The sequence below is a fragment of the uncultured Bacteroides sp. genome, from assembly GCF_910585845.1.
In the GTDB taxonomy this organism is placed as follows: Bacteria; Bacteroidota; Bacteroidia; order Bacteroidales; family Bacteroidaceae; genus Bacteroides.
This window is the reverse complement of record NZ_CAJUHF010000019.1, coordinates 1-57,671: the sequence shown is the minus strand read 5'-3', so window position 1 is coordinate 57,671 and position 57,671 is coordinate 1. Positions and strand designations below refer to the sequence as shown.

The window sequence follows — 57,671 nt, the reverse complement described above, 5'->3', positions numbered from 1 at the left end:
ACAAAATAAAGACGCAAGATTCCTTTGGTTAAGATTTGCCTTAACCGCTTCATCTTGTAATGTTTTAACTATCCTCAAGTATTGAATATACTTGCAGTCACTTTTCAGATTGCATTTTGAGCAATTGAAACAATTAGACAAGTTGAAGAAGTTGCCCCAACGTTCAGATAAAAGACATTGTTTAACTGCCATAATAAACTCTTCCTCATAAACACATGATAATAAATCATCAACATTCTTATGTTCATTTGAAAGAGTCATATAATCACGGAAACACTGATAAAATCTTTTGAGATTAATATTTGTAGTTCGTTCCAATGCCTTATTTAGAGACCTTATAGCCAAATCTTCTTTTCCATTGCGATAATATAGAACACCACATAAGAAGTGATTATTGCCACTCATCCAGACATCTTTCGTATTTGCAAATTGCAACGCAATCTGATTGTCTGGATTTGAATAGAGTGAATCCAATAATGATATAATACTCTCTTTATCTGAATGTTCCAACGAGTGTGAGCAGATAAAGTTTTGTCGGTATTTATCATATGTATTTTGGTAATGATGTAATGAAATTACATTATGTAATTCACTCATACCTGGAACATATATTGAGTATGTTGGAAATCCTAAGAACGAATTATCTCTTATGTAAATATTATAGCCAAGATTCTTAATAAGACTTGTCATTAAAAACAAATCCGTTTTATCAGAATTTCCCCAACTTTCGTCAAATCCACAGAAGGAGTAGGAAGGTATTTTATAAAATAAGGATATTGGATAATGACCTGTTGATACAACAAATGTTTCATTGATTTCCTTTTCTTTAATTTTAATATCTGACAGTAATAGAGTCTGATAACTCAAGTCAAAATCTTTAAAGAGTATTGCAGTTCTGCCTTGGAACAATTCCGTCATACATCTTTCTAATGCCGTAATAGGCGAAGGATCAACACCTAAATGAAATTGATATTTTGTATTCTCCTTGTTTCTTATAGTCACGCCTATAGCTGGGATTCCAATACCACATGAACATTCCATAATGTCAATGGTATAACCTTCGGATTCCTCTAAAACTTTTATACGTTTCAATATTTCAGTACCTTCAAAGCAAGAATGTGGTATCTTGGGGAATGTAATATTCTCAAAATAGATTTTTCTAATTACAAAACGTTCCAATACCTCACTGATACCTTGTACCAATGCCTCTTCTGGCGTGTTTCCTGCACACATCCCACTTGTGCTGATAATATTGAATATTATATCAATCGGAAGATTTACAAGAGTCTTGTTAAATACATCATAGTAGGGAACGTAATAGTGTTTCTTATCCCTAGACAATCTATATAATTCTTCATTATCATATGATTGCACATAGTTATCTATTGCTTCTTTTAGGACTGTATTATCCTCTAAGCATACCTCATCATGCGCATATCTGAAAGGTAACACAACATTTTGTTGGGTTATTGAATTACAAAAATTGGGATATACATTTGCTTGCTCATTAACAAAGTACCTCGTACCAAAATCTATAAAATTAAACAAAGCTCCATTTTGAATACGTTCCATCAACTCTCCATGAGCACTTGCACGAGAATAACTTTCACTCATTCCTTTGCCATTGGTTCCAATATTCAAGGCTGAAATCCATTCGTTATTCATTATTAAGCGACAGGAATAGAATAGTGCATTACTATCTATAAATATTCGCTCAATTAAATCCAATTGCAGTTTATCCTTGATTATTGATTTTATCTTATGGATAGTTTGTTCTGGGGGACAACTTTTATATTCCTTCTTACGAATCATAAGCAAACGGTTTTAAATATATTCTTTATTCCAATAATACTATGATATATTTCTTTTTCACTTTTAATCTTTAACCAAGGGTACTTTCCGTAATCAGAAAACATTTCAGAAAACATTTGAGCTGCACATAATAGTGTCACTTTGTTAAAGACACACATATTTGAATCAAAACAACCCATATCACCTCTGTTTGAATAATTTACGCCATAACATGGCGAACACCAATTTATTATCGAACACCCTTCACACTTTGGAGAAACATTTAGATTACAGTTTTTTTTGAGGGTTGAAAAAATCTTTTCCATCTCAGATTCATCGTATCCTTTTTTTAGGTCAGTTATAAAAGTTTGACAAGGATATCTATTGCCATAAACATCAAATGCAATAGTATTGAATCCTGCACCACATGAATTGAAATGTTTACTTACATATTCTGGTGAGAATTTATGCAAAGGCAAATCCAATAGTTGTCCAGGTTTAACTTTTGGATGCTCAATATAGAATCGTGATAGTTTTTTGAGTTCTTCTACATAAATTGGTAAGTGAATATCCAAATCCCAATCTACCTCCCTCGCCAATGTCGGGTTAGGATAAAATCCTATATTATGAAGATAAACAAAGCTATTGAACATATCACCGATTGTATTGGGTGATACAGTCATCTTTATACCTTGATTTGGCCAATTATCACTAAAGAATTTTCTATCAATCTTGTCAAAGGAGTTTCCTCTATTTCTATCATGAATATCTTTGTTACCATCCAAACTCAGTATAGGAATAAATTCATTCTTGTGGTCTAATAACCATTCTTTTATCTCGTTTGAAAGAACAGTTCCATTGGTTGTTGTCGTAAATGTTATATTTAAGTCTGAGAATCTCAATTTAATCCATTCTACCAACGACTTAATTTTTTCAAAAGCTAAAAAAGGCTCTCCGCCATGAAAATTTATAACAAATCGTTTGAAACCTGTTGAATTATCCCTTATTTCATATTCAAGTTGCGTCATCAATCTGTCAAGATACATTGATGGGGCATTCTTATTTGTCTCATAGCAATACTTGCATTTCAGATTACAAGCATTAGTGGCCATAAGAATTATTTCCTTTGTATCATCGGCTGTAATATCTACATATTCCATCTTATAAAAGCTCTAAAATTATTCTTGATGATTGTATCATATGTTTCTTTTTTTTATCAGGAAAGTAATTTAACGCAACATAATCATTTTCTGATGTCAACATTCGCAAATAAAAGTAAGCGTTAGCCTTAAACAAAAGTTTCCTTATTTGACAGTTAATCAAAGCCATCTCTAAATTATCTTTTAGAGATGCATTAGATGCAGGACAGGCATTACAAATTCTATCGAAAGGGCAACCGATACAATCATCCAGAAGGAATCTTGCATTAGTTAGTGTCAAGTATTTTTGTGGAATTTTCCAGGTACCATTATTCTCAAACGGCGTGCATCTATGACAAGCATACTCTTTTCCATCAGCTGATATTGAAACTTCATAAAAGCACTCTGTCCCACATCTTTTTATGGATTTGTTAGTAGTCAACTGATATATCGGTAATGATAGTAGTGAAAATGGTTGTATATGAGGATTATCAAGATAATATTCAATCATTGAGAATAATTGGGTAGCCAATATATCAATAGATTGTTTACTCCATTGTTCTCCATCTGCGATAAATCCTTTTATTAGGAAATTGTGCTTATGCAGTTCTTTCAAGTTGCAGGACATATCCTGTATCGTATTTGAAGTAAATACAGAATTGATAATAGGTTTTCTCAAACTTTTAAAAAAGTCGATATCTATTAAGCGAAAAGAATTACATCTGTTTAAATTATGAGATTCTTCGACTCCATCTAAACTGAGAGTTATTTGGAGACAGTTTTCATTTTCTTTAATCCATCTTTGAATTTCTCCATGAACTAAAGTACCATTAGTTACAATAGTAAAAGACACTTCTTTTTGTGGATAACATTGTTTTACATATGATACAATCTCCTTGATTGTTTTAAATGCCACAAAAGGTTCGCCTCCCATAAAAGTAATGGAAGGTTTTGGAACCATAGATACATGAAGATATTTATCTATATATTCCTTTGCACACGCAATGGACATTGTATGAGAGAATTGTTTATTGCTTTGGCAATATGAGCAATTAAGATTGCATCTTTCCGTAACAACTAAACACAATTCCTCTGTTTTTTCATTTATCATAATTTAAATTTTAGCACTATAAAAAGCAAGAACGTGTTCCCTAAAGATACACGCCCTTACTTTTGAATAGAACGGTAAATCAATCACCACCAAATCCTGTAGTACATGAACCGCCTTTGCAAGACATGCAATCGTTCCAATTAGCTTCTGAACTTGCAACTTTAGCTTCCGCTGGCAAATTCGCCAATGCCAAATCCAATTTTTCTAATGATTCAGAAGAAAGATTGAACAAATTTTTAAGTTCCATAATTCTATTGGTTTTATGTTTTTGCCCTTTCTTAAAAGGCCTAAATTAAAGAGCATATAAACACTTAGACCCACTCACATTGTGTCAATCTCTTAATAAGAGACAAATCGCACGATGCAAAAATACACAAAATATCGCAATTAAAGGCTAATTTATCAAGAAAAAAGTCTCGCTCAAAAGAAAATAATATTGGATTGTTTAGCTAATACAAATTGAACTTATCATTATACTACTGAAATACAAGCAATGATACTTTAAGATTTGTCTCTTATTAAGAGTTAGAGCATTTCGCTAAACATCTTATAGCGAATTTAAAATCAAACTATTAGCCTTATCCACCACTGCTGTATCAAGCGAAGCCAAATAGATTTGTGTCGTTATTTCTGAATCGTGTCCCATTCCTTCACTGATTACCGATATTGGTACATTCTTATTTTTCGCCACGCTTGCCCAAGAGTGGCGCGCTGTGTACATCGTCAGAGGTAGTTGAATACCTACCATTTTGCCAATAGTTTTGAGTTTGCGATTGATACATCGCATTTTGATATTGTGTGCGTTCATCACCGTTCATCGGTCTAATAATTGGCAATAGGTAGCCTGATAACGGATTATCGTACTTATCCACAATCTCCTGCATACACTTCTCCCATTTGATGAATAATTGTTGCCCGGTTTTGCGTCTGCGGTATGATAATATGCCATTAGATAGGTCTTTCTTCTTCAAGTATGCCATATCAATAAATGACATACCACGAGTGTAGAACGAGAAGAGAAACATATCCTTTGCGAAGTCCAATGAGGGTTGCAATGATAGATCGAGATTCTTAATCTGCTTGATTGCCTTTAATGGGATTGCTCGTTTAATGGTCTTGTCAATACCTGTATAAACGTGTTTGAAAGGGTTTCGATTGGTGGTCAAATCCTTTTCAACTGCACGATTATAGACAGCTCGGAGTATTCGCATATAGAACGAGGTGCTGTTCTTTGTCAGTCCTTTGTTACGCAAATAAGCCTCATATATCATTATTAAGTCCGAGTCAATGTCTTCCAATAGTACATCCTTATACTCTCTAAACTGCATAAAACTTTTGAGCGTGCAACGATAGGTTTCCGATGTGCGTTGCTTGCCCATCTGTTGTAATTGAGCAATAACACTCTGCATAAAGTTGAACAGAGATTGTTCGTTGGCTTGCTTCTGGAATGTAGAAATAACATCATCGGCGGTGTATTTCACTCGCTTATTCTCTAATTGGTTGATGATGCATTGCAACCTTTTAATATCCCAATTTATACACTCTTCGATGGATCGAAGATAGTTTTGTCGGCTGTCATTGGTGGCGATTATTACATTGTTATCTTCATCCCATTCGTGCATAAAGAGTTGGTAATCCGTCTTTAACTGACGGATTACACGATTCTGAATGATTTGATAATAGATTGTTCCCTCCTTGTTCGCAGTTGTCGAGGGTCGAAACTTTACCTTGATACTTGCCATAGGCTCACGGTTTTGATTTTTTGTTTGGGTTATCCTTTGGCTCTTGCTTCTCCTTGATGGACTTGGCTTTGCTTTCCTGTTCCTTTGCCGCTTGCTCTTTTAGGCGTGCTTGCTCGGTGAGGGCTACTTGTTCGCGGACAGCCTCTTCATAGGTCTCCACATCTTCACGCATCTGCTCAATCTTTTGGTTATCTCGGTTGAGTTCAAATATGTTCTCCAATGTGGCTATCTGCTCAGCCGATGCTTCACCTTTCATCTTGATGTAGCGGTATTTGAGAGAATCATCCTCTTCATCCTTGTTCCGCTGCGACTCAAAGTAATATGCGGAAGCAAAGAATGCGATGATAATAGTATTGAGTGTAATCACAAACCAATCAAGTTTGGAATTGAAGTTTAAATTGAAGTTATAGTCATTCTCTCTATGGATAACTTTGGACTCCTCAATCATCGGTATAAGTGATGTCGTCAACTTTTTAAGGTTCTCTAACTCATTTTGTATGGCTACAAAATCGGGCTTATTCTTACCCGAAGCACCCTTTACATTATCATTGACAACACCGAGGTTTTCACTCAATGTCTTTGTAAGTTCCTGGATTTTACGTTCTGTATACTTACAGTTAGCAACTGTGGCATTCTCAACAAGAACCTTAATTTCTTGAACTAATGCAGTGTTGTCCACATTAGAAGCTGTGGAATTAACTTCACTCGGTTGAAACTTTTGCAATTCAATTACTGCGGTTTCTATTCTCTCCAAGCATCCGTAGATGCCTTCCATAAACGACTCATTGTCGTTGTGGTTAAAGTTTTTATTACTCATATCAATTTGTTTTAAGTGTGAAAAATTTGTTTGTTTAGAATCTTATTCCTCGATTCTTCTTTCGCTCCTTCTTCTTTTGTTTCTGCCAAGAAGGTACTTGCTCATCCTCTGGTGGAGCATCCGATGGAGTCAATAAGCCCAATCCATTGCTCTCAACAAGGCTATCGGTAACGCTGTAATTTGGCTCTGCTTCTTGCCTTATCGGTTGCTGTTTAGGCTCAATTTTGGATTGCGTTTTCGGCATATCCCAACTTAATTGCTTATCAAGTTTTGAATAGCTGAACTGTCTGCTTACATCGGAAGCCTTGAAAGTGTAATCGTCTTTGGTAAAACTCAAGCCCTCATTGATAGCTTTATTGTATGCACTACGGAACGTGCGAAAAAGTAGGCTGATTGTAGTTTCTCTATTACCTTTGGAGCGTAGCCACTTCTCATACTTGTTAAGCCAAGCAATATCTATTTCATTAAATGGAATATCCAATTTCCCATTAGTGAAAACTTTGAGTGAATTGAATGAGCCTTTATAGATAAGACGGTTTCCACATTTATCCTCCCGTGTGTATTGCTCTATAAGTTCCTTGTAGAACATACTGACTGTTTTTAGCTCAAACTTTGTATTCTCATTATTGAGTAAAGTGGTGGTAGTGTATTCTTTTTGTTCGCTGTTTAGTTCCAACATGCGTTGTTGTAGCTCCCTTTGTTTATCCAAGATAATCTTTTGGATATATTCTTTATTAGGGCAGTTAGGCTTAGGTTTGTTTCGTGTGAAGTCCCAATATTTAGGATTGATGGATATGCCTAAACTTTGGTATTTACGCTTTCCTCCTTTAGATACTTGGAGCATCAATGGATTTTCACCATTGGATAATGTCTTAGATTTGTAGCAAACTACTGAAACACAGGCATTCATAATGAATTTTCGGTTTACATCTTGGTTTACATGCACCCTCTGAAACCACCCGAAAATAGACTTTCCGTAACCTGCTAAAAGCAGAAAGCCTCGATAGCTAATCACTTAACTATCAAGGCTTTCTTTATGAGCGGCAAACGAGGCTCGAACTCGCGACCCTCAGCTTGGGAAGCTGATGCTCTACCAACTGAGCTATTGCCGCATTACTTTCTTTAGAAAAGCGATGCAAAGGTAAAAGAAGTTTTTTTATAATCAAAAATAAAAATGATATTTTGCAATCACAAAAATGATTTTTTCATAAATAGTCTGTTCCAATCGGTTCTCTTTACCCCATCACACATTCTCAAAAGAACATTTTTTTCTCTGCAAAGGTAGTGTATATCCTACAAAAGAGTTATCTTAGCTGCCAAAAAATAAGAACAGCCTATCATGATTATCGAAGAACTGAAAAAACTATATCGCACATATACCGGACACGAACCGGAAGTCGTAAACGAACTCCCTTCGTCCGGTTCCAACCGCCGCTACTTCCGACTGACAGGCACACCCACACTTATCGGCGTCAGCGGAACTTCTATCGAAGAGAACCAAACCTTCTTATATATGGCAGACCATTTCCGGAAGAAAGGATTACCCGTACCGGAAGTCGTGGCTAAAAGTGAAAACAATACCCTCTACTTACAAGAGGATTTGGGTGATATGCTCCTGTTTAATGCCATTGAGAAAGGCAGAAAGACAAACGTTTTCGATGAAGAGGAAAAACAACTCCTCCATAAAACCATGCGCTTGTTACCGACCATACAGTTTATCGGTGCCGACGGTATGGACTTTTCATATTGCTACCCACAATCAGAATTCAACAGCCGAAGCATCCTGTGGGACTTGAACTATTTCAAATATTGCTTTCTGAAAGCCACCGGAATAGAGTTTCAGGAAGACCGGCTGGAAGATGATTTTCAGAAAATGGCGAATGTACTATTGCGCAACAGCTCAGAAACCTTCATGTATCGCGACTTCCAAAGCCGCAACGTAATGATCAAGGATGGAAAACCGTGGCTCATAGACTTCCAAGGTGGAAGGAAAGGACCCATTTACTACGATGTAGCATCTTTCCTGTGGCAAGCCAAGGCCAACTATCCCGATAGCCTGCGTCAGGAACTTCTGAAGGAATATATTGAAGCGTTGCGCCAATACCAGTCTGTAGATGAAACATACTTCCATGCACAACTGCGTCACTTTGTCCTGTTCCGTACCATGCAAGTGCTGGGCGCGTACGGGTTCCGTGGTTATTTCGAGAAAAAGCCGCACTTCATTCAGAGTGTACCTTTTGCCATTGCAAACCTGCGTCAGTTATTGCAGGAGCCGTATCCCGAATATCCGTATCTCTGCCACGTACTGAAGGAACTTACCGAACTGAAACAATTTGCGGACAGTTCGCAGAAACCTCAGCTTGTTGTGAAGGTTACCAGCTTTTCCTACAAGAAAGGTATTCCCGAAGATTCCAGTGGAAACGGTGGTGGTTTCGTCTTCGATTGCCGCGCTGTACACAATCCCGGCAAATATGACCGTTACAAATCTCTCACCGGACTGGATGAACCTGTTATCCGCTTCCTCGAAGAAGATGGAGAGATAACCACTTTCCTCGAACATGTCTATGGCTTAGTAGATGCTTCAGTAAAACGATATATGGAGCGGGGATTCACCAATCTCTCCGTCTGTTTCGGATGCACGGGCGGTCAGCATCGTTCCGTTTATTCGGCACAACATCTGGCAGAACACCTGAACAAACAGTTCGGAGTACAGGTAAATCTTATCCATAGGGAACAGAATATAGAACAAATTTTTGAAGGAGCTACGAGTTGCAAGTGACAAGTTACGAAGTTGCAAGTGACAAGTGACGAAGTGACAAGTGACAAAGCTACAAGTGACAAGTTACAAATAACTTATAAACTGAAACCATTATGAAAGCAATGATCTTTGCCGCAGGGCTCGGCACCCGTCTTCGTCCGTTGACCGACAATATGCCTAAAGCCCTTGTTTCCGTTGCGAGTAAACCTATGTTGGAACGCGTTATTCTCCGGCTGAAAGATGCCGGATTCAATGACATCACCATAAACATCCACCACTTTGGCGGACAAATCATCGATTTCCTCCACGCTCATAACAATTTCGGCGTAGATATCCATATCAGCGACGAACGGGGTGAATTATTGGAGACAGGCGGTGGAATCAAAAAAGCCCGCCCCCTGCTGGAGGGCAATGAGCCTTTCCTGATACACAATTCCGACATCCTGACGGATATAGACCTTAATGCCTTCTACCGTCACCATATAGAGAGCAAGGCAGACGCCACCCTGCTTACCAATCGCCGGAAAACATCCCGTTACCTGCTGATGGATAAAGACAATCGTCTCTGTGGCTGGACCAATCTTTCCACCGGCGAAGTGCTTCCCAAGGAACTTGATTATCCCAGTGATCATTATCAATTGCAGGCTTTCGGTTGTGTCCATGTCCTTTCCCCCTCCATCTTCCAGTATATGGAGAACGAACGTTGGACCGGCAAATTCTCCATAATCCCGTTTTACGTGGATATCTGTTCGCAAGCGCATATACAGGGATATCCCATAGATAGTGAGAACTGGTTCGATGTGGGGAAACCGGAGACACTGGCTAAGGCAGAGGCTTATTATAAATTTGTTTACTGACAGCATATCAAAGATATGCGAGACTTGAAATACATTATAATACAGGTTTCATACTTATCAGTTTTCCTTGTCCGTCAAACAGATATTCGTAATTGAAAGAACCATAAATGCGATATTTCCAGCGGATACTTCCATTCAGATGGCGGCTGTCGTCCAAGACGGCCGCGTGATATTTATCCTTCAATTCGATGACAAACTCTTTCAGCTCCGGTGCTTGATGTCTATAGGCAACAACCACCGTCCGAACATCCGGATAACGCTTCCGCAAATCATCCAACTCCACACGAATGCCATTTATTCCCCCCTGCAACCAGAACAACAAACACACCGGTTGCCCTTTTCCTGCGATATCCGAAAAGAGTAAACTATCCTTTTCCATATAGTCCACCTGCCTGAAATCAATAAAATCATCTCCTGGCACCAAGCAGCGAGTATCATCGAGCATACGTTTCAATCCCATCAATACCGATGTACTGTCCCGCATTTGCGGATTGCTGTTCTGATATAGCTTTTCCAATTCATCCGGATATATTTCCGCCCAATGGTCAAATACCATCCATCCCATAGCATTACCCGCATTGTCAAACACGAACTGACGGGTTTCTTCACGCGGAAATGAATCTTCATACCAGAGTTTCCAAAGACGCACATTCAGAGAATGAGGGTTAGTACTTTTATCCGGCACAGGTTTTTCCGTTGGAGCTACGTCAGTAAGCGTCAGCACTCCCCTTTCGGGATAGAAGAAATTCCTGCCATGACGATGCTCCATACCATAGATATGCAAGGTATCTTCTTTCCCGGAGAAAGTGACCCGGCCGTTTCTGATGACAGCAGAAGCCAAGGGAGCTTTTCCATAGTCCTTGTCACTTGTCATGAGGTCAGCACCATAACGCCAAAGATGGACCGTGTCTCCTTCGTAAGCCTCCAACCCGATACAATTCACAGTAAAAGTATAATCTGGTTGGCAACTTGCCATCACTAAAAGCAAAGAAAAGAATATCCAAGAACTGATTTTCATGGGACACAAACAATTAAATAGACAATGAATACAAATAAACAACCTTTTTCGGAAAGATACAAGCCAAGAAGCCAATTATCGGGAAACTTATTATCTACTGCAGAAGAAAAAAACTCCTATATGTCCTTCATATATCAATATTTTTAATCGAAAGTGTTTCGATAGTGGATTAAGCCTCTTCCCCCTTCAGAATACCTTCTGAGAGGGGGGATAATGAGTCAGGGACTGAAATGGTTTCAGTCAGGGACTCAAACCCTTTCAGTCCCTGACTCAAAGGCATTCACTCAGTGAGTTAATTCGGAACACTCAAAAAAGTAAGTTTTTCTTTGCGCATTTGTAAAGAAATAAAACAGAGCATAATACTAATCAGTATGCAAGTCATGAGATCATATAGGCATCAAAACTATGGTTAAATGAGGTTAAATGAAAGGACTGCGGAAGAGTATTGTTTACAGATATACCTACCTTTATAGCATAACATCAAAAAACAATAGCATAACATCAAAAACAACTGACTATGAAACCAATGAAATCCGCGCTATGGATATGCCTATACTTATGCGCCACAACCCTTATGGGACAGACTAAAGTGAAAACAACTGCCGAGAAAGTTACATTATTCATCAACGGTGCCCAAGTGACACGTACCAAGCAAGTAGACATCCCTGCGGGAACTTCTACACTCATCTTCACCGGATTATCCCCCTATATGGATGCACAAAGTATACAGGTCAGTGCCAAGGGCAAACTCACCGTTACAGCCGTCAATCAGCAATACAACTATACGGACAGCGCCTCTGTCAGTCAGCAACAACAGAGCTTGCAAGAAGAACTGAAAAAGACAGAGAAACAGGAAAAACAGCAGAAAGCCGAACTCGGACTGATTAATGCCGAATATGACATGCTGAAAACAAACTGTTCGGTCAATAACAAGAATACAACTGCTTCCTTAGTTACCATCAAAGAGGTAAACCAATACTACTCCGCCCAACTGAAAGCCCTGAAATCGAAAGAACTCGCTATCAACGAGAAGATAGAAGAACTGGCTCGAAAACAAGAGCAGTTGAATGCGGAGATAGCCCAGTTAAGCGGAAAATCATTAACTCCCATGAATGAGATTGCAGTAAACATCAATGCGCCCGCTGCCTGCAAGGCCACATTCACACTGAGCTATTACGTAAAGAATGCCGGCTGGTTCCCCTCCTATGATGTCCGTTCAGGCAGCCTGTCCGAACCTATATCCATTGTTTACAAAGCAAATATCTTCCAGAACACCAAAGAAGATTGGAAAAATGTGGAACTCTCCCTCTCCTCTTCTAATCCTACAACCGGAAACATGGCTCCGAAGTTAGCCACCTATTGGCTGGACTATGGGCTTTCAGCTCCCCAGTACGAACTGAATCAGAATGGAAACTCCGTTTCAGGAACAGTGCTCGATAATAACCGGGAACCGATTATTGGAGCAAGTGTAACAATACCCGGTAGCACTGTAGGTACTGTCACCGACATAGACGGCAAGTATTCCATCACTATCCCTAACGGAAAGAACCGGCTCCGATTTGCCTTCATCGGTTTTCAAACTCAAACCAAAGATATACGTGGAAACATCATGAATGTCGTTCTTCAAGAAGACACACAGATGTTAGATGAAGTCGTAGTGGTAGGTTATGGCAAAGCATCGGCATCCTCACTCAAACCTTCCACCAAATCCATCAAAAAGGCGGCTGCCATAGAAGAAGAGGTCAGCATGGCACTCGATGTCGAACAGACCCAAGGGCAGATGGGATATGAGTTTGAAATCAAAGTCCCCTACACGATTCCTTCAGATAACAAACCGGTCGTTGCCGAAATCGGGCATTATCAAATTCCCGCCGCTTATACCTACCAAAGCACTCCGAAGATTGATAAGGATGCATTCCTCATGGCACAGGTCACCGACTGGGAGAAGCTGCACCTGCTCGAAGGCGAAGCCAATGTCTACTTTGAGAATACCTTCATCGGCAAGTCCATCATGAACGTCAGCCAGCAGAGCGATACCCTCTCCTTCTCTCTGGGACGCGACAAACGCATCATGGTACAGCGCACGAAAGAAAACGAATATACTTCCCGCAAGTTCATCGGTTCCAACCAGACACAATCCATCGCCTGGAAACTTTCCGTACGCAACACACGCCCCGAACCTGTGACACTCACCCTTTACGACCAACTACCCGTATCGCGTAACAGTAATATCACCGTGACGGCAGAAGAAATCAGCGGTGGCACTCTGGATGAAGCCAAAGGCATCATTACCTGGCAAATAAACCTGCAACCTGGCGAACAACGCGAATGGTCTCTGCGCTATAAGGTGAAATATCCTAAGGGACGGATTCTGACCATAGAATGATCCATTGCAGCCCTTTGTCTTTCGCAGAATCACCCCCTCCAAGAAAGACTGAATACTGGCAACAAGGTAATTTTAATACTATTTGGCATATCATGAGAGTTGCTTTCGTAAAAATGCTGTATCTTTGTCTTTCGTATAATACAAAAAAATAAGAGACATGAAAAAATTAGCAGTGTATATGCTTATGCTCGTAATGAGCATCGGATACGTTTCAGCACAAGGAAAGGCTGATATCAAGTTTGACAAAACCACTCACGATTTCGGGACGTTCTCTGAAAAAGATCCGGTTGTGAACTGTGTATTTACCTTCACTAACGTAGGCGATGCCCCATTGGTCATTCATCAGGCTGTGGCTTCCTGTGGATGTACAGTTCCCGAATATACTCAGGAGCCTGTGTTACCGGGAAAGACCGGCACCATCAAGATCACCTATAATGGTACCGGCAAGTATCCGGGGCATTTCAAGAAGTCCATCACTCTGCGTACGAATGCCAAAACAGAAATGATGCGGCTCTATGTAGAAGGAGAAATGACGGCGAAAGACGCAAAATAAGCATTTTTTCTATCATAAGAAGAAGGAGAATTTTTCAATTCTCCTTTTTTTTTGTTTTCTTTGGAAGTTTTTTCATCTGTAGGACTATAACTTTATAAAAAACAAATAAGAAAACATGAAACAAGAAGAAGAAAAAATGGCCGCTTTACCGGAAAACGCATTCCGTGAACTGAAACCGGGCGAAGTCTACAATCCTTTGATGAGCCCCGACAAGAAATATCCGGAAGTCAACTTATGGTCTGTCGCTTGGGGTATAGCTATGGCTATCCTCTTTTCGGCAGCAGCGGCATATCTGGGACTGAAAATAGGTCAGGTATTCGAAGCTGCCATACCTATCGCAATCATTGCAGTCGGAGTATCAAGTGCAGCCAAACGTAAAAATGCATTAGGCGAAAATGTCATCATCCAATCGATTGGAGCAAGTTCCGGCGTTATCGTGGCAGGTGCCATCTTCACCCTACCTGCACTATACATCCTGCAGGAAACCTATCCGGAGGAAATCACAGTCACTTTTACCCAAGTATTCATCAGTTCGCTCCTGGGAGGTATATTAGGTATACTCTTCCTCATCCCGTTCCGTAAATACTTTGTCAACGACATGCATGGCAAATACCCGTTCCCCGAAGCCACAGCCACCACACAGGTGCTTGTATCGGGAGAAAAAGGTGGAAACCAGGCAAAACCCTTGTTGATGGCAGGTATCATCGGAGGTCTGTACGATTTCATTGTCGCTACATTCGGCTGGTGGAACGAGAACTTCACTACACGCGTATGCGGTTTTGGAGAAATGCTGGCAGAAAAAGCCAAACTGGTGTTCAAGGTAAATACGGGTGCAGCTGTATTGGGTCTGGGTTACATCGTAGGATTAAAGTATGCTTCCATCATCTGCGCCGGTTCATTGGCTGTCTGGTGGATCATCATTCCGGGTATATCCATGATTTGGGGAGACAGTGTGCTGAACCAATGGAATCCGGAAATCGTATCTGCCGTCAACACAATGTCTCCTGAAGAGATCTTCAAGTATTATGCCAAGAGCATTGGTATCGGTGGTATCGCTATGGCAGGTATCCTCGGCATCATCAAGTCATGGGATATCATCAAAAGTGCCGTAGGATTGGCTGCCAAGGAGATGAAGGGCAAATCCGATGATAAAACCAGCATCAAACGTACACAACGCGATATATCCATGAAGATTATTGCTACGGGTTCTATCGTAACCTTGTTGTTGGTACTTCTGTTTTTCTACTTCGACGTCATGCAAGGCAACCTGTTGCATACGGTTGTAGCGATTCTTCTGGTGGCAGGCATCGCCTTCCTGTTCACGACAGTAGCTGCCAACGCCATCGCAATCGTAGGCACTAATCCTGTTTCCGGAATGACACTGATGACATTGATTCTGGCATCCGTAGTAATGGTAGCAGTAGGGCTGAAAGGTCCTGAAGGCATGGTTGCCGCATTAGTGATGGGTGGTGTTGTCTGTACGGCACTCTCCATGGCAGGCGGTTTCATTACCGACCTGAAAATCGGCTACTGGCTGGGAAGCACCCCCATGAAACAGGAAACATGGAAGTTCCTCGGAACCATCGTCTCTGCCGCAACCGTGGGTGGCGTGATGATTATCCTGAACCAAACGTACGGATTCACCAGTGGAAAACTTGCAGCTCCTCAAGCCAATGCTATGGCTGCTGTCATCGAGCCATTAATGAACGGTGTAAGTGCTCCGTGGCTGCTTTATGGCATCGGTGCGATACTTGCTATCGTACTGAACGCTTTCAAAGTTCCGGCTCTGGCATTTGCTTTAGGTATGTTTATTCCCTTGGAACTGAATGTACCTCTGGTAGTAGGTGGTGCCATCAACTGGTATGTGACAAGCCGCAGCAAAGATGCTTCCATTAATGCCGCACGTGGTGAAAAAGGTACGTTGCTTGCTTCCGGATTTATTGCCGGTGGTGCCCTCTTGGGTGTCGTCAGTGCAGCAATGCGCTTCGGAGGTATAAATCTGGTGAACGATGCATGGTTAAACAATGCTTGGTCTGAAGTACTGGCATTAGTTGCTTATGCATTGTTGATTATCTATTTCATTAAATCTTCCATGAAAGCTAAATAAACAATAAGGATATGAAAGCTATTTCATTTTTTGCAACTTTGATTATGACAACATTTCTATCAGTATCGGCTCAAAAGCCCGTTGAAATACCTTTATGGCCCAACGGTGCGCCTAATACCAATGGTCTGACCGGCGAACAGGAAGATCTGGAAGGAGGTCGCGTAGCCAACGTTACTAATCCGACCATTACAGTCTATCGTCCGGCAAAGCCCAACGGGATAACGATACTCATGTGTCCGGGTGGCGGATATGCCCGCTTGGCAATGAATCACGAAGGTCATGATATGGCGTCTTGGTTCAATACCCAAGGCATCACCTATGCAGTCCTGAAATATCGCATGCCGAACGGCCATAGTGAAGTCCCTCTCTCCGATGCGGAACAGGCTATCCGCATCATCCGCCAACACGCTAAGGAATGGGGTATCTCGTCCAACCGCATAGGTATTATGGGTGCATCGGCAGGCGGACATCTGGCAGCTTCACTTGCCACTCTTTATAGTAGCGAAGAGACCCGTCCGGATTTCCAGATTCTGTTCTATCCTGTTATCTCTATGATACCGGGCATCACTCACGGAGGTTCACGCACGAACCTTCTCGGTGAAAAGCCTACCAAAGAACAGGAAGAAGCCTATTCGCTTGAACGACGCGTATCGTCCCGCTCGCCTCAGGCTTTCATCATGCTCTCTGCAGACGACCGCGCTGTACCTCCCATGAACAGTATCGGCTATTTTCTTGCACTTAACGAACAGAAAGTTCCCGTATCCATGCATATCTACCCTACAGGCGGACATGGCTGGGGATTCCGCGATAACTTCACTTACAAGCGCCAGTGGACAGAAGAACTGGAGAAGTGGTTGCGCGAAGGACTTAAGTTCGAAAAGTAAGAAAAGGGCATAGCAGGCTATGCGACGAATGAAAAGAGGAAAACAGAGCGAAAAGAGATTCAGAAAAAGCTGAATAAAAAACTTTTTGAAGAAAATTTAAACAAGCTCTCAGGATTTATAAAAAGGATGTCGTACTTTTGCGATATCCTTTTTATTTATATTAAAAAACGAAAGAATGATGAAAACAATGATTACATTCCTGTTCAGCGCGTTTTGCATAGTTATGGCAAACGCCCAGACAGAAGACAAAGAGAATGCCATGTTGAATAATGGAATCAAATTCCTGGATATTCCTTATGTTGCCCATACATTGGAAGCAACCGATGGCGAAGAAGAACTGATCATCAACTGTGATGAAATGGACTGTACTACGTTTGTAGAATATGTCTTGGCATTGTCCCTCTCTCCTACGGAAGACGGGCAGGTGGCAGAAAGTGACTTTGCTGAGAAACTCCAGATGATCCGGTATCGTGATGGGAAAATAAACGGTTACCTGTCCCGTTTACACTATAATACCGACTGGGTAAACAACGGAATTCGTAATGGTTTTCTGGAAGATGTAAGTGCCGCCCATAGCCCGTACGCGAAGAAAATGGTCCTGACCTATATGTCTTCCCACCCGGAACTCTATAAACAGTTGAAAAACTCTCCACAAAACGTAGCAGGGATGAAAGAGATCGAAAAGTCATTGTCCGGTCAGGAAGTCTACTATGTTCCTCAGGACCAGCTTCCAGTCAACGGTCTGCCTTGGATCAAGAATGGCGATATCATTACCATCATCACCAATACTCCGGGACTGGATGTAGCCCACATGGGCATTGCATTCTATGTAGATGGCAAACTCAGCCTGTTGCATGCTTCCTCTAAAGACAAGAAAGTGACCGTTTCCAAAACTGCCTTAAAGCAGATGCTGCTAAAAAATGACAAATGGACGGGAATCCGGGTACTGCGGATGAGGAAATAAATCAAAAGAGGATAATGTCTGAATTAGAACCTGTTTAAATTTTGTTCAGCCTTCCTTGAGAGTTCTTCTTGAAGAAAATTTAAACAGGATCTAAAATACTTGAGGGTGTCAAAACTCCTTCTTTGAGAAAATCCCCCCTGCTACAAATAACTGTGGCAGGGGGGAATCTTTCAATCTGGGCATTATGACGCACCCTCATTTTTTGTGAAAAGAGAGTTTTGATACACTCTCTCTTCATTCATTTATGTATTTACAATCTCTTTCCAGAGAAATTATTTATATTCAAAGGTAACAGTAGAGCGTACATCTGTTGCCGAAGCAGCGATATAAGCCTTAAATTTACCCGGCTCAGCTTTCCATGCATGAGCTGCTGCGTCGAAGAACTTCAAATCGTTATCAGTAATGGTGAATACGACTTCTTTCTCCTCACCGGGAAGCAGTTCCACTTTCTGGAATCCTTTCAACTCTTTAACCGGACGAGGCACAGAAGCTTTCTCATCACCGATATACAACTGCACAATCTCCTTACCTGCTACAGCTCCGGTATTCTTGACAGTCAGTGAAACCTGTATATTGCCATCGGCTGTGATTGTCTTGGACGAAGCAACGGGAGTTCCATAGGCAAACGTTGTATAACTCAATCCATGTCCGAAGGGGAACAACGGAGTGATCTTATTCTTTTCCGCCCAACGATAACCGACAAAAATACCTTCATTATATTTTTCATCTACAATCTTGCTTCCGTCATTTCTGGGAACACCGGGATATTCTCCCAATTTGTGTGCACCGACATCGTTTAGTGCAACGGGGAAAGTAAACGGCAGTTTACCTGAAGGATTCACATCACCCATCAGAATCGAAGCAATGGCATTTCCGGATTCCGTACCCAGATACCATGCCTGTACGATGGACGGAACCTCCTTCACCCAAGGCATAGCGACAGCATTACCTGAAATGTTTACCACCACCAGGTTCTTATTGGCTTTTGCCAAAGCAGAGATAACTGCATCCTGTCCATAAGAAAGAGCTATATCTTTCCGGTCTGAATCTTCGCAGTCCTGATGGGCACTCTTGTTCAAACCGCCAATGAATATAACATAATCACATTCTTTGGCTACCTGCACGGCTTCAGCTATCAGTTCTTCCGGTGAACGTTTGTCCTCCAGATTCTGCCCGGACTTGACACCATTATACTCACCCGAAGGGTCTCCCACATATCCACGTGCGTAAACCACTTCTGCCCGCTTCCCTACTCTCTTCTTAATGCCATCCAACGGAGAAAGTTCATATTTCACCTTCAATGAAGAACTACCTCCTCCAACGGTCATCATCTTGACAGCATTCTCACCGATCACTGCTATCTTCTTCACTTTACCCAAATCGATAGGCAGGATATTGTTCTTGTTCTGCAACAATACGATACCCTCTTCGGCAATATGACGGGCTGCGGCAATGTGAGCCTCAGAACATAATGCACCGTACGGTCTGTTACGGTCCATCGTCGTGCGATAAGCCAGGCGGAGAATGCGACGTACTTTATCATCCAGCTCTTTGGTACCTACTTTTCCTTCTTTTATCAGTTTCAGATAAGGCTGTGCCAGATAATAGTTGTCGTATGCATTGCTTGCTCCATTTGAAAGACCGTTTGTCCAACTGCCAAATTCCAAATCCAATCCGTTGTGTATGGCTTCTTCCGTATTATGAACACCTCCCCAATCGGAAACGACCACGCCATCAAATCCCCATTCACCTTTCAGGATATCATTCAGCAGATATTGGTTATGACAGCCGTGCTGGTCTTTATAGAGGTTGTATGAACCCATAATGGACCATGCCTTTCCTTCCTGCACTGCCGCCTTGAATGCAGGCAGATAGATTTCGTATAAAGCACGGTCGTCAACAATCACATTGGTGGTGTGGCGGTTTACTTCCTGATTGTTCAGCGCATAGTGCTTCACGCAGGCTGCCACTCCATTCTGTTGTACACCTCGTACGTAAGGCACTACCATTCTTCCTGCCAGATAAGGGTCTTCACCCATATACTCGAAGTTACGTCCATTAAGCGGAGTACGATAGATATTCACGCCAGGAGCCAGTAAGACAGTCTTGTTGCGATAACGTGCCTCTTCACCGATGCTCTTACCGTAAAGCATGGACACTTCCGGATCCCAGGTAGCCGCCAGACAAGTCAGTGCAGGAAATGCTACACATGAGTCGTTGGTCCAGCCTGCCTGATCCCATTCATCCCATAACACTTCGGGACGGATGCCATGCGGACCGTCTGTCATCCAAAACTCCGGAATACCCAAGCGGGCAACACCCGGCGAACAGAACTTGGATTGTGCATGTGTGATCGCCACTTTCTCTTCCAATGTCATGCGATTCAATGCATCCTCAATTCTGGCTTCTACAGGTTTTGTTTCATCCAAATAAACGGGAGTCTGTGCCAATACATTTCCTGCAAGAATCACAGACAACGCTCCCGTAATAATCACCTTTCTCATAATCTATTATTTATTATTAAATGATTCGTCGACATTCAGTCCCAATGAACGGATATAGTTCACTTGAGGCAGATTGTTTTCACATTTGCTGCTCTCGATAAAATCCATCATGGCTTTGCGGATTACCCCCTGATCGGGACGTGCATCACGTATCTCCTTATAAGTGCCTCGCGGTGCTTCGGAAAAGGCTACCACCTGTTCCCAGTTTTCCGGCATCTTGATTCCCATGAAACAAGAAGAATCCTTCTTTTTATAAGGCCAGAATGTGTAGCCGATATTATTCTCTTCCATCACTTTACAGAAAGCGGCCTGCCATTCGTCCGTGTTATGACCAATCTCTCCCATATACATCGGTAGGTTCACGCTATCACGGAAATTGATGATCTCCTGTATAGCCTCCTTGGTAGGAGCACCTCCGTAACGATGGCAAGTATACATCAACTTATCATCATACTTGGAATCCTTGAAAGGTTTGAAGTTTCCGTTCCACTGTGCACCGCCCAACAAGATGATGTGGTTGTTGTCCACCTCACGAATGGCTTTCACAGCACGCTTGTGCACAAGTTCCAATTTATTGTTCAACTCTTCCATGTTCGCAAAATAGGGAGCAATCGGCTCATTTATCAGTTCATAACCCAAAATAACCGTTTCATTTTTATAGTAATCCGCTATTTTTCGCCAAATATAGCAAAATAATTGCTGACTTTCATCACTATCGAACAACCAAGGATAACCATAACTGTCATCAATGTTGTCACCAGTCTGTCCGCCCGGTGCGTCATGCATGTCCAAGATGAGGTATAAACCGTTGTCACGGCACCAGCTGACAACACTGTCCACACGTGCAAAACCGTCTTGATTGCTCTTCAATCCCATATAGTCTTCGTCAGTGAAAAGTTTGTAGTGGAAAGGCAGACGGATGGTGTTTGCTCCGGTTGATGCGATGAATTCCACATCCTTACGGGTGATATAATTATCCTTAAACTCTCTCCAGAACTCTGCTGTAAAGTCAGGACCGACCATCTGGCTGAACATTTCGTCGATAAAGCGGCCGGAGTTGGTCTTGCTGAATCCGAACATATAGCCTTCCGGATTCAGCCAGTTTCCCAGGTTTGTGCCTTTAATGAAAAGTTTATTACCGTCCGGAAGAATCAGATCTTGTCCGGATACGCGTACAAATGCCTCAGGAGCGGGTGCTTCTGCTTCTATCTGTGCTTCTTTGAACTGGCAGGAAGTAAATGTGCATGCCAGCAATAATGTTGAAAATATAAAATGTCTCATACTTAATTTTTATTTATTAACCAGTTATTTCTATTTCAATCAATTATTTCAATTTTAATCAATGCCTCGTCTGACCGCCCTCCAGCAAACGTTGACCTCAATCAAGCAATTGTCCCGATCGGAGTGATTGCTTCGATTGAACAATCACTCCGATCGGGGTAATCACTGTGGTCAATCAATGCTTCGGTTAATCTACGACCTCGAAGTCGGCAGAAAGTCCTTCGTCACTGTTTGTTCCGATCCATACCGTGAACTCTCCCGGTTCTACGACCTTCTTCATATCGATATTCCAGAAGGAAAGATCGCTCACAGGCAAATCGAATCTTACAGATTTTACCTCACCCGGTTGCAGGGTGATGCGCTGGAACCCCTTCAATTCCTTGACAGGTCGGGTCACTGTTCCTACTTTGTCGCGGACATATAATTGCACGATTTCTGTTCCGGCATATTTTCCGGTATTGGTCAGGTCCACTGTAACCGTCAAGGTACCGTCCTTTTTCAGCTTGCCGGCGGATAAAGCCATCTTATCGTAGCAGAAGGTAGTATAGGACAATCCATAACCGAAAGGAAATAACGGACCGAATCCGGCGTCCATATAGAAGGAGGTACAGCCCAATGAGGTCTGTCCGGCTTCTTGCGGAATGTCATCGATCAGAGTTTCCTTGCCGCTGGGAGCGCGTCCCGTATGATTGTGTGCATAATAGATGGGCAACTGTCCCACCATCTTCGGGAAGGTAACGGGTGTCTTTCCGCTTGGCACTACTTTACCGAACAGGATATCCGCCAATGCCGGTCCTCCCATCGTACCCGGATGGAAAGAATAGAGTACGGCATCCGACTTTTCCACTTCGTCACCGATGGTCAAAGGTCTGCCCGCCATAATAACTGTCACCAGCGGCTTGCCGATGTTGTACAGTGCGTCTATCAATTGTTTCTGAGCTCCACGCAGACTGATGTCTGCCAAAGAGTGCGCTTCACCCGAAAGGATTGCCTCTTCGCCGACAAAAGCCAATACCACATCCGCCTTGCGGGCAGCTGATATGGCTTTGGAGATTCCGTCCGTGCGCTTGTCGCGGCTGTATGCCAGTCCCTGTTCATAAACGATCTGGACTTTATCGCCATACATCTCACGCAAGGCAGCCAGCGGCGTCTGCGTATGAGACTTCTCACCATCAAACGCCCATGTGCCCAACTGGTCATGAGGCGCATCTGCCATAGGACCTACTACGGCTATTGTGCGGACGTTCCCGCCCAGAGGCAATATATTCTTGTCGTTCTTCAGCAGAATAGCAGACTGTTCTGCCGCTTCTTTGGCCTTAGCCAAATGTTCCGGTGCATAATTCACCGACTGTCCGGTCGCCACGTATGGAGCGTCGAACAATCCTAAACGGTATTTCAGGCGTAAGATATTGCGGACTGCATTGTCGATAGACTTTTCAGACACTTTTCCTTCTTTCACCAGTTTCTCCAGATTCTCAAGGAAAGCTCCGCTTACCATTTCCATATCCACACCGGCGTTCACGGCTTTCTCTGCCACTTCCTTACGGTCTTTGCAGAAACCATGCGGAATCATCTCCGTTGCCGACGCCCAGTCTGTCACGACCATTCCATCATAGTTCCATTCGTTGCGGAGCACATCTTTTAATATAAAGGTATTTCCAGTAGAGGGAACTCCATCGTTGTCGTTGAACGACGTCATGAAGGTGGCACATCCGGCTTTGGCTACTGCTTCGAAGGGAGGCAAATAGACATTGCGCAACGTACGCTCCGGAATGAAAGTGGAATTATAATCTTTGCCTGCTTCAGAGGCTCCATAACCTACAAAATGTTTGGCACATGCCGCAATGGACGTCGCATTGTCCAAGGAGTTTCCTTGAAAGCCCTTCACCATCGCCACTCCCATGACGGCATTCAGATAGGGATCTTCACCGCAGCTCTCTGCCATACGTCCCCAACGGGCATCCCGCGAAACGTCAATCATCGGAGCAAAAGTCCATCGGATACCGTCCGACGAAGCTTCAATAGCGGCTACGCGGGCTCCATCTTCCACAAGTTGCGGATTGAACGTAGCTGCCTGTCCCAATGGGATAGGAAAGATGGTCCTATATCCATGAATGACATCACGTGACATCAATACGGGTATTCCCAACCGTGATTTCTCTACTGCGATGCGTTGTAGCCGATTCACCAATTCAGGATCGGTTACGTTCAGCATCGAACCTATTTCTCCATTCTCTACTGCTACAGCCAGTTCGTCGACATTGCCCAAACTTACCTGGTTCATCTGTCCTATTTTCTCCCGAAGCGTCATTTGCTTGAGCAGGTTTTCTACCTGTACATCTACAGGAGAAGCGGACTCCTTCGCTCCATCGCAAGCCCAAAAGAAAGGAAGCAGGCACAGACCGGCTGAAATAATCTTCAATTTATGTCTCATGGTATCACTAATTTAAAATGGTATCATTAATTTAAAAAATAAAATAGTGGGATTAAGTTTAATAAGATTTTTATCGATGCAAATTTAGGGCTTGAAATCAAAGGCTGTATGGAGGAGTAAGAAGAAGAAGTAAACCCGCATAATTCATATTAAATTAATTATCATCCGATTACGATTATAAATATCCCTAATAAAGTAAACTGTAAACATCATATAAGGAAAGGATTTTCCAACTTTTCCCATAAAAAACGGCCTGTTTGCCATGCCATGTTACGACTTCTCATGTTTCAATCTGCTAAAAATAGAATAATCTCAAGAACCGTTCATTCTATAGGATAATCCGAAAATCAAGTTGCAAACGTCAATCTACGAAACAGGCAAATTCCTCCCATGAGATGAATAATTTCGTCTCACGAGACGGTTTCTTTTGTCTCACGTGACGAATAAAATGATCTCATGAGACTAATTTTTTTATTCCACGAGACGAAAACAGGCTCTAAGTCTACTGCATCTTTCCCAATGCCATAACAGCGCTGGCAAACTCTTCTTTGGCTATGATGGCTTTGTTTCTCATCTTCAACCGATTATTGTAAACCGTTTGCGGAGAACAATGCAAGAAATCGGCAATCTTCACACTATCGTTGATGCCCAGGCGCACCAAGGCATAAATGCGCAATTCCGTGTTCAATAACTGTCCTTCCTTCAACACAATCTGCGCCTCCGGTTGCAACAAAGCATTGAAATCACTTACAAAGTCGGGATAAACATGCAAAAAGATAGCATCGAAATTATGATAAAATTCCTTCAACTCATTCTGTGCCATAGCAGAAGTATCGGTCAACGCCTTGATAGCATCTATTTGTTGAGCCTTGACTTTACGGTTGATGTTCTTGCGAAATTCATCCAACTTGCTGATATAATTGGAACAGATGGCAAATACATAGCCGATATATTCCTCTTTTACATAATTGGATTCCCGAAGTTTACTATTCGTTTCTTGCAATTGCTCATTCAACGAATGCAGTTTCTCGTTTACTTCAGCCAATTGGGCGTGTGCCAACGACAGTTCATCTATATGCTTATTTAACAACCCGTTCGCTTCATTCAACTGACTGCGTGAACGGGAAAGGTTTTTCATCTGCCATAGAATATAGAGAATAGCCATTAGCAGAACGACAGACAACATGCTGACCAGAATCAAAAAGGTATGCAGACGGGCTTCTTGTTTCCGGCTGCGTTCCTGATAGGCTTGTTGGATGGCATCTTGCACCTTCGCAATGTTTACTATGCGTACTCTATTTTGGTAAAGTTGCGCATTTTGCAGGCAATAATTAATATAGGTATAGGCATGGTCTATGTCGCCCAGATTGAACAAGGCTATTGCCAGCTCCTCCAAGGAGGCAATATCCTTATTAGCCGTGCGTACATCGGCTATCCCCGAACATATCATGAACTTCAGGTAATTGTCCTTGTCGTCGGAGTCGCGGCATAAACATGCCAGCACGTAAGCATTCATTGCATCGCGGCGAGTATCTAAATCAGAAGCCGATACTTCTTTGATCAGTTCCTCCTTCACACTCTCCATCTGATCCGTCCTGCGGAACTTCCACCCCTTATACCATAAATAGAAGGGGTCTTGGGAAGTTACTATGGCATAGATGGAGTCTTGATAATTTTTCTCTTTCTGGTAATATTTACCATGAAGCTCTGCATTGCTTTCCCCCGAATATTGACCGAAGTGAGAGTATAGGAATACCATCTGACTGTAATATTCCACTTTTAGCTCTGGAGACAACAAATCACTCGACACGCTTTGCAGTGCATCCAATGCCTCTTTGAGCAATCCGGTTGCCGACAGCAGGAAAGATCGCTTGATTTTCCATTCCGCCTGCCACTCTTCTTTACCCAATCGAAAGGCGATATTCAGATTCTGCTCCACATACGTCATTGCGGAATCAGCGTTATAGACAAAGTATTCATCATAGAATCTCTTATTCAACCAGTAACGTTCTTCCAATGTCCTGACTTCCTTCTTCTGTTTATGCAGTTGGGCAATTTTATTTTCCTTAGCCAATATGAATGATTCCTTTTGAACAATCAAAGAGTCCAGTTTTACCAATAACGAATTGATTTCCGCATTAAAAGATATGGAATACAATGATAGAGGCATACATAAGAAGAATAATAGTAAAAGTCTCATAGTATTAATATTTGAACACAAAGATAAATCTTTTATTTAAATTCCCCGTACAATTTGCAAGATAAAGTTCCGAACATGCTGATTTTAGGATTCCCGAAAGGAAGAAAAACGATTCTCCGGAAGGAAAATGGAAACTGAAGTCTGGGAGGTCCGTATGAGCAACCGGCATTTCCAATGTTAAAACTGAATTTCTACCCTTGACAAACTATATTTCTAATTGCACGAGAATGGCTTGTTTCACCCCGATGGCAAGCTTGAACGAAAAGAAAAGAAAGAAATTTCGTAATCATCAGTATAACAGATGGATATCGAAATACTTACAATTATTCTAGAAAAAAGGAGGGTTTAAATAAGAGCATCGGCAGGCAGAAGACGCCTAAAATAGAGGTTTACGAGAGAAGAAGCAACCTTTATAGTCAAAACTAATAATCTTATCAGTCGTAACAAGTAATCTTATCGGCCATAACAAGTAACCTTATCGACCGCTATAAACATAATTACCATAAAAACAGGGGTAAAAATGAACCAAAACCGACTACGGATCACGCAGATTAGTGTATTTTTTTACTTAGACACGTTATAATCATGTCAAAGAATGTGCGCTAATCAGCGTAATCCGCAGTGAGCAACTTCATTTCGATTACTTCCCTCCATGTCGTCCGGCCGTCAGTCGAACCGGACTTGCCACTCCTTGTCTTTGCTGGCGGCGAAACACATCCTGATCTGTTCTGCCGTATTCTTTTCCTCAGCCAGCACAGGCAACTCTTCCAATCCGAAATAACGGCTCTCCACCGTTTCCAAGTTAGGTTTGAAGGCTCCGCCTTCCACCTCGCAAAGCATAAATACCTTGCAGACATTGTAGGCGTAAGGAGGAATGTTATGCAGGTTCCTGTCCTGTATGGCTATCACCCGAACAGCTTTCACGTCCAGTCCGGCTTCTTCCCTCACTTCTTTCTCCGTATTGGTCTTGATGCTCCTGTTAACATCCACCCAGCCACCCGGTAAAGACCAAGTCCCGTTCTTCTCCTTCACAAGCAGCACCTTGCCTTCCTTAAATATAGCCGCCCGGGTATCTAACTTCGGGGTTTGAAATCCCGTTTCATTGCAAAACAACTCCTTCACTTTCTCTACGGAAACCCCACTTTGCAGACTAAGTATCTCTGCCGAAATCTCCCTGATGCGTTCAAAACGTTCTATATCAAACGGATCTTTTGAGTAGGTCAGGCCTGCCTGGGCTATAAATTGTAATTCTTTGGCCCATTCAAGCCATTGTGGTTGTACGATTTTGTTCTTCATGATAATTGTAGTTTTGATTTTTATGATTTGCAAAGGTAGAAGAAACGGGCTTTTCAGCATTTACCCTATGTTAAAATTCTCCTGTTGCAATACTCGCATCCAGTTGGCTATATCGATATGAGACTGATATAACTCATTCAGGTTATCCACCGAAATGGAATAAGTTAGCGTATCTTCTAGAGTTTCCACATACTCGAATCCTGCCTTATGCCGATACAAGTCCCAAGAACCACAGGTCGCATCACCCTCCGCAGAGAACCATGTCGTTATCTCCTTCCCTTCGTGCAGGATGTATGCGCGCGTTATGCCTTTCTCTATAAAATAGACTTGCCTGTCGAAGCGTCCCGCCTGTATAATTATCGCCTTGGCAGGGAATACTTGCCGCCTAAAATAGCTTTTCATGATGTCCAACGAATGGTCCGAAACCGGATAGTATACCTTCATTTTACGTATGATGTTGTCCATAACCGATAATTCTTCTGTTTTTGCAAAAGTAAGCAAAAGAACGAAAGTGCGTTCATTTTCCATCAATTATGTAGAAACAGGACAGATAATAGAACGTGCAGACAAATGAATCAAGCTGCTCTGATTCGTATTCTTAACAAATAATCCGTAACTTTGTCCCCTGTAAGGAAACTTCTTGCGCATAGACGGTTATTCGCAACTCTTCATGATGCTGGAGATCACGATGCAAGGAATATTCTACGGTTTGGGAAGGACAGTTCCGCCCGCAATCATCAGCATCGTGCACAACTATATGCGTATTCCCATCGCGCTACTTCTGGTGCATCAGGGAATGGGTGTGGACGCCATCTGGTGGGCAGTAAGCCTGACAACCATAGCCAAAGGAATCACGCTCACACTATGGTTTATGATTATAAAAAGAAAAATATGATGAAAAAGGCAAATAAACTGCCTGAACATAACTATGAGATATCTGTTATATATTTAAATTTGCATTATTTGATGACAGAAACATATTAACTTAAAAAAAAGGAAAGTATGAAAAAGATGAAAATTACAGCACTTCTATTGAGTTGTGCTATTATGTTAGGAAGTTGCGGTACGATGAATAATACTGCAAAAGGTGGTGTAATCGGTGGTGGTTCCGGTGCAGCAGCCGGCGCAATAATCGGCGGGCTGATCGGCAAAGGCAAGGGCGCAGCCATTGGTGCAGCAGTCGGTGCGGCAGTCGGCACAGGTACAGGAGTAATCATCGGACGCAAGATGGATAAGAAAGCTGCTGAAGCAGCCAAAATCGAAGGTGCACAAGTGGAAAAGGTCACTGACACCAACGGACTTGCTGCAGTAAAGGTCAGCTTTGAATCAGGAATCTTGTTTGCCTTCAATTCTTCTACATTGAGCAATACCTCCAAGGCTTCCCTCCGCGAACTGTCTCAGATCCTGAAAGAAGATCCGACTACAGATATCGCCATCATCGGACATACCGACAAGGTAGGTACGTACGAAGCCAACATCAAAGTATCGAAAGACCGCGCATATGCCGTAGAGAACTATCTGCAAAGCTGTGGCGTGTCTCCGGCACAATTCAAACAAGTGGAAGGTGTAGGCTACAGCCAGTACGACGAAAGCATGACGGCAAGCCAGAATCGTCGCGTGGAGATCTATATGTATGCCAGCGAACAGATGATTAAGAATGCGGAAGCGAACAACTAAAACAATTGACAATTGATAATTGATAATTGACAATTGATGGTTGATAATTAGTAATTGACGAATAAACAATTTGGGATCATGAAATATTAATATAATATATCTGATTATAAATTACCGATTATCACCTACCAATTGTCAATTATCAATTGTCAATTGGTTCGTCAATTGTTCTGTCTATTGATAAAGTTTTTCTCCAATGAGTCTAAAGAAAATCCTGCGAGTTGTACGCAATCTGATATTACTATTCTTTGCTTCCACTATTCTGGCAGTGATTGCATACCGTTTTGTACCAGTTTACGCCACTCCCCTTATGGTAATTCGTTCTACTCAGCAGATATGCAAAGGCGAAAAACCGGTCTGGCATCACACTTGGGTACCTTTTGAACAAATCTCCCCTCACCTGCCCATGGCAGTCATTGCCTCGGAAGACAACCGCTTTGCCACCCACAACGGCTTTGACTTTATCGAAATAAAGAAAGCCATGAAAGAAAACGAAACCCGCAAACGGAAACGAGGAGCCAGCACCATCAGCCAACAAACGGCAAAGAATGTATTCTTATGGCCCACCTCCTCGTGGGTACGGAAAGGGTTTGAGATTTATTTCACCTGGCTCATAGAACTATGCTGGTCGAAAGAACGAATCATGGAGGTCTATCTCAACTCCATCGAAATGGGAAAAGGCATCTATGGAGCGGAAGCTGCCGCCAAATACAAATTCGGAACTACAGCCGCCAAACTGACTGCCGGACAATCGGCATTGATAGCGGCTACCCTACCCAACCCGATACGTTTTGATTCGGCACATCCTTCGTCCTACATGCTAAGCAGGCAAAAGCAGATACTGAAACTTATGAAACTCGTACCCAAATTTCCACCTGCGGAACAGAAGGACGTCCAGAAAGAAAAGAAAAAGGCTAAGGCGAAAACGAAGAAATAACTGGCCACTTCCCAGTTTAATCCTCAAACTATTACAGAATGAAGAAATATTGGCTACTCCTTTTGGTCTGTATCGTTTACTGCAAAGCGCATTCGCAACGTACTGAAATCCATACGCCACACATACGTACCGTGCAAGTCATTGCCAACAATGACTATACTGCTCCTGCCATCATATGCCTGGGCAATGATGAAACGGTAGAAGTCTCCTTCGACCGCCTCACGCATGATTACCATCGCTATCAGTATGTTCTTACCCATTGCAATGCCGATTGGACTCCCTCCGATATCTCCGAAACGGAATATTTGGATGGTTTCAACGACAATCCGATAGAAAACGCAGATATATCCGTCAATACTACCCTGCCGTATACGCACTATCAGTTCACCCTTCCGAACGATCAAGTAAAGTTGAAACTCTCCGGAAACTACCGGCTGACGGTGTACGATGAAGCAGAGGGCAAGGAGAAGCCAGCCTTCACTGCTTGCTTCAGAGTAATGGAAAAGAGAGTAAATGTGATGGCGCAAGTCAGCAGCGACACAGATATAGACCGTAACAAGACGCATCAGCAGGTCAGCTTTAATATTCAGCATAAAGGATATCCGATCCGTAATCCGCAGAATGAAATCAAAGTACACGTTCTGCAGAACAACCGTACGGACAATGAAGTAACCAGTCTTCAACCGTCATACGTAGGTACCGACCTATTGAAATATGAGCATAACCGTGCCCTGATATTCCCTGCCGGAAATGAGTACCGCCGTTTCGAAATGGTGAATACCCAGTATGCATCGAAAGGAGTGGAAAGTATCCGCTATCACAATCCCTACTACCACGTGACTCTCCTTCCGGACGAACCGCGCATCCTGAATTACAGCTACGACCAGGACCAGAACGGGCGCTTCGTCATACGTTACGACGATGCCACAGACAATGCGACAGAAGCAGACTACTTCTTCGTGCACTTCTCCCTGCAATGGGAAAAGCCGCTCGCCGAAGGAGATTTCTATCTGCAAGGAGCATTCACGTACGACCGCTTTAATGAAGAAAACCGTTTGAAGTATAATCCGGAGAAGCACGCATACGAGTGTACCCTATTGCTGAAACAAGGGGCATATAATTATCAGTACCTGTATGTGGCACCAGAGAAAAATTCGGGAAGCACATCGCCAGCGGAAGGTAATTATTATGAAACAGAGAATGAATATCTGATACTTGTCTACCACCGTGCTTTCGGAGAAAGATATGACAGGCTGATAGGGAAATGGAAAATGGAAAGTGGAAAATGGAAAATGAAGAGTTGGAAGTTTTAATTTTCCACTCTCCATTTTCAATTTTCCATTTTCAATAAGCGTGTTCCCCGCCTGTTACTTCCTTTTTGCTGATCTTGTGCGCATCAATGCTTCTCCATGCATAGAAGATATATGCCAACACAAACGGAACCAGGAAAGAAACATAAAACATCACCCGCAGCGTAAACTCACTGGAGCAACTGTTCGCCAGTGTCAATGAACTTTGGAGATCGTCCGTAGAGGGATAATATGCCGTATGATTGTATCCGGCCACAAGCAGCAAGGCAAGCACTGCCAACACCGTACCTATCCCCGTAAACCAGATGCCTTTATCAAAAGTCTTCTTCAGTAGAGTCGTGCCGATGCCCCCAAGAACCAGTACCACTCCGACAAGGAAAGTAACCAGTACCAACGGCATCTCTATAAAGTTTGTCAGATACTTGTATGGTTCAAGGAAGATTTCTCCCGTAGCAGCATCAACCGCATATCCGTCTGCCAACAACGTCCGGATGACGAAAGACAGAAAGAACACCAGAAACAGTGCCGTATTTCCTATCAACGAACGGCGGCTGCGTGCTACTAGAACATCATCATCAATATTATTGATGAAATAGAGCGCTCCCAAAACACGTGCCAGGAAGAACACTGCCAGTCCCAATACGACATTCCACACATCGGCAAGCGCATCCAACCCATGCCAACCATTCGCCCAATGGCTGATCACGGGCATCACCGTGTCCGCCATGTTGCTCTTGTCTACACAGAATGCCGAACCCGTAAAGAACGTGGCAACGGCACCGCCCAGCAACACAGGGCCAATCACACCGTTCATCACCAGAAAGACCCTGTATGTCTTCTTGCCCAACAGGTTTCCGGCTTTACTCTGAAACTCGTAGCTGACTGCCTGCAATACATAACTGAACAGGATAATCATCCAAAGCCAGTAGGCTCCGCCGAAACTGGTGCTATAGAACAGTGGAAATGAGGCAAAGAACGCTCCGCCAAAGGTTACCAGAGTCGTAAAAGTGAACTCCCATTTGCGACCGGTAGAATTTACCATCAGTTTCTTGTGCTCTTCCGTCTTTCCCAGACAGAACAGGAGTGAATTGCCTCCCTGCACAAACAGCAAAAACACAAGCAAGGCTCCCAGCAATGATACTACGAACCACCAATATTGTTGTAAAAAAGCGTAAGTCATTTGATTCTATTTTTTAGTTATTTTTTTCGGATTCATTATTTCTCTACTCCTTTGCGTATCTCTCTGAGCATAATACCGATTTCCGCTATCAGCATGACGGAAAACAGCAGCAGGAAGATGAAGAACGTCGTCTGAACCGAGCCGACATTCAGTTTGGAGATAGCAGCGTTCACCGGCAACATATCCTGTATGGCCCACGGTTGGCGCCCACATTCCGCAACGATCCATCCCGCCTGTCCGGCAAGATAACCCAAGGGGATAGTCAACAATGCCACCCAGTGCATCCACTTCGTCTTCGAAAGGTCTTTCTTATAGGAAAGAACGAGTAGCACAACAAAGAAGAGAATGAAATATCCCCCCAACATCACCATCACACGGAAAGCATAAAACGTCAACGGTACATTGGGAACTAGTTCGTTCACATCTTTTATATAGCCATAGCCGAAATAGGCAATGTTCTCTTTCAACACCTGTCCGGCAGCTTCCATGTCGGCTTTATTGCCTGCCTTCATGGCAGTTCGATAAGCACCGAACGCGGCAATCGCGGTCTTGCCACGCTCTATCTTCTCTTTGGCAGACAGTGCCATTGTGCCGTCTGCCTGCTGATAGCCTCCCTCGATCAGATCCGTAATGCCAGGCACAAAGGCATCCGTCTTCCGCTCTGCCAAAAGAGAGAGCATCTTAGGAAGCTCTATCTTGAACAAGAAGGGGGCTACCCCATCATTATAGCTCTTCTTCTCCGGATTCAGCATACCGACAGCCACCAGTCCGGCTCCCTGCTGCCCTTCGTAGTATCCTTCCATCGCAGCCAGCTTCATCGGCTGTTTCTGCGCTACCTGATAGCCCGATCCGTCTCCTGTCCATGCCGAAAGCAATGCCGAAACCAGCCCCACCCAGGCGGCTATCTTGATGCTTGACAAGGCAAACTGCTTATCCCTGTTCTTCATCAGAAACCAGCAGCTTACCCCCACTACGAATATCGCTCCCAGTATCCATCCGGACAATACCGTATGGAAAAACTTATTCACGGCCATCGGCGAAAGTGCCACTGCGGCAAAGTCCACCATTTCGTTTCGGCCTGCTGCAGGATTAAACTCCATCCCCACCGGATTCTGCATCCAGGCGTTTGCCACAAGTATCCACCAGGCGGATATCGTTGCGCCAAGTCCCGTCAGCCAGGTAGAGGCGAGATGGAAGCGTTTGCTCACCTTCTCCCAGCCGAAAAACATGACTGCAACGAATGTAGCTTCCATAAAGAAAGCCACAATACCCTCAATGGCAAGCGGTGCACCGAAGATGTCGCCCACGAACCAAGAGTAGTTGCTCCAGTTGGTTCCAAATTCAAATTCCAGGATCAGACCCGTAGCTATGCCCACGGCGAAGTTGATACCGAAAAGTTTCATCCAGAATTTGGTTGTCCGTTTCCAGCGTTCATCGCCCGTTTTGTAATACATGGTCTCCATGATGCCCATGATGACTGCCAGCCCCAACGTGAGGGGCACGAAAATCCAATGATAGATGGCGGTCAGTGCAAATTGTGCCCTCGACCAGTCGATCAGAGAAGTGTCTATGTGCTCAAGCATAAGAAGTAAGTTTTTAGTTTTTAAGTTATTGAGTTTATTCGTTTTTAAATTACGGAGTTTGTTGAGATACAGAGTTATTGAATTATAGAATTACGGAAGAGTACCGTCGGGCAAATTACGGAACCGATGATGAGGAGGGCGGACTGCCAATAGCACGCTCAATCAGCTCATTGCTGACATAACCTTCCTTGTCGCCATCAGTAGCAACAGAGTTCAGGAAATCAGGAAAGAAGAATATGCGCAGAATGGCAAACAGGATAAAGAGTTTTACCAATATAATAAGCCACAAAGTGCGCCCCAGCGTCATACTGCGAAATCCGTCCATATAGAAACGCCAGATACTAAGTACCGTATTCTTCATAATAACAAAATTATAATCATTACAAATATAAAATTTCTATATATAGAAAACAAATGAAAGGTAGAAAAAGTTAGTTGGCAGCACAGCTTTTTTATCTAAAGGAGTTAACAGAAGTTATCGGGAATTATCAGCCGACAAGCCGGCTTAGGAGTTAAAAACCTATACTTCTGCTACTACATTATATATAAGAGTATCGGTTCTACTCCCTTTAACTCCTCTAAATAAAAGAACCATGTCCAACAAAGAGTCCCACTTGAATAGGCATAAAGCAGATTATTTTACAAAAACAGTGAAAATCCTTTCCATAAAATTTCATTTCCAAATGACTCACTGAGTGAACCCCATTCAGTCAGGGACTGAAAGGCATTCAGTCCCTGAGTCAAACCCTTTCAGTCCCTGACTCATTACCCCCCCTCTCAGAAGGTATTCTGAAGGGGGTAAAGAGAGTTATCGGGCAAAACAGGATCTTGCATGAATATTTCTTATAGAACAGTGCGGATTATCTTTTTTAGAAGGAATGTATCTCCAGCTTTTATCAAGCCAAATCGGTTATCGACACAAAAGAGCACTCCGGCGTTGAAAACTCGCGAACCGTCTATTCATTTTGTCATTTTTCCTGATGTCCCATACATTTGCCCCGGAAATAAAAACATTTTTAGCAAGAACAGATATATGAAAAATGTAAGAAGATTGACAGTGATAACCCTATGCATGGCAAACGCTTGTGCAGGCAACGCACCACTGTTTGCACAAGGAGAGAAGGCTCCTGCCCCGCAAACCGGAAGTATGTTGCAAGGCAGTGCATTGCCCGATGGCGAAACCCTCCCCTCACAATGGGATCTGCAAACCTGCATTGACTATGCCTTGCAGCACAACATCACTCTGAAACGCAACCGTATCAGTGCGGAAAGTGCCGAAGTGGACGTAAAGACCGCCAAAGCCGCCCTCTTCCCCAGCCTGTCGGCAAGTATCAGCCAACGTATCGTGAACCGCCCGAACAGTGAAAGCGGCACTATCATCAGTGGCGACAACATCACCAGCAGTTCGAGCAAGACATCATACAACGGCAGTTATGGCATTGATGCCAACTGGATCCTTTACAATGGCAACAAGCGCCTGAACACCATCAAACAGCAGAAACTGAACAACCGCATTGCCGAACTCAACGTTGCCGAAAGCGAAAACTCCATCGAAGAGAGCATCGCACAGATATATGTACAGATACTCTACGCCGCCGAAGCAGTGAGAGTGAACGAGAACACGCTTGCTGTCAGCCAAGCAGTACGCGACCGCGGACAGCAACTGCTGGAAGCCGGAAGCATTGCCCAAAGCGACCTCGCCCAACTGGAAGCGCAGGTCAGCACGGATAAGTATCAGTTAGTGACTGCACAAGCCACCCTGCAGGAATACAAACTGCAACTGAAACAACTCCTCGAACTGGATGGTGAAGAAGAGATGAATCTCTACCTGCCTGCCTTGGGCGACGAGAGCGTACTGGTGCCCCTACCCGCCAAGGCGGATGTGTATCACGCTGCACTTGCCTTTCGTCCGGAAATAGAGTCGGGCAAACTGAATGTGCAGGCGTCGGACCTCGACATCAACATCGCCAAAGCGGGCTACATCCCCACCCTGAGTCTCAGTGCAGGCATCGGAACGACAAATGCCAACGGAAACGATTTCTCTTTCTCCGAACAGGTGAAGAACAACTGGAACAACTCCTTAGGACTGACCGTCAGCATACCCATCTTCAACAACCGCCAGACCAAGAGCACCGTGCAGAAGGCACGCCTGCAAAAGCAGACCAGCGAGCTGGAACTGCTGGACCAGCAGAAGACGCTGTACAAAACCATCGAAAGCCTATGGCTGGATGCCAACAGCGCACAGCAACAATATGCCGCTGCCGCCGAAAAGCTGCGCAGCACGCAGGCGAGCTACGACCTCATCCAAGAACAATTCAACCTGGGCATGAAGAACACCGTAGAGTTGTTGACTGAAAAAAGCAATCTGCTCAACGCCCAGCAGGAGACCCTGCAAGCCAAGTACATGGCAATACTGAATGCCCAACTGTTGCGTTTCTATCAGGGAGAGGAAATCGCACTGCAAACAGATACCCGAGACGTAAACTTAAATCAATAAGTATATCAGCATAGAATATGAGCAAGAAAAAGATTATCATCGTAGCAGCCGGAGTCATCATCGTTGCCGGCATAGCTATCTGGACATTGGGCGGAAAAGCCAAGAACCGGAAAGTGGTGTACGAGACAACCACCGTGGGACGCGCCGACATCTCCAACTTCGTGACCGCCACAGGCACCATAGAACCGGTGACCGAAGTAGAAGTCGGTACGCAGGTCAGCGGCATCATCGACAAACTGTATGCCGACTATAACTCCGTAGTGACCAAAGGGCAACTCATCGCCGAAATGGACAAAGTGACCCTGCAAAGTGAACTCGCCTTGCAAAAGGCCACTTACGACGGTGCCAAAGCCGAATACGAATATCAGCAGAAGAACTACGAACGCAACAAAGGCCTGCACGAGAAGCAGCTCATCAGCGACACGGACTACGAGCAGAGCCTCTACAACTATCAGAAAGCCAAAAGTGCCTTCGACAGCAGTAAGGCTTCGCTCGCCAAGGCAGAGCGCAACCTCTCATACGCCACCATCACCTCGCCCATCGACGGCGTTGTCATCAGCCGTGACGTAGAGGAGGGACAGACCGTAGCTTCCGGCTTCGAGACCCCGACCCTCTTCACCATTGCCGCCGACCTGACCCAGATGCAAGTAGTTGCCGACGTTGACGAGGCCGACATAGGCGAAGTGGAAGAAGGACAGCGCGTCAGCTTCACAGTGGACGCTTACCCGAACGATGTGTTCGAAGGCAGGGTGACGCAAATCCGCCTTGGAGCTACAAGCAGTTCGAGCAGCACCACTACCAGCACGACGGTAGTCACCTACGAGGTAGTCATCTCTGCCCACAACCCCGACTTGAAACTGAAACCGAGGCTGACAGCGAACATCACCATCTATACGCTGGACAAGCAGGGAGTGCTGAGCATCCCCGCCAAAGCACTGCGCTTCACGCCCGCTCTCCCACTGGTTGGACAAGATGCCGTGATCAACGATTGTGAGGGCGAACATAAAGTATGGACTCGAGAAGGCAACACGTTCACCGCCCATCCGGTCAGCGTGGGTATCTCGAACGGCATCATGACGGAAATTACCGGCGGCATCAGTGAAGGCGCACAGATCATTGCCGATGCCGTAATCAGCACCAGCGGCGGACAGGCAGTCATGCCCGAAGGACAAACCGATGGCGAAAGAAGCCCCTTCATGCCTGGCCCTCCGGGAGGAAATAAAAAGAGGAATGGCAAATGATGATTCAGACTTTATCGAAACAATCATTTGTGGAATAGCAAAAAACAAGCGATATGAATAAAACAGTTATAGAATTGCAAAACATCCGACGCGACTTCCAAGTGGGCGAAGAGACGGTACACGCCTTGCGTGGAGTCTCCTTCTCTATCGCCGAAGGGGAGTTCGTCACCATCATGGGTACGTCCGGTTCTGGCAAATCAACTTTGCTGAACACCTTGGGCTGCCTCGACACCCCTACCAGCGGTGAATACCTGCTGGACGGCATATCCGTGCGCACCATGAGCAAGTCCCAGCGTGCCATCCTGAGGAACCGCAAGATCGGCTTCGTCTTCCAGAACTACAACCTTCTGGCCAAGACCACTGCCGTGGAGAATGTAGAGCTTCCCCTGATGTACAACGCTGCCGTCTCAGCTGCCGAACGCCGCCGCCGTGCCATCGAAGCCCTAAAGGCCGTGGGACTGGCGGAACGCTTGGAGCACAAGTCGAACCAGATGTCCGGTGGACAGATGCAGCGTGTCGCCATTGCCCGTGCCTTGGTGAACAACCCTGCGGTAATCCTCGCCGACGAGGCAACGGGTAACCTTGACACCCGTACTTCTTTCGAAATTCTGGTTCTCTTCCAGAAACTACATGCCGAAGGACGTACCATCATATTCGTCACGCACAACCCCGAAATAGCCCAGTACAGCAGCCGGAACATCCGCTTACGCGACGGACATGTGACGGAAGACATTGTCAACCCGAAAATCCTCTCGGCAGCCGAAGCTCTGGCAGCACTACCCAAGAACGAAGAAGATTGAAAATAAAAAAACTATGAACGGAACAAACCTTTTCAAAATAGCCCTCCGCGCCCTTGCCAACAATAAGTTGCGTGCATTCCTCACCATGTTGGGTATCATCATCGGTGTAGCATCCGTCATCACCATGCTTGCCATCGGACAGGGTTCGAAGAAAAGCATTCAGGCGCAGATATCGGAAATGGGCTCTAATATGATCATGATTCATCCGGGCGGTGACATGCGTGGCGGTGTCCGGCAAGACGCCTCGTCTATGCAGACCTTGAAACTGACCGACTACGAATCACTGCGCGACGAGACCAACTTCCTGGCCGCCATCAGTCCCAACGTATCATCCAGCGGACAACTCATTGCCGGTAACAACAACTACCCCGCTTCCGTGAATGGCGTGGGTACGGAATATCTCGAAATCCGACAGTTGAACGTGGAAAGCGGTGAGATGTTCACCGAAGCCGACATTCAAACCGCAGCCAAAGTCTGCGTCATCGGCAAGACCATCGTAGACAATCTCTTTCCCAACGGGCAAGACCCTATCGGACATACCATCCGATTCAATCAAGTGCCGCTGCGCGTAGTGGGTGTGCTCAAAGCCAAAGGATACAACTCCATGGGTATGGACCAGGACGAAATCGTACTGGCTCCCTACACCACTGTCATGAAACGCATGCTTGCCGTTACCTACCTGCAAGGCATCTTCGCCTCTGCCCTCTCCGAAGACATGACGGATTATGCAACCGAAGAAATCACCACCCTCCTGCGCCGCAACCACAAGCTGAAAGAGAGTGACGATGATGACTTCACCATCCGCAGCCAGCAAGAACTCAGCACCATGCTGAACTCCACCACCGACCTGATGACTACACTTCTGGCATGTATTGCCGGTATCTCTCTGGTGGTAGGCGGTATCGGCATCATGAACATTATGTACGTCAGCGTAACGGAGCGTACCCGTGAGATTGGCCTGCGCATGTCTGTCGGTGCACGGGGCATAGACATCCTATCGCAATTCCTGATTGAGGCCATTCTGATCAGTATCACGGGAGGCATCATCGGGGTTGTCATCGGTTGTGGAGCTGCATTCATGGTAAAGAACGTGGCGCATTGGCCCATTTATATCCAAGCTTGGAGTGTCTTTCTCTCCTTCGCAGTCTGCACCGTCACCGGCGTGTTCTTCGGCTGGTACCCTGCCAAGAAAGCTGCCGACCTGGATCCGATAGAAGCAATAAGATACGAATAAATGGATATACAGAATGAAGAATCGGGCTGCCCCAACTTATTTGTTTGGTAATTCCCAGTTCTTCACTCTGCATTTTTCATTAAAATCATTATTTTTGTGGCATGATTATGCAAGACACTAAAACCCGCCGGATTGTAGAAGTCCTCATTCATATCATCGGATGGGGCATCGTCTTCGGTTTCCCGTTTCTACTGATGAACCGTAGCGATTTCTCAGTAAGCTGGATGGCCTATCTACGCCATGGTAGCGCAGTTCCGGTCTCCTTCCTCATTGTGTTCTACATCAACTATTGTTTCTTCATCCCTCATTTCTTATTCAAGGGACGCGTCAAGCAATATATAGTCCTAAACTTAATGCTTATTCTCTGCACCGCCGTCGGAGTGCATTTCTGGCAGAACTTCATCTTCCACTCGCACGTAAGGCCCTCAGGTCCAAAACGTCCCGGACCTCCCAGCTGGATCTTCATCTTACGCGACGTATTTTCCATGATCCTCACCGTCGGACTGGCTGCTGCCATCCGTATGAGCGGTCGATGGGCAGATATAGAGGCTGCGCGGCGTGAAGCCGAAAAAAGCCGTACTGAAGCCGAACTGAAGAACTTACGCAGCCAACTGAACCCCCATTTCTTGCTTAACACCCTGAACAACATCTATGCCCTTATCGCCTTTGACAGCGACAAGGCGCAGACTGCCGTTCAGGAACTGAGCCGTCTGTTGCGCCACGTTCTTTATGACAACCAACAAAATTACGTCGCATTAGGCAAAGAGATGGATTTCATCCGCAACTACATCGAACTGATGCGTATCCGCCTTGCAGCCAACGTGAGCGTAGATACACAAATCGACATCCGTGCCGACAGCCGTACAGAGATTGCCCCGCTTATTTTCATTTCCCTCATAGAAAATGCCTTCAAACACGGCATCTCACCCACTGAGCCCAGCTTCATACGCATTCATTTCAGCGAAAGCCCCGGTCAGATATGCTGTGAAATCTCCAATAGCTATCATCCCAAGAACCAGGCGGACAAGAGTGGAAGCGGCATTGGATTGGAACAAGTACGAAAACGCCTCGAACTGACCTATCCCGGTCGGTACGAATGGAATCAGGGAGTAAGTGATGACGGAAAGGAATATAAATCAGTATTGAGCATCAGATATTAAATGATCATCAAGCTTTTATTCGATGACAATCAAATATTTTTCGATGAAAACCAGGTGCTTATTAATGATAATCAAGTATTTATTAGATATCAATCAAGTTTTATTTAAAACATCGATCACGTACAGCAATAACATTGCGTAGCGAATTAATCTTTAATATTTCAAAACAAACAATTAGACCCTATGAATTTGACTTGTGCCATAGTAGATGATGAACCGTTAGCTTTGGATCTTTTAGAGAGCTACATCAACAAAACCCCGTTCCTCACATTAGCGGGAAAGTATTCCAGTGCCGTACAGGCTATGAAAGAGTTGCCAAACAAGCAGGTAGATTTGCTTTTCCTCGACATACAAATGCCTGAACTCAGTGGATTGGAGTTTTCCAAAATGGTCGATCCCCACACGCGCATCGTGTTTAGCACCGCTTTTGAGCAATACGCCATTGACGGTTATAAGGTCAATGCATTAGACTATTTGCTAAAACCTATCTCATACGTAGACTTCTTGCAGGCAGCAAACAAAGCTGTCCAGTGGTTCGAACTATTGCAACAGCCGAAAAACGAAATCGAAAGTATTTTTGTAAAAAGCGACTATAAGCTGGTACAGATCGAACTTAAAAAGATTCTTTATGTGGAAGGATTGAAGGATTATGTCAAGATATACACAGAAGACGCCTCTCGTCCGATCTTATCACTGATGAGTATGAAAGCCATGGAAGAATTATTGCCTGCTTCCCGTTTCATGAGAGTCCACAGGTCTTATATCGTGCATAAAGAAAAGATACGAGTCATTGATCGCGGACGTATCGTATTCGACAAAACATACATCCCCGTCAGCGACAGTTACAAACAGGAATTTCAAGCATTCCTTGACAAAAGAAGTTAGGAAACAGCCCCATTAGTCGATAAAATATTATAGTTCGTTGACTAATTATATTTTCCTATTGCATATTAAAAAATGTTTCTTTATCTTTGCAACGAACAGATAAAGGAAGTTGTGAAACTTCCCCCAATAGAATAGTTTAGTTAAGTCTAGTTTAGTTTTTGTGTGAGTGGCTTCTTCATCAGTGGATGTTTGAAGCCACTTTTTATTTTACACGAAACCAGCGAATTAGATAGTGCAGGCGAACTATCATGCCCGTCATACAACAAAAAAGGCGGCTACCGAAGTAACCGCCTTTCGTGATTCCGTTGCGATTCGAACGCAAGACCCACGCCTTAGAAGGGCGTTGCTCTATCCAGCTGAGCTACGGAACCATCCTTAATTGCGATGCAAAGGTACGCTTTTTTATGAAAGTTACAAAGATTTTATCTATAAAAATATTATCCAAAGCGATTTTTATATTTTCCAAGATGCTATAATCCTAACGGTAAGCCAGTTATATACCATAAGATAAAAAGTATCGTCCATGAGAGTAATATACAAAGAGAATACCTCCACGTATATTTTAATAATGAAGCATAAGTAGAATGCTTATCATATTCCTGCATATACGTGAGGACAAGGGGCATATAAAACATAAAAGGAGTAATTGCATTTGTTGCACTATCACCAATGCGGTATGCACATTGTACTATATCGGGAGAAACATCCATTATAGCAAAAACTGGTATAAATATGAAAGACATAAAAGCCCATTTTGCAGTGGAAGATACCATAATAAGATTAATAAGAGCCGTAAAGAAAATGAATAAGAGCAAAGTCCAAAGACTTCCAAACTGAATAGATAAAAGCATATCTGCCCCCCAAATGGCAATACATTTGTCCAATTGAGAATATTCAAAGCAGGCAAACATCTGGGCAGCAAAGAAAGTTATTACAAAATATACGCCTAATAGCCGCATGGGCTGAATAAGACCTTCAATCACATCCTCATCTGTACGATAACGACCGGAAGCAAAACCATAGATCATACCCATAAGTCCGATACCTAATGAAAGCAAAAATAAAATCCCTTCTATAAAAGGAGAACGAATCAAACCACCATTTACGCTACGTAAAATTCCCCATGGCGAAAAAGTAGCAAATAGGACTATCGCTACATAAACTACTCCTATAAAAATTGAACCTATCATAGCACGTCGCTCTTTACGTGAAAGTGGTTTATAACCATCAAAGCGAACATTACCTGCATACTCACCCAAAACCGGGAGCAAGTTACGACAAGTCACCTGATAAATGACAAAAGCCAATAAAAAAGTAGAAGCTACAAAAAAGTAGTAGTTACATAAAGGTCCTACATTTCCTAACACCACATTCGCCATATCGGAAACTTCTTGAGTAGTGGTAGCAAGCATAGAATCCAACGTACTCAATAATAGATTAGCACTATACCCACACGATACAGAAACATACGCTGTGACAATACCTCCAATCGGATGCAATCCTATTGAATGAAATAATGTTCCTGCTATTGGTAACAAAATTATGTATCCTACATCACCTACTACATTGGAGAAGATTCCTAAAAAGATAATTAATATTACCATACGGCAAGGATTATGCTTATGATGTACCTTACTTCGAATACAAGCATTTATAAATCCTGAATGTTGTGCCACCCCAATGCCGAACATAGCTACAATCACTAACCCTAACGGAGCAAATCCTGTGAAATTAGTAACAACATGGCGCAACAGCCAACGAATACCTTCCGGATTGAGCAAACTCTGCACCCTTATCTCCTCCTCGGTGCGTGGCTGAAATACACTCAAACCATAGATATCAAATATCCAAGACAAGATAATCACAACCACTGTCAACAAGAAAAACATTGTTGCCGGATGTGGCATACGCCATTTATTCTTTATCGGTTTCATTCTATTCTGCAGCTGAAGTAATCTTTAATAAATAAATAAATTATTCATCATCAGCTTCCAAATTATCTATATCAAGAATACGAAGTTCCAAAGCACGTACTACCAGTCGGGTTGCATTTATTCCTATCCGTTCTCCTTGTGGAAACAATCGGTTTACCAAATCATTCTGCCGTTTCTCCAAAGATTTGACACCAAATGGCATACCTTTCAGGTTAGCAATCATGTCTTTCGTGTACCCCAAAGCTAAATGACGCAAAAAACGTTCGTCATATTCATCAATATCATATCCAATAATGGCTTCCTGACGTTTTGCATCATTTACTACAGTCTGCTTAAAGCGCTCTACTATTTTTTTCATGATAGGATAATTGAACACTAGTTTTTTACCATCCATTACTGCTTGCACATCTGTTTTGGTTAGCAATTCCCCTGTTTTAAGAATAATACCGTCTGCACCTGCCTCCAGAACATCCACCCATAGTTTTTCATTCAGGATTTCGCCGGTGAATATCAGTACATGTACCCCAGGATAACGCTTGAAAATATTCCGGCAAATATCCACACCTATTGTAGTTGAGCCACCCAAACCTAAATCCAATAAAACAAGATCGGGTATTCCGGTTTCCATCAGTGTCCAAAACTCACTTTCGGTCATAGCAGTACCTATAATCTCTGCATTTGGGATTTCATGACGGAAAATCTCTTCTGTACCTTTCAGTTCCAGTTTTACATCTTCTACAATAATGACCTTGAATTTCTTATCTTCCATATATTTATATCTCCTTTATCTTTTTTCTTGGTATTGTGAAATAAACAGTAAATCCACCTTCTGCTGCCGGTTCAGCGTTGATGCGGCATCCTCTTATGCCTGCAAACTCATCATGCTCACGAATAATTTGCTTGCAAATGAGATATTCCGTTCCACGCAATTCACCTTTTTCTCCAGTTGTAGTCATACGCTTCAAATCTGGATAGAAAAGCTGATTTAAATCTTCACAGTTTTTTTCTCTCCGCCTATCCGTGAAAAGAAAACGGATATATTCTCCATCAAGCATCGTTTTCAGAAAAAGCTTCCCATTCATTGATGTAGCCAAAGCTTCATCTATAAGATTCTCCAACAAGAAACGCAATTGGATGAAGTCCCCTACTACCTGTTCATCAATAGATTCCGTATGGAAAGATACAGTAAACGGCTTTCCTTTGTTTACCTTACGGAAGTATTTTTCTGTCAACAAGCACAACTCCGGAACTGCAATTGTCCCCCGACGAAATGTAACATCCTCTAACTGACGCGAGGCACACGAACTCAAAATTGTAAATATACCCTTATAATATTCTATCAATTCACGAATGGCAGATACGGTCTCTTGCTCTTCAGTTTCCGATAATAGTCCAGAACGAAGTTTACCGACAAGTTGCTTAATCTTGTTAGGATAGTAGATCGTTTCATGTTTAATGGTAGACAGACAATTATCCAATACCATATTCTGAACATGCAGTAGTCCATCTTCCCATGATGCACGATGTACTTCCTCGTGGGCAGCTTCAATATCCCGATATTTTGTTACCAACTTTACTACAGTATTGAACACAACAATTGCAATATAACGCACTATTAATTCCAACAATAAATGAGAAGTTTCTTGCTCTGTATCTGCCTGACGTTCGATATACAGCACACCTATACAGCGCGAATCTCCAGCTACATCCACCACTAAAGGCAAAGCTTCAAATTCTGGTGCAGACAACCGCTTGTTTTGGTCAAAACAATTCCCAACAACTTCTTTCCAATTTTCATTTACCATCGGACATCCATTCTCTATAGTTCCCGACATCATATTACCCACCATCGAATTAGATACATACTCCAATTGATGGGTCACCTGATTATAAACAGCAATACCTAATCGTTCAATAACCAACAGTTCATTTATTGCATCAAACGCTTCGTCTACAATACGTTGAGGAACATTTCTCAATGTGTCTTCCTCCCGTTGCAATGCCTCTTCTGTTTCCGGGAATTGAGTGAGGGAGGCGGTAAATATCTGTCTGTTAATCTCTAATACTTGTTCCAGATTCCAACGGTTGACAAGACGTTTGCGTATATACAAGACATAGTACCCAAGTAACAATATGCCGATCAACCCTACAAACAGAATAATGCCCACCATCTTATTATTGGTAGAATGCTCCAACTGATTACAATATTCCTCCAACGACTGATCTTCGCCCAAAAGTTTGTACAGAGTGGTATAAGCGGCATTATTATAAGCATATGCATCCCATTGTTTCAGGGCAAGAAAGGCGACAGCCACTTCATTACGTATATCTAATATTACGTGGAAGTCCGAATTAAAAAAATGATTCCACCATGATAATTCCCCCGGTTCTCCTTCACCGGTCAATGTCATATAATGCCGTGGATGACGGGCATATTTCCTATAATGTGCATTCAGACAAGCGATAGCAGAATCTGCATATTCCAATGTTTGTTCGAAATCTCCAGCTATATTACTGTAATAGGCTTCATTGGCATAATCAGAAGCTTCGTTCAATAAAGCTTCATATTCACTTTCCATAAACTGGGATAAAGAATCTTGTGCATTTTGCACATAAAGTTCATCAGACTGTACAATAGTATCTTCCGCACTCTTGTGGCATGCGCCTATGCCACAAGGCAGAAACAAGCATGAGAGAATCATCATCGTTTTGCGTACTCCGACCGGCAAGCGAAAATAAAAACGGCTTCCTTTTCCTAATGTACTTTCCACATTAAACAGACAGACTTTAAAGACTTCATTCGTTTTCCTATACTTTTCAATAATACCCTTACAATTCATCAAACCGAAACCACTGCCCTTATTTTTCCGCAGTTCGTCCCGATCTATGGTATCAAGTACTCCTATTTCCTGCGAATTATACAGTTTCTCTCCAATAATGCGCGCCACGTCCTCTTCCGAAAGCCCATAACCATTATCTTCTACAGAGATTTCCACATATTTTTCCTCCGCCTGGGCATATACCCTCACAGCACCTCCCCGAGGAGTGTACTTACGGGCATTCTCTGCAAGTGTATTTATCATAAACAACGTCAAAGCCTTATCCGCCTTCACACAAACATCGGTCGGAATGACTTCCAACAGTTGTTGTTTCATCTCAAAAGCACGGCTTCCTTTTTTTATCAAATCGAAGAGTTCATTCAATCCGAATACCTCAACATTCAGATTCAAACTACCCTGCTTCATATGTATCCACAGCGCCAAGATATCATTATACTCATTAATTGTCGTTATCAGTTCATCTATATACTGATATTTTTCCATTTTAATGCAGTCATTGTAGATAAAGCCTTTCTCCGTCAGTTTGTGTACTTCGTTTATGATACGATCAATGTAGGGATGAATACCGTTTATAATAGCAACGCAAGATTTCTTCACTATATTCTGCCGTTTATTTCCCGCTATATGCTGTTCGTAGACATAACGTTCTTTCTCTAAACGGCGGCGTTCATCGCCCAGCGAAATAGAAGTCATTCCATTATCAAGCGCCCATTTGACATACGGAGTAATCACATGCATCATAGCCTTCTCATCCTTGGTCAATCGCTTAGATACGACCAAATGACCATCTTCTATCCGAATATCCTTTGTTCCAAACAGATTTTCCATATCCGCCTGAACAGCAAAGAGAATAGCATCCACTATTTCCTCTTCCGTTTGTGCATCCGTAGGAATAGAGGCTGTTATCTTCTGGCAAATATCCAACATTTGTCTTAAGCGGTACAAATGAACACGGTTTCGCTCCTTAGACCTCTTGTTGAATATCCAGAAAAACAATACCACCAAAACAAAACCCAAAACGACAAAAGCTAATAATATATTCAACTGCTTAGCTTCGTTTTCCAAAGCCAAATAACGGCTTTCAAGCTCCTTGTCTTGGCGTGTGTCCTCCATAATATCCAAATAGATATTGCGATTGTAGTCCGAAGGTTGTTTCATTTCCAGTCCGGCATACGTCACACTCAATTGCTCGCGAATGCGTGAAATCCATTCCGGAACAGTACGTACCTTTCGCTGTATCCATGCTTTCTCAGAAGAGATGGTGTCACGAACATCGAACGTTTTCAGCCAATCCAAACTATCGTGGCAATCATAAAAATGACGATGATGTTCGTTCACACATTCCAAAGCAAGGGTCAATGTATCCAGTGCCTCAGTATAGCTGCCATGTGCATTCAGGTACTTGCCAATTGAAACATAAGCTCCTGCAATCTGGTACAAGTCGTTATACTGCTTAAACTTTTTCAGAGCCAACTGTCCTAAACGCATAGGCAACAAAGAATCCACCGGAATAGCAAACTGCTTTAAAGCATGAAAGCGCCTGCTCCGGAAAAATTCATAATTATCCGGAGATGCCATAAGATTAGCAAGCCCCTGAACCCCATTACCCTCAAAATAGAGATACCCGTTGCGAGAAGCCATTTTCCAAGTCATATACAGCTCGTCAAACTCCTTCAAACGACGTTCGTCTGCATTCTCCCCTTCACACAAGGCTGCCGATCCTTTAATATAATGATAATACAATAACTGATTAGTATCTGCCGCCAATTCTTCCTGAGGAAATATTTCAGCGATAGAGGCCATAGCTTCCGGGCGTTGCTGCAAATAGTAGTAATATATAGCTGAAACAATATAGAACTCGGAACGCGCATAGTTCAACCGTAATCGTTCGTGCTTATCTACAAAAAGATTATCATCTTCACTAATCCGTTTCATACGACGGAGAGCACTGTTACGATAATCATAGAACTCCTTATTCATAGCAGTCCGCTGATAGATCTTCATCAATCCAATGTCAGCAATCAATAATTCCAGTTCATTTTTAGTCAGGCTATACACTTCATTATGAAACTTCTCTGCCCGTTCAAAGTCCATACGCATAAAAGCACAAAAGCCCAAATGGTTAGAGGCTTCCGCTTTTCCCTGCCGATAAAGGTTCACACTCTCATAAGCCCGTGTAGCTGCATGACAGGAAGAATACAAGTCTTTATAGCGATACGAATAAGCCACTTGATTGAGTGAATCAATGAGACGTACCTCCTTTGTGGGGGCAGTACCCACACAAGAGACCACCACCATACAGGTAAGCAGCAAAATTGCCGATAATATAGAAGAAAAGCGTTTCACATAGCAAAGCTACGAATAAATCCGGGAAAGAAAAAGATTTTTCTACAATAAGTCTTGTAGAATGTAGCGGGAAATTCATAACTTTGCGGTCAAATTAAACAAATAGGTAACTTCTATTACAAAATGAGCGAAAAAGCACCCGTAATGGTATTCTCTGGTACTAACTCGAGATACCTTGCAGAAAAAATCTGCGCAAGCCTCGATTGCCCTTTGGGAAAGATGAACATCACCCACTTTGCCGACGGTGAGTTTGCAGTTTCCTATGAAGAGTCAATCCGTGGCGCACATGTATTCCTGGTTCAATCCACTTTCCCTAATTCCGATAATCTGATGGAACTTCTGCTGATGATTGATGCTGCCAAAAGAGCATCAGCCAAAAGCGTAGTTGCAGTTATTCCTTATTTCGGATGGGCACGACAGGACAGAAAGGACAAGCCCCGTGTTTCTATCGGCGCTAAATTAGTGGCCGACTTACTTTCGGTGGCAGGTATCGACCGTCTGATTACGATGGATCTTCATGCCGACCAGATTCAAGGTTTCTTCAACATTCCGGTAGACCATTTGTATGCCTCTGCCGTATTCCTTCCCTACATTGAATCGCTGAAGCTGAAAGATCTAGTGATTGCTACACCCGACGTGGGCGGTTCCAAGCGTGCCAGCACATTCTCCAAATATTTGGGAGTACCCTTGGTATTGTGCAACAAGTCGCGTGAGAAAGCAAACGAAGTTGCTTCCATGCAAATTATCGGTGATGTGAGAGACAAGAATGTAGTATTGGTGGACGATATTGTAGACACAGCCGGCACCATCACGAAAGCTGCCAACATCATGTTGGAAGCAGGAGCCAAATCGGTACGTGCCATTGCCAGCCATTGTGTGATGTCCGACCCGGCTTCTTTCCGCGTACAAGAATCCGCCTTGACAGAAATTGTATTCACTGACAGTATCCCCTACTCTAAGAAATGCGCTAAAGTAAAACAGCTCAGTATTGCTGATATGTTTGCCGAAACAATCAAGAGAGTGGTGAATAACGAATCTATCAGTTCGCAATACATCATCTAATTGCACTTTTTCCTATCTATTGGACAAACAATAACGAAAAATAAAGGCTGCGCTATTCAAATAGCGCAGCCTTTATTTTTCGTTATGTTTGTTCGCTTACGTTTCAATTATTCAGGTCCAGCCTTCCCATCTTATAGGTACCTTTCCTTTTTACTGTTCCGTTTTTATCTGTTTCTACAAAAGGACCGTGTTTCTTGCCTTGCTTGAAGAAACCTTCGTAACGATTACCATTCTTATCTTCTTGCACACCGTTACCTTCCTCCATACCATTCACAAAGCCACCTTTATATTTCGTACCGTCTGTCATAATTAGCGTACCCTGACCATTGAACTGGTTGTTTTTCCATTCTCCTTCATATGAATCGCCGACGTTCCATTTGTACAAACCGTATCCGTCGCGTTGATTATCTTTCCATTCGCCGTCATACACTGCACCGCTTGCCCAAGTGAACACACCCTTACCGTCTTGCATGCCATCCTTGAAATTACCTACATACTTGTTTCCATTGGCATAATAATAGATACCGGCTCCCGTACGTTCGCCCTGCACATAGGCACCTTCGTAACGGTCTCCCGTATGAAAGAAATAAATACCTTTGCCATGCTGCATATCATCCTTCCAGTCACCCACGTATTTATCTCCATTGGCATATTCGAAGGTTCCTTTTCCATCGCGGACATCATTCTTCCAGTCGCCTTCGTATTTGCTACCGTCATTCCAAATGAACAAGCCGTTGCCGTCCTTCTTATCATTCACCCATGTACCTTCATATTTTGAACCATTCTTCCAAGTATATATGCCCTGGCCTTCACGCTTGTCATTCACCCAGTCGCCTTCATAGGTGTCACCAGTATAATAGTACATGATTCCTTGTCCCTGCTGGTAGTCTTGATACCACATCCCGTCATAGCGGTTATTGTTCACAAAATAGAAGATACCTCTACCGTGCTGTTGGTCCTGAAACCATTGTCCTTCGTACTTCTCACCGTCCGGAAAGGTGTACGTGCCATATCCCTCGCGTTTGCCTTTCACATATTCACCTTCATAGATATTGCCATTCTTGAAAACGGTTTTCCCTTTTCCATTAGGTTTACGCCCTTTCATTTCGCCCGTGTACACAGAACCATCTTTGAAGGTGTATGTCCCTATTTTTATCTCAGAAGAGAATGTGTTTTTTACTTTATCAAAGAAACCAGGTTTCTTTTCTTGAGCCATCATCCCGTTGGAAGACAAGAATGCCACTATAAGTGCAGAATATAGATATCTCATTGAATTTTATTAGTTAACAATTTAACAATAAAGGCAACGTTTACGAGAAACAACAGATTTCTCTTGAGTATGCCAAACAGAAAAACTGTCCTTAAGACGTATAAAGATAGTAATTTGTTACAGACTCTATACTGTATTTGCACAAAGATACGATTAATCTTCCAAAAAGGTGAGGCTTGACACGTTTTTTATGACATTTTTTTGCCGGATACCGCTTCTTTTAATTTCTCTTTGCACAAATGGCGTGAAGCCAATTCCCGTATTTCTTCTGGAGTGATACTCTTCACGGCATCTACAGAATCCTTCACATACGAATTGGAAAAGCCGGAAGTATGAACGAAGATCCAGGCATCGGCTAGCGAGAAAGCAGACTCGTAACTGCGACACATATCTCCCAGCATATAATTCTTTACCATAGCAAGCTCTTCGACTGGAACAAGGTCGTTTTGCAGACGGTCTATCTCATGATAAACCTCTCTGATTAGAGGATCTACAAATTCATTTGCAGTCTCTGTGCTGATAAGGAACATTCCACTGCCGGGATAGTGCATGGAACCTGCAAAAATACCGTATGTATATCCTTTTTCCTCACGGATGTTGGACATCAGGCGACTTCCGAAATATCCACCCAACAGGGTTATCAGGACACGGAATTTCAGGAAGTCGGGATGATGGCGGTCCATAGAGAGCATTCCCATACGGACAGCACTCTGCACCGCATCTGTACGTTCGACAAAGAAGCGTTTTTCGGACGAGGTCACAGGTTGGTAAGACCTCTTCTCCGGACTGCGGAAACCTTTGCCGAAAGGTTCGCTTCCGAAAAGTGCTTCTATACGCTGAACAGCCTCATAGCCGACCTTGCCTGAAAGATAAATCGTACAGTTTCCGGAATGGTAATGATCGTCATAGAAAGATTGCAGCACAGAAGGATTGATCGCATGATAATCTGCCTCCTGCACCAACTGCCCGCAAGGATGCCCGCTACCATACAAGGCATTTACCAGAATGCGATGGGACAAAAAATCCACCTTCGAGCTATTTATAAGGAACTGCTGGATGTTGTTGTTGACAATCACACCCAGTTCTTTCTCCGGAAAGAGAGGTTCTTTCAGTATCGACTCCAAGACATCCAAAGTCTCAGGCAGATATTTATTTAAGGAATAGAGTGTGATGCAGTCATATTCTGAAGAACTGGAAAGTTCCAACCAGGCACCGTAATAATCCAGCTTCCCGGCTATGTCAGCGGCAGAATAGCACCTCGTTCCCTCACGCAACATACGGTTAGTGAACAATGCCTGCAAACGTTGAGTCTGTTGCCAGCGTCCGCCCTTCATCAGCACATCAATACGCATCACTTCATTGTCGCCGGCATTGAGTATATAGAGAGGTATACCATTCGGCATCACCTGGCATTGGGGAGATGGCACCTCCAACTGTTCCGGTTCGCGGATAAAAGGCTGAATACTCCTGTCTAACATAACTTTAAAAATGCTTCCGCTTTCGCCAAATCCTGAGGAGTATCTATACCTATGGTCTCCACATCCGTGACACCTGCCTTGATGGTATAACCGTTTTCAAGCCAACGAAGCTGTTCCAACGATTCTGCCAGTTCAAGTGCTGATTGGGGCAGAGAGGTAATCTCTTTCAGCACTTCAGTTCGATAGGCATACAACCCGATGTGTTTGTAATACGTATGGTTTTCCAGCCAAACCTGCTTGTCGGCGTTACGCTGGTAAGGGATAATAGAACGACTGAAATAGAGGGCGTTCATATTCTTGTTCAGTACCACCTTGGGGGAATTGACGTTCTCCAAAGCAGAGAATCCGTTATCGGGCGTGAAGGGTTTCACTAACGTAGCAATCTGAGTGGAGGCATCGTCAAAACAAGCCTTCACGGCTTCCAACTGAGAGGGCTGAATGAAAGGTTCGTCCCCCTGGATGTTGACTACGACATCAAAGTCTCCTCCAACCTTGGTATAGGCTTCATAGCAACGATCCGTACCGCTTTTGTGGTGAACAGAAGTCATCACCACCTTGCCGCCAAAGGCTTTCACTACCGCTTCTATCCGTTCATCGTCCGTAGCCACGTAGGCATCATCCAGTACGCCTGCCACTTGTTCGTATACCCGCTGTATCACTGTTTTCCCGCCCAACATAGCCAGCGGCTTCGCGGGAAAACGCGTGGATGCATAACGAGCAGGGATTATTCCTAAAAACTTCAACATATCTTATTTCTTCATTTTACTATTCTATTCAATCCGCCTGCACGACTAACCAGTGTCCGTCACTTCTCAAGTTCCTCCAATCCCCAACGGATGTAGTCGCGGCGCAGGTCGTCGGGCCTGTAAACTGTATTGTCACACATCAGCAGGTCGATATCCAACCGCACGATTTCTCTTGCCTTCTCGTCCGGTGTCCGTCCGGCTTCCCGTTCGATGGCTTTCAGGTACGCAGTGATTTCCACCGCACTCTTTGCCGACGCGAAGCGCGCCACCTGATTGGAGAATAAAGGAGAATGAAAGAAATAAAGCGGCACCGTCTCCATCTCCGTAGAGAAACGGATGTCAGGGAACCACTCTTTCAAACGCGTCCGTGCCAATGAAAGATTCTCTTCCCGATGTTCATTACTGCCAATGCTGAGCGTATAAATCACGGCTATATTCAGGGAATAAGACAATACATCATATTACACAATTCCAATCCGGATCCGGACGAAACGTTAATCAAACAGTTCGTCCAATCCGCTGTCCGATGCAAGTTCCAGCGTCATGTCCGTATTATCCTTGCAGGGATTGAAATCTTCCGGAAGCTGGAACTTGTCATTCTCATCATAACCCAATGTCTTGTCGGCAAAGACCTTCACCATGTACTTCGCCCAAATGGGCAATGCCATAGAGGCTCCCTGTCCGAATGCCATCGAATCGAAATGGATATCACGTTCTTCGCCGCCGACCCAGCAACCGGATACCAACGTAGGCGTGAAGCCCATGAACCAGCCATCGGAATTGCTATTGGTCGTTCCAGTCTTACCACCCATATCCGCTTTCACACCCAAGCGGCGGACACGTCCTCCCGTTCCTTCGTTGATCACGGCACGAAGCATCACCAACATCTTGTAAGCACTGCCCACACTGATCACCTCTTCCATCTCGGGCGAGAACGTAGCCAGGATATTCCCCTCATTATCTTCAATCCGAGTGACAAAAAGAGGAGCCACACGTATGCCTTTATTAGGGAATGCCGTATAGGCACTCACCATTTCCCCTACAGATATCTCGCAGGGTCCCAGACAGAGGGAGACTGAGGGCACGATTTCACGATTGCGTACCCCGAAACTCTCGATCAGCCGTTTCAATGAATATGGGTTGAGCTTGCTCATCAGGTAAGCGGTAATCCAGTTGTCGGAATTAGCCAGTCCCCACTTGATGGTTACCATCTCCCCATACCGTTTGCTATTGGCATTTCGGGGTGTCCACGGTTTGCCATTCTCGTCAAACAACGTATATTCCACATGGCGCGCTTCATCGCAAGGAGAAAAGCCGCTTTCCATTGCCAGCGTATAGACATACGGCTTGATGGTAGAACCCACCTGGCGACGCCCCATCATGGCCATGTCATACTGGAAATAGTTGTAGTTCGGACCGCCCACATACGCCTTCACGTGTCCGTTGCGCGGATCCATCGACATGAATCCGGCACGAAGGAAGTGCTTGTAATAACGGATAGAATCCATTGGCGTCATAACCGTATCTTTTTCACCCTCCCACGTAAATACCGACATTTCCCTGGGCGTGTTGAAGGCTTTTTCTATCTCAGCTTCAGACGCCCCTGCCTGCTTCATCTTGCTATACCGTTCAGACTGCTTCATGGTACGGGCAAGAATTTCATCCACCTGCTGCTGAGTGAGCATGTTGCTATATGGAGCCTTACTGCGTCCTTTCTTTTCCCTGAAAAACTGGACTTGCAGTTCTTTCAGGTGTTCTTCTACGGCTTCTTCGGCATACTGCTGCATGCGCGAATCAAGCGTGGTGTATATCCTTAAACCGTCCGTGTAGAGATTATATTTGGAACCGTCTTTCTTGAAGTTCTTTTCGCACCATCCGAACAGGGGATTCCTTTCCCAGTCAAGTGAGTCTTCATAATATTTCTGCATCTGCCAGCCGCGATATTCGCTGCGCACCGGTTTCTTTGCCTTCAGCACACCGCGCAGATATTCGCGGAAATAGGTAGCTATACCCTCTTTATGGTCCACACGGGTGTACTTCAGCGTCAGCGGAAGAGCCTGAAGAGAATCGCACACCACATCAGTGATATATCCGGCTTTGCGCATCTGGTCGAGCACCACATTGCGTCGACCGCGCGAACGTTCCTTAAAGCGAAGTGGATTGAAGAAAGAGGGATTCTTGCACATACCCACCAGCAAAGCAGCTTCTTCCGTCTTCAGTTCCGACGGCTCACATCCGAAATAAGTGTGGGCTGCAGTCTTGATCCCCACAGCATTGTTCAGAAAATCAAACTTGTTGAGATACATGGTCAATATCTCCTCTTTAGTATAATACCGCTCCAAATTAACAGCAATGACCCACTCTATGGGTTTCTGGAACAAACGTTCCATCACATTATCCGCATTGGGGGAATACAACTGTTTGGAAAGCTGCTGCGTAATGGTACTTCCGCCACCCGCATTCTTCTGAAACAACAGACCGCGCTTTATGATGGCACGAAACAAGGCTATGGCATCAATTCCCGAATGTTCGGCAAAGCGCACATCTTCCGTAGCGATCAACGCATTAATAATGTTGGGAGACAAATCTTCATACCCTACGTAAATGCGATTTTCCTTACTGAACGAATATGTCCCGAGCACATTTCCATCTTCTGAAAAAATCTGTGTAGCAAACTTGTAATTAGGATTTTCTAAATCTTCGACAGGAGGCATATATCCTATCCAACCTTTAGCAATGGAAAAGAATACGGCAACACAAGCCAGCATCGTAATGGCTAAAAATATCCAAAGAATTTTTATGATGTACTTTATCATGCTTTTTTACTATAAATACACAAATTCAACTATACAAATTACCCAATATAGGTGGACAAAGATACGGAATTATATTGGAACACCCTGTATTTTCGATAGAAAAACATGTGAAAGCCCCATTGGCGAAATTAAATTAGTGCAATTTTACTCTACTCAATCCGTTGGCGGAATTGCAAAGATTACTCTACCTCTGTTTTTTATATCATTTATTTGTTCTTCAGCTCTTTCAGCCATACGTTAACAGTTTGACTTATAACACATTGTCCTGAAACTAAGGAATCAGAAAGAGGATGCTGAAGTCTCACCCTTGATTTTCGGTCTTTTGTTTCAGCCCAATATTTTATTAATCAAATGATTAGGCTAATCCAAAAGAACCTGAAAGGTGAAAAAGTAGTATGCAAGAATAGCAAGTGTTATGTACTCGGAAATTTGGAGTGGCTAAAGTTCACGTTTGTGTCGCTAAACCTTAGCTTTGTCATGCTAAACCTCAGCTTTGACCAGATAGAGTTTGTGTACATGACTACTACTATAGACCATGGCGAATACGCGGAACCGGCGTACCGGATACAACAAACCACGGATGGGAATACTGGTAAATAAGTTCCTCTTCTACTACAAGAAGTTTCACCATAAACATTTGTGTATTATATGATTAACTGATGGGTGAAAGATGTAAGGAATGAAATAGGGTATTTATCTTTAAGTGTTATTTTAGTTCGGAGGAATGCATCATAACATATAATGAAAAGCATCATAACATTACTTGTTATACTTCATAACATTACTTGTTATGCTCCATTACATTACTTGTTATGCTCCATTACATTACTTGT

The 57,671-nt window shown here is 43.6% G+C and carries 40 protein-coding genes, 2 tRNA genes and 4 pseudogenes (1 of these 46 running past the window's edge); 19 read left to right on the top strand and 27 right to left on the bottom strand.

The annotated features are described in order from the left end of the window. The 8 genes and pseudogenes from QZ323_RS07445 to QZ323_RS07410 all read right to left on the bottom strand — a co-directional run. Positions 1–1,812: the 5' portion of a YcaO-like family protein gene (locus QZ323_RS07445; RefSeq protein WP_294633974.1), read on the bottom strand. 3 nt of this gene lie to the left of the window's left edge; 1,812 of the gene's 1,815 nt are visible here — the first part of the coding sequence; the start codon lies at positions 1,810–1,812; the stop codon falls past the left edge of the window. Further along, the gene (locus QZ323_RS07440; protein ID WP_294633973.1) at positions 1,809–2,951 is read right to left on the bottom strand and encodes a radical SAM protein; all 1,143 of its coding nucleotides are present in this window, start codon (positions 2,949–2,951) and stop codon (positions 1,809–1,811) included. Before QZ323_RS07440 ends, QZ323_RS07445 begins: the two co-directional genes overlap by 4 nt. A gap of 1 nt (position 2,952) precedes the next feature. Continuing rightward, positions 2,953–4,041: a radical SAM protein gene (locus QZ323_RS07435; RefSeq protein WP_294633972.1), complete on the bottom strand. Its 1,089-nt coding sequence runs from the start codon at positions 4,039–4,041 to the stop codon at positions 2,953–2,955. A gap of 79 nt (positions 4,042–4,120) precedes the next feature. Next, the gene (locus tag QZ323_RS07430; RefSeq protein ID WP_294633971.1) at positions 4,121–4,288 is read right to left on the bottom strand and encodes a hypothetical protein; all 168 of its coding nucleotides are present in this window, start codon (positions 4,286–4,288) and stop codon (positions 4,121–4,123) included. A 300-nt stretch (positions 4,289–4,588) separates the two neighbouring features. Next, a pseudogene (locus tag QZ323_RS07425) lies at positions 4,589–5,783 on the bottom strand (site-specific integrase). A 4-nt stretch (positions 5,784–5,787) separates the two neighbouring features. Beyond that, complete coding sequence (locus QZ323_RS07420) at positions 5,788–6,600, bottom strand: hypothetical protein (protein ID WP_294633970.1); 813 nt, start codon at positions 6,598–6,600, stop codon at positions 5,788–5,790. A 343-nt stretch (positions 6,601–6,943) separates the two neighbouring features. Beyond that, positions 6,944–7,510, bottom strand: a pseudogene (locus QZ323_RS07415) (phage integrase SAM-like domain and Arm DNA-binding domain-containing protein); the annotation flags it as partial. A gap of 129 nt (positions 7,511–7,639) precedes the next feature. Next, positions 7,640–7,712: transfer RNA gene (locus QZ323_RS07410), tRNA-Gly, on the bottom strand. A 227-nt stretch (positions 7,713–7,939) separates the two neighbouring features. Between QZ323_RS07410 and QZ323_RS07405 the strand changes: the two genes are divergently transcribed. Both QZ323_RS07405 and QZ323_RS07400 read left to right on the top strand, forming a co-directional pair. Beyond that, a complete protein-coding gene (locus tag QZ323_RS07405; protein ID WP_294633969.1) occupies positions 7,940–9,379 on the top strand; it encodes an RNase adapter RapZ in 1,440 nt (479 codons plus the stop codon). 92 nt (positions 9,380–9,471) lie between these two features. Further along, positions 9,472–10,215 (top strand): nucleotidyltransferase family protein, encoded by a 744-nt coding sequence (locus QZ323_RS07400; protein WP_294633968.1) that lies wholly within the window; start codon positions 9,472–9,474, stop codon positions 10,213–10,215. Between the two features lie 34 nt (positions 10,216–10,249). Here the strand turns inward: QZ323_RS07400 and QZ323_RS07395 are convergent, their stop codons facing one another. After that, positions 10,250–11,233, bottom strand: a complete 984-nt coding sequence (locus tag QZ323_RS07395; protein WP_294633967.1) for a hypothetical protein — start codon at positions 11,231–11,233, stop codon at positions 10,250–10,252. Between the two features lie 517 nt (positions 11,234–11,750). Between QZ323_RS07395 and QZ323_RS07390 the strand changes: the two genes are divergently transcribed. From QZ323_RS07390 to QZ323_RS07370, 5 genes are all read left to right on the top strand, one after another. Continuing rightward, a complete protein-coding gene (locus QZ323_RS07390) occupies positions 11,751–13,619 on the top strand; it encodes a mucoidy inhibitor MuiA family protein (protein WP_294633966.1) in 1,869 nt (622 codons plus the stop codon). Between the two features lie 157 nt (positions 13,620–13,776). After that, entirely contained in the window at positions 13,777–14,172 is a 396-nt protein-coding gene (locus tag QZ323_RS07385) for a DUF1573 domain-containing protein (protein ID WP_294633965.1), read from the top strand. A 115-nt stretch (positions 14,173–14,287) separates the two neighbouring features. Then, positions 14,288–16,279 carry an oligopeptide transporter, OPT family gene (locus QZ323_RS07380; protein WP_294633964.1) on the top strand — a complete coding sequence of 664 codons (1,992 nt, stop codon included), beginning with the start codon at positions 14,288–14,290 and terminating at the stop codon, positions 16,277–16,279. Positions 16,280–16,323: 44 nt separating this feature from the next. After that, entirely contained in the window at positions 16,324–17,163 is an 840-nt protein-coding gene (locus QZ323_RS07375; protein ID WP_294633963.1) for an alpha/beta hydrolase, read from the top strand. Between the two features lie 178 nt (positions 17,164–17,341). Beyond that, positions 17,342–18,127 carry an N-acetylmuramoyl-L-alanine amidase-like domain-containing protein gene (locus QZ323_RS07370; RefSeq protein ID WP_294633982.1) on the top strand — a complete coding sequence of 262 codons (786 nt, stop codon included), beginning with the start codon at positions 17,342–17,344 and terminating at the stop codon, positions 18,125–18,127. Positions 18,128–18,399: 272 nt separating this feature from the next. On the opposite strand, the gene QZ323_RS07365 is transcribed toward QZ323_RS07370, so the two are convergent. The 6 genes and pseudogenes from QZ323_RS07365 to QZ323_RS07340 form a co-directional block, all read right to left on the bottom strand. After that, positions 18,400–20,631: a glycoside hydrolase family 3 C-terminal domain-containing protein gene (locus tag QZ323_RS07365; protein ID WP_294633962.1), complete on the bottom strand. Its 2,232-nt coding sequence runs from the start codon at positions 20,629–20,631 to the stop codon at positions 18,400–18,402. 6 nt (positions 20,632–20,637) lie between these two features. After that, entirely contained in the window at positions 20,638–21,912 is a 1,275-nt protein-coding gene (locus tag QZ323_RS07360; protein WP_294633961.1) for a glycoside hydrolase family 5 protein, read from the bottom strand. A gap of 187 nt (positions 21,913–22,099) precedes the next feature. After that, on the bottom strand, positions 22,100–24,346 hold the full coding sequence (gene bglX / locus QZ323_RS07355) for a beta-glucosidase BglX (RefSeq protein ID WP_294633960.1): 2,247 nt from the start codon (positions 24,344–24,346) through the stop codon (positions 22,100–22,102). 502 nt (positions 24,347–24,848) lie between these two features. Further along, the gene (locus tag QZ323_RS07350; protein ID WP_294633959.1) at positions 24,849–26,420 is read right to left on the bottom strand and encodes a DUF6377 domain-containing protein; all 1,572 of its coding nucleotides are present in this window, start codon (positions 26,418–26,420) and stop codon (positions 24,849–24,851) included. A gap of 792 nt (positions 26,421–27,212) precedes the next feature. Further along, the gene (locus tag QZ323_RS07345) at positions 27,213–27,842 is read right to left on the bottom strand and encodes an NUDIX hydrolase (protein ID WP_294633958.1); all 630 of its coding nucleotides are present in this window, start codon (positions 27,840–27,842) and stop codon (positions 27,213–27,215) included. Between the two features lie 72 nt (positions 27,843–27,914). Beyond that, positions 27,915–28,307, bottom strand: a pseudogene (locus tag QZ323_RS07340) (cyclic nucleotide-binding domain-containing protein); the annotation flags it as partial. A gap of 172 nt (positions 28,308–28,479) precedes the next feature. Here QZ323_RS07340 and QZ323_RS07335 point away from each other — a divergent pair. From QZ323_RS07335 to QZ323_RS07320, 4 genes and pseudogenes are all read left to right on the top strand, one after another. Next, positions 28,480–28,737, top strand: a pseudogene (locus QZ323_RS07335) (MATE family efflux transporter); the annotation flags it as partial. Positions 28,738–28,844: 107 nt separating this feature from the next. Next, complete coding sequence (locus QZ323_RS07330; RefSeq protein ID WP_294633956.1) at positions 28,845–29,519, top strand: OmpA family protein; 675 nt, start codon at positions 28,845–28,847, stop codon at positions 29,517–29,519. Between the two features lie 196 nt (positions 29,520–29,715). Beyond that, positions 29,716–30,456, top strand: a complete 741-nt coding sequence (gene mtgA / locus QZ323_RS07325; protein WP_294633955.1) for a monofunctional biosynthetic peptidoglycan transglycosylase — start codon at positions 29,716–29,718, stop codon at positions 30,454–30,456. A gap of 38 nt (positions 30,457–30,494) precedes the next feature. Continuing rightward, the gene (locus tag QZ323_RS07320; RefSeq protein WP_294633954.1) at positions 30,495–31,769 is read left to right on the top strand and encodes a DUF5103 domain-containing protein; all 1,275 of its coding nucleotides are present in this window, start codon (positions 30,495–30,497) and stop codon (positions 31,767–31,769) included. A 31-nt stretch (positions 31,770–31,800) separates the two neighbouring features. On the opposite strand, the gene QZ323_RS07315 is transcribed toward QZ323_RS07320, so the two are convergent. From QZ323_RS07315 to QZ323_RS07305, 3 genes are all read right to left on the bottom strand, one after another. Then, on the bottom strand, positions 31,801–32,946 hold the full coding sequence (locus QZ323_RS07315; protein ID WP_294633953.1) for a cytochrome d ubiquinol oxidase subunit II: 1,146 nt from the start codon (positions 32,944–32,946) through the stop codon (positions 31,801–31,803). A 35-nt stretch (positions 32,947–32,981) separates the two neighbouring features. Further along, the gene (locus QZ323_RS07310) at positions 32,982–34,529 is read right to left on the bottom strand and encodes a cytochrome ubiquinol oxidase subunit I (RefSeq protein ID WP_294633952.1); all 1,548 of its coding nucleotides are present in this window, start codon (positions 34,527–34,529) and stop codon (positions 32,982–32,984) included. 115 nt (positions 34,530–34,644) lie between these two features. Next, positions 34,645–34,890: a DUF4492 domain-containing protein gene (locus QZ323_RS07305; protein ID WP_294633951.1), complete on the bottom strand. Its 246-nt coding sequence runs from the start codon at positions 34,888–34,890 to the stop codon at positions 34,645–34,647. Positions 34,891–35,562: 672 nt separating this feature from the next. Here QZ323_RS07305 and QZ323_RS07300 point away from each other — a divergent pair. The 6 genes from QZ323_RS07300 to QZ323_RS07275 all read left to right on the top strand — a co-directional run bounded on the left by QZ323_RS07300 (position 35,563) and on the right by QZ323_RS07275 (position 42,346). Beyond that, on the top strand, positions 35,563–37,026 hold the full coding sequence (locus QZ323_RS07300) for a TolC family protein (protein ID WP_294633950.1): 1,464 nt from the start codon (positions 35,563–35,565) through the stop codon (positions 37,024–37,026). Between the two features lie 17 nt (positions 37,027–37,043). Then, positions 37,044–38,267, top strand: coding sequence for an efflux RND transporter periplasmic adaptor subunit (locus QZ323_RS07295; RefSeq protein WP_294633949.1), 1,224 nt, complete (start codon positions 37,044–37,046; stop codon positions 38,265–38,267). A 53-nt stretch (positions 38,268–38,320) separates the two neighbouring features. Continuing rightward, entirely contained in the window at positions 38,321–39,067 is a 747-nt protein-coding gene (locus tag QZ323_RS07290) for an ABC transporter ATP-binding protein (RefSeq protein WP_294633948.1), read from the top strand. A 13-nt stretch (positions 39,068–39,080) separates the two neighbouring features. Next, positions 39,081–40,301, top strand: coding sequence for an ABC transporter permease (locus tag QZ323_RS07285; protein ID WP_294633947.1), 1,221 nt, complete (start codon positions 39,081–39,083; stop codon positions 40,299–40,301). A 101-nt stretch (positions 40,302–40,402) separates the two neighbouring features. Further along, positions 40,403–41,461: a histidine kinase gene (locus QZ323_RS07280; protein WP_294633946.1), complete on the top strand. Its 1,059-nt coding sequence runs from the start codon at positions 40,403–40,405 to the stop codon at positions 41,459–41,461. Between the two features lie 183 nt (positions 41,462–41,644). Beyond that, complete coding sequence (locus tag QZ323_RS07275) at positions 41,645–42,346, top strand: LytTR family DNA-binding domain-containing protein (RefSeq protein ID WP_294633945.1); 702 nt, start codon at positions 41,645–41,647, stop codon at positions 42,344–42,346. 297 nt (positions 42,347–42,643) lie between these two features. Here QZ323_RS07275 and QZ323_RS07270 read toward each other — a convergent pair. The 4 genes from QZ323_RS07270 to QZ323_RS07255 form a co-directional block, all read right to left on the bottom strand. Further along, positions 42,644–42,717: transfer RNA gene (locus tag QZ323_RS07270), tRNA-Arg, on the bottom strand. Positions 42,718–42,816: 99 nt separating this feature from the next. After that, complete coding sequence (locus QZ323_RS07265) at positions 42,817–44,271, bottom strand: AbgT family transporter (RefSeq protein WP_294633981.1); 1,455 nt, start codon at positions 44,269–44,271, stop codon at positions 42,817–42,819. A 49-nt stretch (positions 44,272–44,320) separates the two neighbouring features. After that, on the bottom strand, positions 44,321–45,049 hold the full coding sequence (locus QZ323_RS07260; protein ID WP_294633944.1) for a DUF5932 domain-containing protein: 729 nt from the start codon (positions 45,047–45,049) through the stop codon (positions 44,321–44,323). 4 nt (positions 45,050–45,053) lie between these two features. After that, entirely contained in the window at positions 45,054–49,418 is a 4,365-nt protein-coding gene (locus tag QZ323_RS07255; RefSeq protein WP_294633980.1) for a DUF5113 domain-containing protein, read from the bottom strand. Positions 49,419–49,589: 171 nt separating this feature from the next. On the opposite strand from QZ323_RS07255, the gene QZ323_RS07250 reads away from it, so the two are divergent. Further along, positions 49,590–50,528, top strand: coding sequence for a ribose-phosphate pyrophosphokinase (locus QZ323_RS07250; RefSeq protein ID WP_294633943.1), 939 nt, complete (start codon positions 49,590–49,592; stop codon positions 50,526–50,528). 103 nt (positions 50,529–50,631) lie between these two features. Here QZ323_RS07250 and QZ323_RS07245 read toward each other — a convergent pair whose 3' ends face one another. The 5 genes from QZ323_RS07245 to QZ323_RS07225 form a co-directional block, all read right to left on the bottom strand. Next, entirely contained in the window at positions 50,632–51,798 is a 1,167-nt protein-coding gene (locus QZ323_RS07245) for a phosphatidylinositol-4-phosphate 5-kinase (protein WP_294633942.1), read from the bottom strand. 188 nt (positions 51,799–51,986) lie between these two features. Next, on the bottom strand, positions 51,987–53,276 hold the full coding sequence (locus tag QZ323_RS07240) for a pitrilysin family protein (RefSeq protein ID WP_294633941.1): 1,290 nt from the start codon (positions 53,274–53,276) through the stop codon (positions 51,987–51,989). Beyond that, positions 53,270–54,019 carry a 3-deoxy-manno-octulosonate cytidylyltransferase gene (kdsB, locus tag QZ323_RS07235; RefSeq protein ID WP_294633979.1) on the bottom strand — a complete coding sequence of 250 codons (750 nt, stop codon included), beginning with the start codon at positions 54,017–54,019 and terminating at the stop codon, positions 53,270–53,272. Before kdsB ends, QZ323_RS07240 begins: the two co-directional genes overlap by 7 nt. A 62-nt stretch (positions 54,020–54,081) precedes the next feature. Next, positions 54,082–54,450 carry a 2-amino-4-hydroxy-6-hydroxymethyldihydropteridine diphosphokinase gene (locus tag QZ323_RS07230; protein WP_294633940.1) on the bottom strand — a complete coding sequence of 123 codons (369 nt, stop codon included), beginning with the start codon at positions 54,448–54,450 and terminating at the stop codon, positions 54,082–54,084. Positions 54,451–54,516: 66 nt separating this feature from the next. After that, positions 54,517–56,838, bottom strand: coding sequence for a transglycosylase domain-containing protein (locus QZ323_RS07225; RefSeq protein ID WP_294633939.1), 2,322 nt, complete (start codon positions 56,836–56,838; stop codon positions 54,517–54,519). 351 nt (positions 56,839–57,189) lie between these two features. Here QZ323_RS07225 and QZ323_RS07220 point away from each other — a divergent pair, with 351 nt between their 5' ends. Beyond that, complete coding sequence (locus QZ323_RS07220) at positions 57,190–57,438, top strand: hypothetical protein (protein ID WP_294633938.1); 249 nt, start codon at positions 57,190–57,192, stop codon at positions 57,436–57,438. Positions 57,439–57,671: the final 233 nt, after the last annotated feature.

Excerpts from the sequence above, each read along its gene's own strand:
- QZ323_RS07440 (WP_294633973.1), bottom strand. The coding sequence starts at position 2,951 with ATGGAATATGTAGATATTACAGCCGATGATACAAAGGAAATAATTCTT.
- QZ323_RS07435 (WP_294633972.1), bottom strand. The coding sequence starts at position 4,041 with ATGATAAATGAAAAAACAGAGGAATTGTGTTTAGTTGTTACGGAAAGA.
- QZ323_RS07430 (WP_294633971.1), bottom strand. The coding sequence starts at position 4,288 with ATGGAACTTAAAAATTTGTTCAATCTTTCTTCTGAATCATTAGAAAAA.
- QZ323_RS07420 (WP_294633970.1), bottom strand. The coding sequence starts at position 6,600 with ATGAGTAATAAAAACTTTAACCACAACGACAATGAGTCGTTTATGGAA.
- QZ323_RS07405 (WP_294633969.1), top strand. The coding sequence starts at position 7,940 with ATGATTATCGAAGAACTGAAAAAACTATATCGCACATATACCGGACAC.
- QZ323_RS07400 (WP_294633968.1), top strand. The coding sequence starts at position 9,472 with ATGAAAGCAATGATCTTTGCCGCAGGGCTCGGCACCCGTCTTCGTCCG.
- QZ323_RS07395 (WP_294633967.1), bottom strand. The coding sequence starts at position 11,233 with ATGAAAATCAGTTCTTGGATATTCTTTTCTTTGCTTTTAGTGATGGCA.
- QZ323_RS07390 (WP_294633966.1), top strand. The coding sequence starts at position 11,751 with ATGAAACCAATGAAATCCGCGCTATGGATATGCCTATACTTATGCGCC.
- QZ323_RS07385 (WP_294633965.1), top strand. The coding sequence starts at position 13,777 with ATGAAAAAATTAGCAGTGTATATGCTTATGCTCGTAATGAGCATCGGA.
- QZ323_RS07380 (WP_294633964.1), top strand. The coding sequence starts at position 14,288 with ATGAAACAAGAAGAAGAAAAAATGGCCGCTTTACCGGAAAACGCATTC.
- QZ323_RS07375 (WP_294633963.1), top strand. The coding sequence starts at position 16,324 with ATGACAACATTTCTATCAGTATCGGCTCAAAAGCCCGTTGAAATACCT.
- QZ323_RS07370 (WP_294633982.1), top strand. The coding sequence starts at position 17,342 with ATGAAAACAATGATTACATTCCTGTTCAGCGCGTTTTGCATAGTTATG.
- QZ323_RS07365 (WP_294633962.1), bottom strand. The coding sequence starts at position 20,631 with ATGAGAAAGGTGATTATTACGGGAGCGTTGTCTGTGATTCTTGCAGGA.
- QZ323_RS07360 (WP_294633961.1), bottom strand. The coding sequence starts at position 21,912 with ATGAGACATTTTATATTTTCAACATTATTGCTGGCATGCACATTTACT.
- bglX (WP_294633960.1), bottom strand. The coding sequence starts at position 24,346 with ATGAGACATAAATTGAAGATTATTTCAGCCGGTCTGTGCCTGCTTCCT.
- QZ323_RS07345 (WP_294633958.1), bottom strand. The coding sequence starts at position 27,842 with ATGAAGAACAAAATCGTACAACCACAATGGCTTGAATGGGCCAAAGAA.
- QZ323_RS07330 (WP_294633956.1), top strand. The coding sequence starts at position 28,845 with ATGAAAAAGATGAAAATTACAGCACTTCTATTGAGTTGTGCTATTATG.
- mtgA (WP_294633955.1), top strand. The coding sequence starts at position 29,716 with ATGAGTCTAAAGAAAATCCTGCGAGTTGTACGCAATCTGATATTACTA.
- QZ323_RS07320 (WP_294633954.1), top strand. The coding sequence starts at position 30,495 with ATGAAGAAATATTGGCTACTCCTTTTGGTCTGTATCGTTTACTGCAAA.
- QZ323_RS07315 (WP_294633953.1), bottom strand. The coding sequence starts at position 32,946 with ATGACTTACGCTTTTTTACAACAATATTGGTGGTTCGTAGTATCATTG.
- QZ323_RS07310 (WP_294633952.1), bottom strand. The coding sequence starts at position 34,529 with ATGCTTGAGCACATAGACACTTCTCTGATCGACTGGTCGAGGGCACAA.
- QZ323_RS07305 (WP_294633951.1), bottom strand. The coding sequence starts at position 34,890 with ATGAAGAATACGGTACTTAGTATCTGGCGTTTCTATATGGACGGATTT.
- QZ323_RS07300 (WP_294633950.1), top strand. The coding sequence starts at position 35,563 with ATGAAAAATGTAAGAAGATTGACAGTGATAACCCTATGCATGGCAAAC.
- QZ323_RS07295 (WP_294633949.1), top strand. The coding sequence starts at position 37,044 with ATGAGCAAGAAAAAGATTATCATCGTAGCAGCCGGAGTCATCATCGTT.
- QZ323_RS07290 (WP_294633948.1), top strand. The coding sequence starts at position 38,321 with ATGAATAAAACAGTTATAGAATTGCAAAACATCCGACGCGACTTCCAA.
- QZ323_RS07285 (WP_294633947.1), top strand. The coding sequence starts at position 39,081 with ATGAACGGAACAAACCTTTTCAAAATAGCCCTCCGCGCCCTTGCCAAC.
- QZ323_RS07280 (WP_294633946.1), top strand. The coding sequence starts at position 40,403 with ATGATTATGCAAGACACTAAAACCCGCCGGATTGTAGAAGTCCTCATT.
- QZ323_RS07275 (WP_294633945.1), top strand. The coding sequence starts at position 41,645 with ATGAATTTGACTTGTGCCATAGTAGATGATGAACCGTTAGCTTTGGAT.
- QZ323_RS07260 (WP_294633944.1), bottom strand. The coding sequence starts at position 45,049 with ATGGAAGATAAGAAATTCAAGGTCATTATTGTAGAAGATGTAAAACTG.
- QZ323_RS07255 (WP_294633980.1), bottom strand. The coding sequence starts at position 49,418 with ATGGTGGTGGTCTCTTGTGTGGGTACTGCCCCCACAAAGGAGGTACGT.
- QZ323_RS07250 (WP_294633943.1), top strand. The coding sequence starts at position 49,590 with ATGAGCGAAAAAGCACCCGTAATGGTATTCTCTGGTACTAACTCGAGA.
- QZ323_RS07245 (WP_294633942.1), bottom strand. The coding sequence starts at position 51,798 with ATGAGATATCTATATTCTGCACTTATAGTGGCATTCTTGTCTTCCAAC.
- QZ323_RS07240 (WP_294633941.1), bottom strand. The coding sequence starts at position 53,276 with ATGTTAGACAGGAGTATTCAGCCTTTTATCCGCGAACCGGAACAGTTG.
- QZ323_RS07225 (WP_294633939.1), bottom strand. The coding sequence starts at position 56,838 with ATGATAAAGTACATCATAAAAATTCTTTGGATATTTTTAGCCATTACG.
- QZ323_RS07220 (WP_294633938.1), top strand. The coding sequence starts at position 57,190 with ATGATTAGGCTAATCCAAAAGAACCTGAAAGGTGAAAAAGTAGTATGC.